Origin of the sequence: Bacillus sp. MYb78 (assembly GCF_002975115.1) — a bacterium.
GTDB lineage: Bacteria > Bacillota > Bacilli > Bacillales > Bacillaceae_G > Bacillus_A > Bacillus_A cereus.
On the sequence record NZ_PCOB01000008.1, the window covers coordinates 115,343 to 173,013 of the forward strand.

A 57,671-nucleotide genomic window follows, 5' to 3' on the forward strand; every position below is an offset into this window, starting at 1 on the left:
ACTGATTATGAATTGAACGAATCTGCCCGTTAATAAGGGATGAAAAAGGTGTGAATTTTCACACCTTTATTATATTTAAGAGAGGAATTTACATAAATATGAAATTAGCAATTTCTTATAATGAGATGGTAAAAGAATTTTTAGGGAAAGTAGAAGGAAGTATTAAAATACCTAAAGATGTGCAAGGAACGGAACTTAGGATAAAAAGGAAAACTGAACTATTTCCAAATTTGACTCATATTGTAGATTTAATAGGAGCGACTGCAACGTGGTTATATCATATTTCTAAAGAAAAACATATTGTCGTGCTTTATCATGTAAGAGGAAGTTTATTTCCGATTACTATTGAAGTTTCTAATTTTCTCTCCTATGAAAGTTTGAATTTACAGATTGAAGAGCAACTGGAACAAATTAAAGAAATGAATGAGGAAGAAATAGAAGAGTTTCAAAACGGTAATACATTATATGAAATGTCACCTATTATTATTGGTGAAACATATTATGAGCTACAAGACACGAATACATTACAATTTGTATTTAGTAAAAATATGCAAAGTGTAGAAATAATATTTAATAGTGTTAATTGGAAGGAAACAACGATTACTCGTTATGCACAACAAATACAAGGTGTTTTAATTGGTACATCACAAAATAAGAATAATTATATAAAGAATTTTAATATTATTACAGAGGCCGAGATGGCACTTTATAGTCAAGTGAATGATACGACAGCAGTATATCCTGAGAAAAGTATCGTCGATATGTTCTATAATACTGTTACTCAATTTCCAAATCGTATAGCTTTATCTTCAAGGGAAGGTATTTTAACTTATGAGGAGCTAAATAAAAAAAGTAATCAAATAGCTCATATGTTAATTAAAAATGGCGTCCAATTAGGAGACTATGTTGGAATATTTATGAAACGTAGCATAGACACAGTAGTAAGTATGGTAGCTATATTAAAAGCTGGTGCAGCGTATGTTCCGATTGATCCAGATTATCCGGAAAGTAGAATACAGTACATTATTCAAGATAGCCAAGCGAAAGTTATATTGATGAAAGAGACGCCTATAACATGTGATGGGGTTCAAACAGTTTCAATGTATGATAGTGAAACTTGTGAAGATATAGATGTAAAGTTGTCTATTCATTGTGATGATGTAGCTTATATGATTTATACGTCTGGTTCAACAGGGAATCCAAAGGGAACGATGTTAGCACATAGAGGGGTTGTTAATCTGTACACTTGGATGCAAAAGCAATATGAATTGACAGAAGAGGATGTATTTGCCCAATTTCCTTCTTTTAGTTTCGATGCTTCTGTATGGGAGTCATTTGCTTCTTTATTCTGCGGAGGAAACTTGTATGTATTATTAGAGGAAGAGCGATTGTCTGTAGAAGCATTTGCAAATGCAATCTATAAAGTGAAAGCAACTTCGATCTTGGCGTTAGCAACAATTTTTGTTCGACAAGTAGCAACTTATTTAGCAGAAGAAGATATATATAAGCTAGCTTCCCTAAAAAGAATTGCGATTGGCGGTGAAATGTTGCCTGTAGAGGTTATTAAATTGTGGAGAGAAAGAATAGGTACAAATGTTGAAATTCATAATGTATACGGACCGACAGAATGTACTGTAGTGACGACAACCTATAAAATACCTAGTCAGTTAAATGAGGATGTTGCGAGTATTCCCATTGGTAAACCATGTGCTAATTATCAAGTTATGATTTTGGATGAGAATATGAATCTTTGTCCAATTGGTGTACCTGGTGAATTATATATTGATTCAGTAGGATTAGCAAAAGGGTATTTTAATAAGCCTAATAAAACAATTGAAGCTTTTATTCAGAACCCTTTTAATCCTATAGTTAATATATATAAAACAGGTGATATTGTTAAGTTATTAGAGGATGGAAATATAGAATTTTTACATCGGAAAGATGATCAAGTAAAGATTAGAGGACATCGTATTGAACTAGGAGAAATCCAAAGTAAAATTTCTCAAAATCATAATATAAAAGAAAATGCTGTTTTTGCTAAGAAGAGTAAGGAAGGTAGCCAATATTTAATCGCGTTCTATACAACTTTAAATAAAAAAGAAATACCAGAATTAGTTTATCAGTTACAAGAGCAATTACCAGATTATATGGTGCCATCTAAACTAATTTATATTAATGAATTACCACTTACACCTAATAAAAAGATTGATGTTAAGAAGTTAGCTCAGTTAGAAGAAAAGTATGAATCGGTTCGTCTACAAGAATATGTTGCACCTTCTAATAAAGCAGAGAGACAAATAGCGCGCGCTTGGGCGGAAGTATTAGGAATTTCAAAAGTTGGAGTGCATGATGATTTCTTTACAATTGGTGGACATTCATTAAAAGTATTACGAGTCTTAACGTTGTTAAAAGAAGATTTTTCACATTTAACAATTCAAGATTTCTTTAAAGAAAGAACGATATATGGATTAGCTCGAATTGAGCGAGAAGTAAAAGTAGAGAAAGAAGAAGTATTTCGTGAATATAAAGTGATTCACGAACCAGATACTATTACGTATGCAAACGTTTTGGAAGAAACCCAGATTTTAAATGTCTTTTTAACAGGAGCTACTGGTTATTTAGGATCACACATATTATATGAATTGTTGAGAGATACATCTGCTACTATTTATTGTTTAGTAAGACCAACCAAAGATGTGCAACAAAGAATTATAGATACATTAACAGGCTACTTTAGTGATATATGTGAAGAATGGTTACAGCGTATACAGGCCGTAGCTGGTGATCTGGGGGAAGAGTATCTTGGGATGAGCGAAGAAGAATTTATGTTCATCAGTTCTAAGATGGATACGATAATTCATTGCGGTGCAGATGTAAGACATTTTGGAGATGTAAAACAATTTGAAAATATAAATGTCCAAGGAACTAGCCGTATGCTAGCATTAGCGGAGAAAGGTGCTACATTCCAATTTATTTCTACAATTGGTATCCCGTTAGAATTAGCGGTAGATCAATGGGATACATACATGAAAACTGGTGATTTTAATTACAGTGTAGACTTAGAGAATGTATATTCAAATAGTAAACTACAAGCGGAAAACATTGTTCGTGAAGCAATGAAAAATGGTTTGCGCGGAAATATTTATCGTGCAGGTAATTTAGCATGTCATTCAGAAACAGGTTCGTTCCAACAAAATATTGAAGGAAACGCATTTTATCGTCTTATTAAAACAATGCTATTAATTGGGAAAGCACCAAATGTGAAGTGGAAAGTTGATTTCACACCAATTGATTTTGCTAGTAAATCAATTGTATCGTATTTAAAAGATTCGCAAATTGTAGGAGAGACGTTACATATTTGTCATCCACATCAAATTGAGTTTGAACAATTTATACAGTTAATTGGAGAGTGTGGATACAATCTTAAAATGGTTCCACTTTCAGAATATGTAAATACCGGACTTGAATTAGCGAAGGAAAATGAAGTAATAGCAGAGTTAATTGCTTCTCAAGTTGCAGGAGATGGAGCGCAGCAATCTGAAATTGTAATGGGTACGCGTAGAACGAATGAATGGATTAAGAAAAAAGAATTGATAGTACCAGCAATCAATAAAGAATTTATACAGCAGTTATTAGCTCATGGTGAAAAAGTTGGATATTTTCCAAAAATAATGAAATGATTATGCATGCTTTTGTTTGTTCAATAAAATAAATCATGCTACAATGAAAACGAATTAAGGACCGGGGAGCCAATTGGCTGAGAGGATGTAAGTAAACATCGACCCTCAACCTGATCTGGATAATGCCAGCGTAGGGAGTTACTTAAAGTGATGTAGCATATGTTATTCTATAATAACTTGCATACAAGGCTTTCCTACGCAGTAGGAAAGCCTTTTCTTATTTTTGAAATCTAATTTTATAAGGGGGATTTTATTATGTCACAACAAGTTACAATGTCATTTTCAGTAGTACCACAAGCGAAAACGAAAGATGTATATTCTGTTGTCGATAAAGCAATTGAAGTTGTGCAACAATCGGGAGTTCGTTATGAAGTAGGGGCAATGGAAACAACTTTGGAAGGAGAATTAGATGTACTTCTTGATGTCGTTAAACGTGCGCAACAAGCTTGCGTCGATGCTGGAGCAGAAGAAGTGATTACTTCTATTAAAATCCATTATCGTCCAAGCACTGGTGTAACGATAGATGAAAAGGTTTGGAAGTACCGTGATGAATATGCAAAACCAGAAGCAATCTAAACTTATTACAACTATTTGGCTTATCCTTCTCATTGCGATATGGGAAGGATCTGTTTCATTATTTAAAATCGAACCGTGGATTTTACCAAAGCCTTCTGCCATTGTTCAAGAATTAATTGGGATGAAAGATTTACTATTACCAAATACGATGCAAACACTGCAGGAAGTTATAATTGGACTATTCTTTGCAATTTTATTGGGGACGAGCATCGCAATTATTATGGACGTTATACCTTTATTTCGTATTTTAATAAATCCATTGCTCGTTATTTCGCAAACAATTCCAATTGTTGTACTTGCACCGCTATTTATTATTTGGTTTGGATATGGGATGTTGCCGAAAGTAATGGTCGTAATACTCGTTTGTTTCTTCCCAATTGCGCTTAGTATTTTAGAAGGTTTTCAAACAGTAGATAAAAACATGTTGAAGCTGTTACAAACAATGAAGGCGACAAAATGGCAAGTTTACCAGAAAGTAAAATTTCCAGCAGTGCTTCCATACTTTTTCTCCGGTTTAAAAATTGCAGTTACATATAGCGTAATGGGGGCAATTATCGGAGAATGGCTCGGTGCAAGTGAAGGATTAGGCGTTATGCTTACGAGGGCTACAAAATCCTTTTTGACTGCCCGAGTATTTGGTGTTGCAGCAATCATCGTTATAGTGACATTATGCCTGTATTTTATCGTAGAGTTTATGGCAAGAATAACAGCACCATGGATATATAGAAAGGACGGCAGAAAATGAAAAAAGGTTTGAAAGTTATGTTAGCTGCCTTAGTAGCGGTAGGTGTGGCTGGATGTAATCCGGCGAAGAAAGAAGAAAGTGCAAGTAAAGATCAAAAAGTAAAAGTAGTATTAGATTGGTTTCCAAATACGAATCATACTGGCTTGTATGTAGCGCAAACGAAAGATTATTACAAAAAGCAAGGATTAGATGTAGAAATTATTCAACCAGGTGACAATGTAACAGCAGAGCAAATGATAGCATCAGGAAAAGCAGACTTCGCAATAAGCGCACAAGAAAATGTAGCATTAGCTCGTGTGGAAGGAATTCCTGTTGTATCTGTAGGAGCGATTATTCAGCACAACACTTCAGCGTTTGCATCGCTTAAGAAAGATAATATGACGTCACCGAAAGATTTTGAAGGTAAACGTTATGGTGGCTGGGGAGGACCAGCGGAAGAAGCGACATTAAAGACGATTATGGATAAGCATCAAGCTGATTTTAATAAAGTTGAAAAAATCATCTTAGGACAAACAGATTTCTTTAAATCAATCGGCCGTGATGCAGATTTCGAATGGATTTATTACGGTTGGGATGGTATTGAAGCGAAGCGCCAAGGAAAAGAGTTAAATACGATTATGGTGAAGGACTTAGATCCAGCGCTTGATTTCTATAGTCCTGTTATTATTACGAGTGAAAAACATACGAAGCAAGATAAAGACTTTGTGAAAAAGTTTATGAGTGCAACAACAGAAGGTTATAATTTTGCAATTAAGGAACCGAAAGAAGCTGCTGATATTCTAATTAAAGCTGTTCCAGATGTAAATAAAGATTTAGTTCAAGAAAGCCAGAAATGGTTAAGTACGAAGTATCAAGATGATGCGAAAGCATGGGGAGTACAGAAGGAAGAAATTTGGACGAATTACATGAATTTCTTATATGACAACAAAGTTATTAAAAAGAAAATCGATGTAAAAGATGCTTTTACAAATGAATTCCTTCCAAGTGAAAAATGAGCGGATTACAAATAAAAAATATAGTGAAATCTTTCGACGGAAAGAATGTATTAGAGAATATTAGTGCCTCTATACAAGAGGGAGAGTTTGTTTCCTTTGTAGGACCGAGTGGTTGCGGGAAAAGCACATTATTAAACATGATTGCAAATGTTGAAAAACCAACAAGCGGGAACGTAATGTATAAAGATAAGCAAGTACAAGTGCAAGATGTTGTTAGTTATATGCCACAACAAGATTTATTACTACCGTGGCGATCAGCTTTGCAAAATATCGTTCTTCCGTTAGAAATTGAAGGAAAGCCGAAAAAACAAAGGCTGACAGAAGGAATGGAAGCATTAAAGCAGTTCGAACTAGATGAATATGCAGACCATTATCCAGATGAATTGTCTGGTGGTATGCGTCAAAGAATTAGTTTTCTGCGCACATATTTATGTGAAAAGCCAATTATGCTGCTTGATGAGCCTTTTGGAAAGTTAGATGCATTTACAAAAATGGAAGTACATAGCTGGCTTTTAAACTCTTGGCATCAAGAGAAGCAAACAATCGTTATGGTTACACATGACTTAGATGAGGCAATCTTGCTTTCAGATCGCGTATTTATTTTATCTCAAAGACCAGCGTCAATAGTTGGCGAGGTACAAGTGAAATTACCTAGACCGAGAACGATGGATATGTTAACATCACTCGAATTAAAAAAGGATAAAGAAGAGATTTTAAGTGTGTTAGCTCCTTATATGAAAAAATAGAAAAAGCCTTTTAACAGTTTTTAGTATAATTACTGTTAAGAGGCTTTTTTTAGAATATGAAAAGATGGAGAAGGAACAAAAGGGAAAATAGAGAATAGAATATAACAGAGTAGTTTATACTCTTAATATAACAAATGTTAAAGGAGTGAAAGGATAAAATGACTTTATCAACTGTTCTTCAAATGGTTTTAGCTTGATATGGGAGAAGTCTGCCCATTTTTTAAGATTAAGCTAAATTGAAGACAGCAGGTAAAGAACCTTAATCCTTTTTTACGATAATATGTAATGGGTAAGGTGTATTCACCTTACCCATTTTTATATGCATAATTAAATAAGGCTTCATACTGTTGGTCTCTCTATTTAGCTTATGGACGATAAGTAAAGGAGAGAAAAAAATGAGTATATTAACAGTAGAAAATTTAAGTCATTCGTATGGTGAGAAAACCATCTTATATAATGCATGCTTTCGATTATTAAAGGGGGAGCATGTTGGGTTAGTAGGAAAAAATGGGATTGGAAAATCAACACTGCTAAGAATTTTAACAGGAGAACTTATACATGATGATGGGAACATTGAATGGTTTCCACATGTGAAGGTTGGATTTTTGCAGCAGCATATAGATTTACAAGAAGGAATAACAATTGAAGGATACTTGCAAAGTGCATTTTCTAACTTGTATGCGATTGAATACGAAATGTTAAAAATTGCAGAAGAGATGGCTGAAGCAGTAGAAGTAGAAAAATTGTTAGTAAGGTATGGAGAGTTACAAACTATATTGGAAAACTCTAATTTCTATCAAATTCATACAGAAATTGAAGAAGTGGCAATTGGTTTAGGGCTGTTTGAAATAGGATTGGAAAAGGATGTTTCAAAGTTAAGTGGAGGACAGCGGACAAAGTTATTACTAGGAAAGCTTCTTCTAGAAAAAGCTGATGTTTTATTGCTAGATGAACCAACGAACTATTTAGATACAGCACATATAGAATGGTTGCAATCGTACTTGAAACTGTACGAAAAAGCTTATATTATCATTTCGCATGATGAAGTATTTTTGAACAATATTACGAATGTCATTTACCATCTAGAAGAACGAAAAGTTAAGCGATATGTAGGGGATTATGAAAAGTTTTTACAAAGTTACCAAGTACAAAGGAAACAATTACAATCGGCGTATGTGAAACAACAAAAAGAAATTGCTCAGTTAGAAACATTTATTCAAAAAAATAAGATTCGAAAAGCAAAACAGGCAAAAAGTCGAGAGAAAGTATTGGAGAAAATGCAAAGGGTTGAAAAGGTTAATAATATACCTCGGTCCCGTTTTGCTTTTACTGTTTATAATGAACCAGTAAGTCGTATATTACAGGCTGAGAAACTAAGAGTGGGTTATAGTGAGCCGTTATTTCCAGACTTGAATTTACAAGTGAAAAAAGGAGAAAAGATAGCTGTTGTTGGTCATAACGGTATTGGAAAAACGACAATGTTAAAGACGTTATTAGGTCAAATAAAGCCGCTAAGCGGTTCAATTTTTGTTGGGGAACGAGTAAATCCTGCTTATTTTGCACAGGAAGAGTTTGCTTCAGAAATAACACCGTTAGAGAAAGTTTGGGCAGAACGACCAGATATGACAAAGAAAGAAGTGCGCCAAGCATTAGCGAAGTGTGGATTGAAAGAAGAACACGTATTAAAACCTATTCGTTTATTAAGCGGTGGAGAGCAAACGAAAGTGCGTTTATGTGAACTTATCGTAACGAAAAGCAATGTTTTAATTTTAGACGAACCGACTAATCATTTGGATGTAGAAACTAAGATGGCTTTACAGGAAGCGTTACAACAATACAAAGGAACAGTTTTAATTGTCTCCCATGAACCTTCTTTCTATGAATCGTGGATAACAAAAGTATGGAATATAGAAGATTGGAATGCTGAACAATATGAATAAAGAAAAGGCATTAGCTTTTATGAGCTAATGCCTTTTCTTTGTGATTAACATGATTTTCGAGAACTCTTACATGAGAATTGTATGAAGAAGCACTCTTATGGTGCGCTTATAAGCGTGCTTTTTCTTTTGTTATATTTATAATAATACGAAAGCCTTTCCCTAACAGGTGACTATCTTTCTTTATATATATAGATAGTTCAAAATGGAATGAAAATAATTCCTATATGTAAAGGATAATGTGGATATTATAGGAAGACAATAGAAATTAAAGGAAATTCATGTAAAATTCAAATGAACTTCATATAAACTTCATATTAGAAACCAAATATAATTATAATAGGTTATTATGATATTTTTGATTTTTCATAAAATTAAAAGTTTGAATTTAGGAAGTCTTGCTCGAACCTAAATTCAAACTTTAGTGAAATAATTAATGGATATTACGTCTAGTTTTCGCTAATGACGGCATTTAAAAGTTCGGCAGGATTACCTGTTCCTGCACCACCGATTGTAATAGATCCACCAGGAGGAATTTCGCCATTCCATCCTGCGTTTGTAATTACATAATGATTATTTGTTTTACTACTAATTTTAGAATCCCAAACTTGTGTTAAATTGCCGCTATAATCAAACTCTAATTTCCAATTTTTAATAGGAGTCGTTCCATTATTTTTGATTATAATCGAGAAGTTATAACCGCTGCCCCAATTCGAAGTGACTGAAAATGTAGCAGTGCCATTTCCATCAGGAGGTGTCGTATTAGCTTCATCCGTTTTGACAGTAAGAGCGGTAGGTTGTGATTTATTTCCAGCAGCATCTTTGGCAATTACTGAAAATGTGTATTCCGTATTAGGTTTTAAGTTTTTAATTGTAATGCTATTTGTTGTTGTACTCCATTTCTCTTCTCCAGCAGTAATTTCATATTCCGTAACTCCTACGTTATCAGTAGATGCACTCCAGTTTAATTGAACTGAGTTTGAATTTTTATTCGTAACTACAATATTTTTAACGTTCGTTGGTGGCTCAGTATCTTTTTGACTAATAGGTCCACCAAGTAATTCTTTTACTAGCGTATCAAGTAATTTTGGACCACTACAACTATATTTTGGACTTGTACGGCAATCCCCGCTTAGTTCCCAAAACATTGCTCCACTTAAACCCTTCGTCTTTATATAGTCTGTTTTATATTTCATAGATTCATTGTCATCGTAGCTAATAAATGTGCCTGTAGTCGCATTATATAAGTAAGGTACTTTAGCTGTGTCATTCCAGTAGCGTACAAAACCATTCTTATTAACGTAATTGGTTGCTAAATCACCGTAATCATAGACACCTGTGTCACCGGTAGAATAATCATCCCAAGTACCTTTAGAAGCAAGTTTCCCATCGCTACCTGGTTTGCAAGGTTGATATTGTCCGTTATTTTCTTTTCCACAACTTTTCCATCCACGTCCGTAAAAAGGTACGCCTAATACTAGTTTATCGACTGGAACACCTTCATTTGTATAAACATTTATAGCACCATCTACGTAAAAATTCGTATTTGCTGCTGGGTCATTTGGATCCTTGTATAGAGCTGCATTATGATTAGAAGTAGCTTCCCATCCACCGTGGAAATCATATGTCATAATATTAATCCAATCGAGTATTTGAGAAATTTTCTTTAGCTCTGTATGATCAGCGTAGCGTTGGCTTGCACCTGACGCGATTGTTAGTAAATATTGTTTGCCATCTTCAGCACCTGCTTTATTCAAAGCATTTCGGACGTCTTGAAGAAGGAGAGTGAAATTTTGTTTATCTTCAGGACGATAACTACCACCAGGAATCGTTTCAACGCCCGGATATTCCCAGTCTAAATCTACGCCATCAAACCCATATGCGCGAAGAAAAGCTACTGTAGATTCAGCAAATACTTTTCTTGTTTTTTCATCAGCGGCCATATCAGAAAAGCGGTTAGACCAAGTCCAGCCACCAACGGAAATAATTGTTTTTAAGTGAGGATATTTAGCTTTTAATCGTTTTAGTTCTCCGAAATTTCCGCAACGGGCATATTTATCGCAATCTTCCCAAGTTGTACCTGAGCCAGGATACGATTTGGTAACATCAGCCCATGGTTCACCGAGTACGAGAGTACCATTAGGAACCTCTTTATTTTGCAATGGTACACCAGATTCTTTACAGTTCCACGTTTGTTTATTTGGATTATCAGGATGGGTAGAAGGATTTCCATGTTTTCCATTCCAACAAATATCCGCGAAAGCATAGTTAAGGTGAGTAAGTTTTGATGCATCAATGTCAGCAACTTGATAATTACGTCCGTAAACGCCCCACGAAGGAAAGTACCCAACAATTTTTTGACTTTGCTTTGGTGAATCTGCTAATGCGAGATTTGGAGTAATAAAATTTGTGAGAAAAAGAGGTAAGAAAAGTAGTAGAGATAGTAATAGCAGTGTGAATTTTTGAGACCTCATAGCCATTTCTCCTTTCAAAATAAAAGATATATTTAAAGGCATACGCCAATAAATCAAAATGAATCTAGACGTATGAAACGTCTAGATAAAATGATCAGACATCACGAAGTCTATACAAGGGAGCTGGGGGTGATTAAATCGTAACAAATGTAAGATTTAGTGTAAACGCTTTATTCAGTTGTAAAAGACTTTCTCAATACAAAAAGGCTTGAATACAAACTATATATGAAAACGAAAGATTGGTATGGGAGGAAATAGCTCATTATAAATAAATTTGAGAAAAAATTGTATGGAGCCAATTATTAAAGACGTAGAAAGATAAGGAAATATCATGTAAAATAATAGTAAAAATATGTAAAGGAGGGGACAGTGTGGATGTGTTTTTGAACATTGCTGAAGAAAAAATTCGACAAGCGATACGGAATGGTGATCTTGATTATCTTCCGGGAAAAGGAAAACCACTACAATTAGAAGATCTTTCAATGGTACCTCCAGAACTTAGAATGAGTTATAAAATTTTAAAAAATGCGGGAATGATTCCACCAGAGATGGAACTACAAAAAGATATATTAAAAATAGAGGATCTAATTGCTTGCTGTTATGATGAAGAAGAGAGAAAGAAATTACGAGAAGAGTTAACAATAAAAACGTTACGTTTTCAGCAGGTAATGGAAAAGAGAAAGATTAAAGATAGTTCAGCTTTTCGTATGTATCAAGACAAAGTATTTCGTAAACTACGCTAAGAGGGATAAGATGACTACATTTAAAACGATAGAAGAATTAGCGACCTATATCGAAGAACAACAATTGGTACTTCTTTTTATTAAAACGAAAAATTGTGGTGTTTGTGATGTTATGCTAAGAAAAGTAAATTGCTTATTAGAGAATTATGATTACGTAGAGAAAATAGAGATATTACTACAAGACATGCAAGAGATTGCGGGGCGATATGGAGTATTTACAGGGCCAACAATTTTATTATTTCATAATGGAAAAGAAATTCTTCGTGAATCACGCTTCATTTCACTTGAAAATTTAGAGAGAACCATTCAATTATTCGAGGAATAAGGGAGGCTTTTATATGGAATTTATTATTGTCATACTATTATTTGTTGTAGTTGGAATAATCGTAACAGCAGTTCGATCGAACAAAAAGAAGGTAAATCTTACAAAACAAAATAACATTCATAATTCATCTAACAGCTCATCACCATTATTTTTCTTTGCTGGATCTGATAATGATAGCTCGCATGATGGTGGCTCACATGATTGTGGAGGGTCTTTTGGGGGAGATAGCGGAGGAAGCTGCGGTGGCGGTGGTGATTGATGAAAATGCGCCTTATATAGGCGTATTTCTTTTTAAACAAACGTTTGATTAGTCGGCTTACATATGCATAAACACAGTTAAACAAACGTTTGATTAATATTTTTAACATATTAAGGGGAATGGAAATGAAAAGGGAACCGAAAGTGAAAAATAAGGGGAAAGTAGTGTTATTTTTATTAGCTGCGGGAGGTGTAATTCTTGTTAAATTAGCATTTAAATTTGGAACAATACATATGATTCGAACTTGGTTTGAAAGTACGTTTTCTTAAATAAGGAATATAGCCTCTTGCGATAGAGGTTTTTGATTTGTTATTATTAGACTGAACGGTCGGTTTAAAGAGGTGTGAATATGAGAAGAAGCGCAGAAGAGATAAAGAAAGAAATTGCATATAAAGCAGAAAGTCTATTTTCACAGAAGGGCTACGCAGCTACATCTATGGAAGAGATTTGTGAAATTACAGAGCGAAGTAAAGGAAGTATTTATTATCACTTTAAAAGTAAAGAAGATTTATTTTTATTTGTAGTGAAACAGCATACGTATGATTGGCTTGAAAAATGGAATGAAAAAGAGAAGTTGTATAGCACTAGTACTGAAAAACTATATGGTCTCGCGGAATATCATGTAGAGGACATACAGCAACCAATTTCAAATGCAATAGAGGAATTCTCTATGAGCCAAGTTGTAAGTAAAGAGATTCTGGATGAACTGTTAGCTTTAACTAGAGAATCATATGTTATGTTTGAGAAATTAATTGAAGCAGGTATACAGTCTGGAGAGTTCCGTGAAGATAATACTCGTGATCTTATGTATATTGTGAACGGATTATTATCAGGGCTTGGAGTACTTTACTACGAGTTAGATTATAAAGAGTTGAAACGTATTTATAAAAAGGCAATAGATGTATTGTTAAAAGGAATGGCAGCTGAATAATAAGTCAGTTGCTTTTCTTACAAAAAAATAGACCGAACGGTCGGTTTATGGAAGGGGAATGAAAGTGAAAGCTTTATTTAAAAACCGAGCATTTATGCTCGTTATGGCATCTGATATTTTACAACAATTTGCAATTTGGATCAGAAATATGGCTCTTTTATATTTCATAATGGAGCGAACGAATAATGATCCAGTTTCAGTGTCTCTATTATCTGTCATGGAGTATGCACCTATCTTTATTTTCTCGTTCATTGGTGGTGCATTAGCAGATCGCTGGAATCCGAAAAGAACAATGGTCGCTGGAGATGTGTTGAGTGTACTGTCTATTATAGGAATTGTCCTGTTGTTAAAGCTGGATTATTGGCAGGCTATATTTTTTGCAACACTCATTTCCGCGATTGTAGGTCAGTTTTCTCAGCCCTCATCTTCGCGTATATTTAAGCGCTATGTAAAAGAAGAACAGGTAGCAAATGCGATTGCATTTAACCAAACATTACAGTCATTATTTCTAATTTTTGGGCCAGTGGTAGGATCGCTTGTGTATACACAACTTGGTTTATTTACGTCACTATATAGCTTAATCATTTTATTTTGGTTATCTGCTATCGCCCTTTCATTTTTACCAAAATGGGTTGAAAAAGAGCAAGTGGCAAGAGATTCATTAAAAAATGATATAAAAGAAGGGTGGAAATACGTTCTTCACACGAAAAATTTACGTATGATTACGATCACTTTTACAATTATGGGTTTAGCTGTTGGATTAACGAATCCATTAGAAGTATTCCTTGTAATTGAACGTTTAGGCATGGAAAAAGAAGCTGTTCAATATTTAGCAGCAGCTGATGGAATAGGTATGTTAATCGGTGGTATTGTTGCTGCAATTTTCGCTTCAAAAGTGAATCCGAAAAAGATGTTTGTATTCGGTATGGGCATATTAGCGATATCATTTTTAGTAGAAGGGCTATCTACATCATTTTGGATTACTAGTTTCATGAGATTTGGAACAGGTATTTGTTTAGCTTGTGTTAATATTGTTGTCGGTACGCTTATGATTCAACTTGTACCAGAAAATATGGTTGGAAGAGTAAATGGGACGATTTTATCACTGTTTATGGGGGCAATGCTAATTGGAACTTCACTAGCTGGAGGATTAAAGGAACTAACTTCACTAGTTACTGTATTTTGTATAGCGATGGCACTTATTTTATTAGCGATAGGGCCAGTTCTACGTATGCAAATAAAAAAAGAAGATGTTGCTAATAAAGAGGCACTAACAAATTCGTTAGCTTCGAAATAACTATTGTAAGGGAGCAAAATTGCTCCCTTTTTCTTTGAGGAACTTTTGACAACTATATGAGCCAATTATATACTGATGTTGTAAAAACAATTTTACAGGTTAGGAGCAATGGTGTGAAAAATCAAATCTATGAATTACGCACTGAAAATAATATTTCACAAGGCGCATTAGCTGATAAATGCAAGGTTTCTAGACAAACGATAAATGCAATTGAGAATAATAAATATGATCCAAGCTTAGCGTTAGCATTCCGTTTAGCTGAAGTATTAGGAACAACTGTTGATAAATTATTTTTGTACAAGCAGTAGAGTCGTTCATTATAAGGCGCACCGTTAAAAATAAAAAAGATCCTCTTCTTATGAGAAGAGGATCTTTTCTTATAGCGTTTTAGTCTTTGGACTAGGTGGTGTAACGGATGTATTATTTTCTGGAACTCTAGTGAGTAAGAATCCACCGATAATAAACAATACAATAATACTAAGAACACCAGCGTTTGTTTTTCCTGTTAATTGCGTTGTAACACCGACTAATACCGGGCCCATAATTGCGGCGAACTTACCAAAGATATTATAAAATCCGAAGAATTCATTAGCAGATTCTTTTGGTACTAGTTTTGCAAAGTATGAACGACTTAGTGCTTGAATACCACCTTGAGATGTAGCAACTAACATTGCTAAAATCCAAAAATCAAGTGTCGTTTTTAAGAAATAAGCATATGTGCAAATAATGATATAAATAATGATACCGACATATAACATTTTTTTACCAGTAAATGTTTCAGATAGTTTTCCGTATAGTAACGCAAATGGACAAGCGACAATTTGTGTTACAAATAATATGATTAATAGATTCGTTGCACTGATACCGAGGTCGGTCCCGTAAGCTGTAGACATAGTAATAATTGTATCGACTCCGTCAATATAGAAAAAGTAAGCAATTAGAAACATAAATACAGTTTTATATTCTTTAATATTTTTAAAAGTATCAGTAAGACGTTTGAAGCTCATTTTAATAGGTCTTGGATGACGCTCAATATAGTGTGTTTGCTCTACGTTTTTAAGCATTGGAATTGTAAATAACCCCCACCAAAGAGCAGTTATCGCGAATGAAATTTGACTAGCAATGCCAACTGATAAAGGGATAGTTCCTTTTTGAGCAAGAATAATAAGAGCGATACAACCGATAAAAGGAATAGTACTCCCAATATAGCCTAAAGCGAAACCTCTTGTAGAAATTCGATCCATTCTATCTTCAGAAGTGACATCTACTAAAAATGCATCATAGAAAATGTTGGCTCCAGCAAAACCAACTAAGGCGAGCATATAGCATCCTAATAATAAGTACCACTGAGATGTTGGAACGACTGCTAACATACTTGTAAATACGATACCAAGTCCAAAGAAGAATGTGAAAAATCGTTTTTTAAATCCTTTATAATCAGCAACTGTGCCGAGAATAGGAGCAAGTATAGAAATTAAAAGTGTAGCGAACGAGTTTGCATATCCCCAATATGCTGTTGAAGTTGCACCAGATAGCCCGGCTTCTTTTGCAGCTGCTTTAAAGTAAATTGGAAATAATGCAGTTGTAATGACGAGCGAATATACCGAGTTCGCCCAATCGTATAATATCCAGCTTTTTTCTTGTCTGGACATTTTTTTCATATAGTGTTCCCCCTTAAATTTGTTCTACTAACAGTGTACAAAAATAAAAATTATAAAAAGAGAAACAGTGATGATTTTTACATAACTTTTACATATATACACAGTTCTTTACAATTGGAGTAAATCCTCTACAATTGATCCGTCTGTTTCGCCTAAGTGTAAACCGAGTAGTCTAGCGATAGTTGGACCTTCATCAATAAGTCTCATATAGGGGACGGTAACGCCGGTTTTTATTCCTTTTCCAGCAGCGATAAAAATTGTTTCATAGTTAGGTTTTGTTGGAGAGTATCCATGCGTACCAAATGTATATTTTTTACTAGGCGTAACATCTTTTTCAGTAATGTCTTTTATAAAATCTCCTGTATAGTTTTCAGTGAAATAATACCCCTCTTGCGCTTCTAACATAAATAAACAATTACCATCTGCACCGCAGTCTTTCGCAGCTTCATCATGAAGTATAAATTCAATTCCATTCTGTTTATTTTGCAGCAGTTCTTCAAGGAGTAGTTGTACTTCTCGAATTGTATCCGTATCATTTTTGTCTTTCACATATACATAGGCAGACCCGTCGCAACTTTGACAATAGGCCTTCCAATCTACTAATAGCCCTTTTTTATTTATAGATACGAGGCCTTTTTGTTGGAATAGCACATTTAATTGAATCGCTTTGTTTTCACTTAAAGCGCTATGGTCACCAAGAGCGATAATTGTACTCTCTTCGTATAGGTCACTGTCTTTTAAAGTTTGAATAATTTTCCCGAGCCGCTCATCATGTCTATGAATTGCAGCTATTGTTTCGTTAGATTCAAAGCCATGATAATGTCTTTGCGTGTCTAAATCAGTGAAATGTACGAACATAACATTAGGCTTTTTCGTCTGAATGGTGTGTACAGCAGAGGCGAGGACGAAATCATCCAGCTCTGGTTGTGATAAACCATTTCTTATATGGCCGAAACGACGATTTAAATCTAATTGGTATAGTGGGCTACCGCTAAATAAGGAAACTAACACTTGATTTTGCCACGGTCTATTGGGGAAAATTTCTGGTAAATTGTAATCAATGTTTGCTCTCCCAGTAACAGGCCATAGAAGGGCAGCTGTCGTTAAATTTGCTTTACGCGCTTCATCATACAATGTTGTTCCTTTTATCGATTTTCGGTACCAATGCCAATCAGGTGATTCACGTCCTGGTTGAAGTAACGTATTACTAACAACACCGTGCTTGTTAGGGTAATTACCGGTTACGATTGTTGAGTGGCTTGGATATGTTACAGAAGGATAAATTGGTTCTACTTTTTCGACAACCGCGCCCTTTTTTATTAGAGATTGGAAATGAGGTAGTTTTTGTAGTATAGGAAAATCTAAAGCTGATAAACAGTCGAATGATAAAATAATGACACGATTCGTTAATGCTTTATCCATAAAGTAATCCTCCTAATTATATAAAACCTATTCTTATATATTACTATTAATACCTAGTAACAAAAATATGTTTCTGAATAAAATTTATTGTTTATTTTCAGAAAAATTAAACATATAATAAGTATAAGGGAATCTATGGACGGAGGGAATAGTATGGACTGGTTAGATGGATTCGGTATATTTTACATCATTGGTGGCATCACAATTCTCCTTGTATTTGCTATTTCATATTTACTAAAGAAACGTTTTCCAGACAAACAGTTTGATATTATATTTGCACTGATTGTAATACTTCTTTGCTTAGCATCATTTCCTGTTACCATGATGGTTATTGGTGGGTGGGAAGGAATGGGATATGGATTTATTGGTTTCTTCGTTCTACTAGGTACACTTATTGGTATGATTGCACATCAACTTGTAAAAATCTCTCGAAAAAGCTACGTATAAAACTGTAAAAAATGAAAAGAATATATAATAATAAGAAAATTAGCTATTGTTTTAAAAAAGAATTTGTATTATGATAATCAACAAATTTATTTCGTTATAACGATGAAAAAGGACTAGTACATATTCAACCTTTTTAGCAGAGAGAGAATCCGCCAGGCTGAAAGATTCTTAAAAAGGCAATATGGAACCTGCCTTTGAGTTCTGCATATGCAGCGGGAATTTCCCGTTATCAAAAAGAGAGCATGCGCAATTTTTGTGCATGAATCAGGGTGGTAACGCCGGCAAAGCTCGGTCCCTATTTAGGGACGCGGGCTTTTTTGTATTTTCTAGAAGGAGGAAGACTGACTATGGCAAAAGAACAAGTGCAAGCCATTACGAAGATGGAAGAGGACTTTGCGCAGTGGTATACCGATATTGTAAAAAAAGCCGAACTTGTTGATTATTCAAGTGTAAAAGGGTGCATGATTTTACGTCCGTATGGTTATGCCTTATGGGAGAATATGCAGAAGGTGATGGATGAGAAGTTAAAAGAAACTGGCCATGAAAATGTATATATGCCAATGTTTATCCCAGAGAGTTTATTGCAAAAAGAGAAGGATCATGTTGAAGGATTTGCTCCTGAAGTAGCATGGGTTACACATGGCGGGGATGAAAAGTTAGCGGAAAGACTTTGTGTACGTCCTACATCTGAAACTTTATTCTGTGAGCACTTTTCAAAAATTGTGCAATCCTATAATGATTTGCCAAAGTTATATAATCAGTGGTGTTCAGTAGTTCGTTGGGAGAAGACAACTAGACCATTCCTTCGTACGACTGAATTTTTATGGCAAGAGGGTCATACAATCCATGAAACGGCAGAAGAATCGCAGGCTGAAACATTAAATATTTTAAACTTATATGCTTCTTTCTGTGAGGATTATTTAGCGATACCAGTTATTAAAGGACAAAAAACAGAAAAAGAGAAGTTTGCTGGAGCAAAGGCAACTTATACAATTGAAAGTTTAATGCATGATGGAAAAGCGCTTCAAACAGGAACCTCTCATAACTTTGGGACGAATTTCTCAGAAGCATTTGATATTAAGTTTTTAGATCGTAATGGTAAATGGCAATATGTACACCAAACATCTTGGGGTGTATCAACAAGAATGATAGGCGGGCTAATAATGGTTCATAGCGATAATAATGGACTTGTAATGCCACCAAAAGTCGCTCCAGTGCAAGTTGTTATTGTACCAATTGCTCAGCATAAAGAAGGAGTTTTAGCAAAAGCAACAGAGTTACAAGGACATATTCAAAAGGTTGCACGAGTAAAAATAGATGCTAGTAATAAAACGCCTGGTTGGAAATTTAATGAGTATGAAATGAAGGGTATACCAATTCGATTAGAAGTTGGTCCTAAAGATATTGAAAAGAATCAAGTTGTACTTGTAAGAAGAGATACGAAGGAAAAAGAATTTGTACCAATGGATCAATTAGAAGAACGTATTCCAGCATTACTTGAAGAAATTCATAGTTCTTTATTTAATAAAGCAAAAGCATTTCGCGATGAGAATACGTATGCTGTGACAAATTTCGAAGAGATGAAAAAAGTAGCTGACGAAAAGCAAGGCTTTATTAAAGCAATGTGGTGCGGGGAATTGGCTTGTGAAGAGAAACTAAAAGAAGAAGTGGGAGTATCTTCACGTTGTATGCCTTTTGAGCAAGAGCATTTAGCTGAAGAATGTATTTGTTGTGGTAAAGAAGCTAAACAAATGGTGTATTGGGGAAAAGCATATTAATACTCTTTTGATAGGTGATAAAAAGGACTTTGGGCTGCATAATAAAATGCAATCCAAAGCCCTTTTTGGTTTTATACAGTATTTCATGTATTCTTTAGATGGAAGGATGTTGTTCTTATTTTACGTTTTTACGACGAATAAACAGTAACATACCAATTAGGAATGTTGAAAGACCCATTAAAATAGATATAGGGTAATGCGTTGCAGTATTAGGTAATTTATCACCTTGTTTTTTTGTATTATCTTTTACATTACCACCTTGAGAACCGTTGCCCTTCTGAGAATTGCTATCGCCTTTAACACGATTGCCGCCGTGAGAGCCATTACCGCCTTGAGAACTGCTATCACCTTTAACACGATTGCCACCTTGAGAGCCATTACCGCCGTGAGAGCCATTACCGCCGTGAGAGCCACTGCCACCAGAACCGTTACCGCCGGAACCATTGCCGCCAGAGCCACTGCCACCAGAACCGTTACCACCAGAACCGTTACCACCAGAGCCACTGTCGCCAGAACCGTTACCACCAGAGCCACTGTCGCCAGAACCGTTACCGCCAGAACCGTTACCGCCAGAACCATTGCCACCAGAACCGTTGCCACCAGAACCGTTGCCACCAGAACCACTGCCGTCAGAGCCGCTACCACCAGAACCGTTACCGCCGGAACCGTTGTCACCAGAGCCACTGCCACCAGAACCATTGCCGCCAGAGCCACTACCACCAGAACCACTGCCGTCAGAGCCACTACCACCAGAACCGTTACCGCCGGAACCATTGCCGCCAGAGCCGCTGCCGCCAGAACCACTATCGTCCTGAGAACCGTTATTTCCTGGAGGTTTATTATTATCCTTTAAATTTCCTTCTGCAAAATGATCGCTATTTTGTACAACAGCGTTTGTTAATGGATGGAAGTTTTCAGTTGCAGCATTACCGATATTTAAACCGCTAAAAAAAGATAAAGAGAGTGTTGATGCTAAAATGAAGATTTTCGTCATGGTTTTCCTCCTAAGAAATTAATATTCCATCTAAAATACATCCCTTTGTAATATTTCTTAGGAAAAAGAGTTTTATGCAAAAAAAACTATATATAGAAAAAGGTGGTGTATTTGTCAAAGCAGAAAAGAGTTAATGTAGATTTCCTACAAATAGTAGAGGCGGAGAATTTACATTCATAACGGTAGAGGAAGTGGCAGTAGATGAAAGAGTACATAGCGTTTGATATTGGCGGTACGCAAATTAAGTATGGCATTGTTTCAGAAATAGGGAGAGTATTAAAGCGTAAAACAGTTGCAACAGAAATTCATTTAGGCGGAGAACAAATTATTCAAAAACTTATATATGTATCCAAAAAAATAATGAATGAACATACTATTGCAGGAATTGGTATTAGCACTACGGGAATTGTTGATATTAATAAAGGAATTGTGACGGGAGGTGCGGATCATATTCCGGGATATAATACTATTCCTATTATTGATAGATTGCAAGAGATATTAAAAGTTCCAGTATCGATTGACAATGATGTGAATTGTGCAGCGTTTGGAGAAAAGTGGAATGGTAGTGGAAGAGAGAAAGAGAACTTTATTATGCTCACCCTTGGAACAGGAATTGGGGGAGCAATTTTTATAGGTGGAGAATTGTACCGAGGACATTCATTTAGTGCTGGTGAATGGGGGAATATGTTAATAGAAGGAAAAACGTTTGAAGAGGTTGCTTCGATTTCAGGATTAATTCGGCTTGTAAGAAAATATAAAGGCAAAGGCGAGTGGAATGGGAAAAGAATTTTCGAGTTGTATGATAAAGGAGATCGGGAAGTTGCTCAAGCAGTTGGGATCTTCTTTAAACATTTGGCGATTGGAATTAGTAATCTTGCTTATATTTTTAATCCAGAAACGATTATTATTGGTGGAGGAATTACCGATAGAGGAAATGAGTTTTTAAAAGAAGTAAAAGAGGAGGTCAGTAAATACTTAAATCAAGAGATTTATAATAATTGTGAGATTGAACTTGCACAAAACGGTAATTGTGCAGGAATGATTGGTGCTATTTACCACTTCTTACATCATCATAAGTAAATTATATGAATGTTTTCATATAACTGAGAATTTATCCTTTTTATCGCTAGGTAAATAATGCTACAATATAAGAGAAGAATACAATATTTTCCGATTTGGAAAATGCTTTGTAGAAAGGGAGAAACTTCATGCCTATTATTTTAGAAAAAGGTCAAAAGATCGATTTAACGAAAGGACAACCAAAAGTAGCAAAACTACAGGTTGGCTTAGGCTGGGATCCAATTGGGCAATCAGGTGGATTTCTGTCTTCATTATTTGGAAGTAAACCAAATGTAGATTGTGATGCATCTGTTGTTATGTTAGAAGGAGATCGTTTTTTAAACAAAAATGATTTAGTTTACTTCGGAAATAAACTTTCTACTTGTGGTAGTATTATTCATTCAGGAGATAATTTAACAGGCGAAGGCGCTGGTGATGACGAAACAATTTTCGTAGAATTACATAAAGTTCCGAGCCGTATTAATCGTTTAGTATTCGTTGTAAATATTTATGACTGTGTAAATCGTCGTCAAGATTTCGGGATGATTCGTAATGCATATATTCGTATTCAAAACCCGCAAACTGGTGAAGAATTAGCACGCTATAATTTATCGGATAATTATGCTGGCAAAACGACTCTAATTGCAGGTGAAATGTATCGTCACGGAAGTGAATGGAAGTTTTCAGCAGTTGGAGAAGGAACACAAGATAAAAACTTAAGTGAGATTGTATCACGTTATCAATAAAATAACCGAGGAGGAATTGTATATGGCATCAATTTCATTGAAAAAAGGACAAAAGGTAGACTTAACAAAAACGAATCCAGGTCTTTCAAAAGTTCTTGTAGGACTTGGTTGGGATACGAATCGTTATGATGGACAAAACGATTTCGATTTAGATGTTAGTATTTTCTTAGTAGGTGCTAACGGTAAAGTTTCAGGTGCAGAGGATTTCGTCTTCTATAATAACCCAAAAGGTGCGAATGGTGCTGTAGAGCATTTAGGAGATAACCGAACTGGCGAAGGTGAAGGCGATGACGAATCGATTAAAGTAGATTTGAAAAATGTACCTGCACATATCGAACGTATTTGCTTCACAATCACGATTTACGATGGAGAAGGACGCAGCCAAAACTTTGGACAAGTTTCTAACTCTTTCGTACGTATTTTAGATGAAGAAAAGAATGCAGAATTAATTCGTTACGATTTAGGAGAAGATTTCTCTATTGAAACAGCCGTAGTAGTAGGTGAATTATATCGTCATGCAGGTGACTGGAAATTCAATGCAATCGGAAGTGGATTCCAAGGTGGATTAGCGTCTCTATGTAATAATTTTGGTTTAGATGTAGAGTAATAGATTTGATTTATATATCCATCGGTGAAATGCGTGTATACCGATGGATATATTTTTAAAGATAAAAATATAGAGGTGAATATAGATGGTTATTCAATTACAAAAAGGACAGAAAATCGATTTAGGTAAGACAAGCCCTGGTTTAACAAAAGCAGTAATTGGTCTTGGATGGGATATTAAATCTTATGACGGTGGATCAGATTTCGATTTAGATGCATCTGCCTTTTTATTAGATGCAAACGGAAAATGTACGAAGGAAACTGATTTTATTTTCTATAATAATTTACAGTCTCCTTGTGGATCTGTTTTACATACAGGAGATAACCGTACAGGCGAAGGCGAAGGCGACGATGAGCAACTTGTTGTAGATTTGAAGAAGGTTCCAGCAGATGTTCATAAAATTGCTATTACAGTTACGATTTATGATGCAGAAGGCCGTAGTCAAAACTTTGGGCAAGTTGGAAATGCGTTTGTTCGTTTAGCGAATGAAGAGACGAATGAAGAAGTTCTTCGTTTTGATTTAGGGGAAGATTTCTCCATCGAAACAGCAGTTGTCTTTTGTGAATTATACCGTCATAATGGACAGTGGAAGTTTAATGCAGTAGGAAGTGGATTCCAAGGTGGTTTAGGTGCGCTTGTAAGAGCGTATGGCTTGGATGCATAGAAAGGAAACGATATTCGTTTCCTTTTTTTGACCTTTCTATAAATCTAGCAAAGAATAGGGGATAAAGGTAAGATGAGTATTTTGCAAGGAATCCTTGATACGTATGCTCAGTTTTTCGACTTGGACATGTGGATTAAAGTGTTGCAAGATCCAGTATCTTGGGGATTAATAGGTACACTTGTTGTACTTGAAGGGTTGTTATCTGCTGATAACGCACTTGTGTTAGCGGTAATGGTAAAACACCTTCCGGAAGAAAAACGTAAAAAAGCATTATTCTATGGACTTATTGGAGCTTATGTGTTCCGCTTTATTGCGATTGGAATCGGGATGTTCTTAATTAAATTAGCATGGGTAAAAGTGTTAGGTGCACTTTACTTAGCGTGGCTTTCAGTTAAATACTTCATTGATAAAAGAAAAGGTAATGCAGAAGAAGAGGAATCTCATGGTATGAACCAAAATAGTATTCTCTTCAGAATGTTCGGTGTCTTCTGGGGAACAGTTGCGATGGTTGAATTAATGGATATCGCATTCTCTATAGATAGCGTACTTGCTGCATTTGGTGTATCTAATGAAGTTTGGATTTTACTATTAGGCGGAATGCTAGGTATTTTAATGATGCGTGGTATCGCTGGTGTATTCTTAAAATTGTTAGAGCGTATTCCAGAACTTGAAACGACAGCATATATTTTAATTTTAATTATTGCAGCAAAAATGTTATTGTCTGTTATTCATATTGAAATAAGCCATACAGTGTTCTTCATTATTTTAGTTGTAGCATTTGGAGCAACATTTATACTTCACTACATGAAGAATTCTGGACAAGCTAAAGAAGAAGTAGCAGCTACTAAAGAAGACAATAAATAATTGAAATGGGTTTGCTCGTTTTGCGAGCGCCCATTTTTTATAACCAAAAATAGTTTATAATAGAAGAAGGACTTAGAAAAAACGTAAATGTTTTTGGAGGTGAACTGTTGTGTTTTCACGTTTTACACTTCAACCATATGCATTAAAAGATGAATCAGATTTAAAGCAATTTGAAGCGCTTTTAGAAAAACGCCCACAATATGAGCTGACAGAGAATGAGATGAAATTTAGTTATATAGCATGTCGAATCCTAGGCGTTCCTAATGATGTAGATGAATATTTCAATGAACTGTTTGATTATAGTGAAGCGAAAGGAATCGAAGTTTTACACGAACAAAATTTAAACAAAGTGATTGATTCAGAAAAGCTTCGTCATATTCAAGAAGTGTTCGGATTACATCAAGAAGCACCAAATGGTCTGACAGTAAATAGGTTAGTTGCACACTTATCTGGGAAACAACTTTTACCGAAAGTAGACAACCCTGATTTACAGCATTACATACATACGACGTTTATTGCAGTATTGAAATTATATGAGAAACAACATAATCAGTCGTTAAAGACAGAAGGCTTCCGTCGTTTCTTAATCGACATAATTAAACTAAGCGAAAATTACGTAGCGAAGTGGTTCTCTACGATTAATTATAAGAAACAGATGCCACGTATCGTTTGGTATGGTGATGCACAGGAAAGCCGTATATATTTCTTATATTTTCTTATTATGCTCGGTTGTGATGTGCTTTATTATCACCCCGAAGGAAAAGATGGATTTGAAAATATTGATGAAGAGGGAAGAACTTTTATTGTGTCCCATCCGGGTCGCATTTCTCTTGAACCATTCCCTGATCGCCGCCGCGAGCGTGTTGCAACAGTAGCGTATCAAGCTTCGAAAGAAATTGAACAAGTACTTCACCACGATAATTCACTATTATATAAACCGTGGCAATTCCGTTCGTATACACCTGTAGCACGTACGTTAAAAACGACATATGATGAACTCTTTTTAATTACGAAAGAAAAGGCATTTGTACGTCCAACATTCTTTGTTGAAAATAAACATATTTATATTCCTTCTTTATTTGCGAAAATATCAGGCGTTTCAAAGAATGATAAAGAATATTTTCAACGATTAAAGGCTGTTACATCATTTGATAACAGTTTATTAATTAATACATTCCCGTTTACGAAAGAGCAAAAAGCAAACTTCCAATATCATTATCGAGATGCATTGGACCGAGCTGGAAAATTACATCCTGATCTAATTATGAATAGCCATTGGTGGCCGCATAAGCGTTTACCGGAAGGTTTACAACATGGGATTGCAGAGGCGATTATCCATACGTGCGAAAGTGAAATGTGCAAACCAATTGCGAAAGAGACGAAACAAGATGTAGCGCTATATGTTTTCGCACAACTTTCTCAAATACCACCCAATATTTTAGAACAGCTTGAGAAATTTGATTATTCACAAGATGTACCGAAAATTGTTATATTTAATAATGAGAAGAGCGGAGAATTAACTCGTTCTGACGCTGTTTTATTACTATTTTTGAATCAAATTGGAGTAGATGTATTCCATTTCAATCCCACGGGCAGAAACGATATTGAACCATATGTTGAAGCGGGAGCATTTGATTCCCATTGGCTTGAAGAAGTTAATTTCGATCTTGAGTTTCATGGTTCATCAGCCTATAAAAATTTATCACAAACAATAAAAGGACTATTTCGTCCATTTTTATAAGGAAAGGGAGAATACTATATGAATAACCCAGTCGTACTAGATTCGAAAACTGAATTGAATGAGCAAACCGCACAAGATGTTCGCTTGCAACTTAGACAAGATGCAGATGTGCAACGTATTTATAACGCAGTAGATATTAAAGATCAACTGGAATTAATTGAACTTGGAAAAGAACCTTCTATGGAAATTTCACGTTTTGCTGATCAAATTTTACATACAATGTCATTATCAAAGATAGAAGATTCTGGTGAATTGTTAAAGCAACTTGGTAAAATTATGGACAGATTTGATAGTAAAGACTTTGCAGAAGAAAAAAGTGGTTTCTTCTCGCGCATGTTCAAAAAAGCGGATAAAATGATAGAACAAATCTTTAGTAAATATCAAACGATGGGCCGCGAAATTGATAAGGTTTATGTGGAAATTACGAAGTACCAAGATGAGATGAAAAAATCAATTGGAACGTTAGATGGCTTGTATGAGCAAAACTTAAAATATTATTTAGACTTAGAGAAGTACGTAGTAGCAGGAGAAATGCTATTAGAGCGTTTAAATACAGAATTAGTTCCGATGTATGAAGAGCGCGTGCGTAATAATGATCAATTAGCAGGTATTGAATTAGAATCGCTTAAAAACTCGGTTGAAATTTTAGAGCAACGTATTGATGATTTAGAAAAAGCGCGTATGGTTGCGCTACTTACAGCGCCGCAAATTCGCATGATTCAACGTGGTAATAATAAATTAATTGGTAAAATCAATACAGCATTTATTACAACGATTCCTATCTTTAAAAATGGTATCATTCAAGCAGTAAATGCGAAACGTCAAAAGCTTGTTGCAGATTCTATGGCTGAACTTGATCGCCGTACAAATGAATTACTTAAGAAAAATGCACAAAATATCGCAACGCAAAGTGTAGAAGTAGCGAGATTATCAGGTTCTTCTAGTATTAAGATGGAAACGCTTGAGGAAACTTGGAACATTATTTCAAGAGGTATGCAAGAAACACAACAAATTGAAGAACAAAATAAACGTGAGCGTGAAGAAAGCCGCAAGCGTATGGCTACATTAACGGAGAATATCAAAAAAGAATTACAAGGATAAATGAAAAGGCAATGAGGAATATTCCTCATTGCCTTTTAGTTTCTCTTCACTAATTTAATAATCTCATTCACAATAAGTGGAATGATACTCAATAAGAGAACAAATCCCCAATCTCGCATCGTTAATGCATGTACACCGAATATATTTGCAAGGGGCGGGATGGAGATGATACAAACTTGCATAAGAACACCGATAAGAAGGGAGAAAACTAAATATTTATTTGTAAAGATCCCAATTGAAAAAATTGATTTCGTTCTTGAACGCAAGTTAAATGAATGAACGAGCTGAGAAAAACTAAGAACGACAAATGCCATCGTTTGAGCGTGTAATAGAGCATCGTCATCAATTCGCTCTGGGAAAAGAGGGAATAAATTTGTATCTCCAGTATAGAATTTTGCTCCGGCGATAAAAGCTATTAGCGTTAAAAGTCCAATGATAACTCCATTGAAAATTAGGAAAGGAACGCTACCACTAAATAAGCTTTCTTTTGCATGTCGTGGTTTTTCCTTCATCACATCTGGATCTTCAGGATCAACCCCAAGTGATAATGCAGGCAGTGTATCTGTAATTAAATTCACCCATAAAATATGAATAGGTCGTAGTGGTGTTGCCCAGCCGAGTAAAATTGCTAAAAATAAAGCGATAATTTCTCCGAAGTTACAAGAGAGTAGGAAGAGAATTGATTTTTTTATGTTGCGATAAATATTTCTACCTTCTTCAACAGCTTTCACGATAGATGAAAAATTATCATCTGTTAACACAACATCCGCTGCCCCTTTTGCAACGTCTGTTCCTGTAATGCCCATCGCTACGCCGACATCGGCTTGCTTTAAAGATGGTGCATCATTGACGCCATCACCAGTCATAGAAACGATATTTCCTTTCGCGCGTAATGCCTTTACAATTTTCACTTTATGCTCTGGAGAGACTCTAGCGAATACATTTAAATGATTAATTTTGCTAGCTAGTTCTGTATCAGAAATGTTATCTAATTCAGTTCCAATCATAATTTCCGATATTTCTTCAGCAATGCCAAGTTCTTTGGCAATTGCAAAGGCGGTATCTTTATGGTCACCAGTAATCATAACTGTGCGAATACCGGCTTTTTTACATTCTGTAATTGAATCTTTCACTTCAGTTCGTGGTGGATCAATCATACCGACAAGACCAATAAAGATAAGATTTTCTTCAAGATGATTTATATCCACATCGTTTGAATTGTATTGTTTAAATGCGAATGAAAGTACTCTTAAAGCTTCTTGAGACATTGCTCCGGCAGCTTCTAATATTTGATTTTTATCAGAATCAGTTAAAATCTCGATTTTGCCGTTTTTAAAAATATGGGTACATCGAGGTAAGAGCTTATCAATAGCGCCTTTCGTCATGCTATAGTAGCTTTCATCGTATGTATGTACGGTTGACATCATTTTACGATCTGAATCGAAAGGTACTTCGTTAACACGTTCATGTATTTTTTCTAAATGATCTTTTTGCATGTTAAAAGTGGTTCCAGCAACGAGAAGTGCAATTTCAGTCGGGTCTCCCGTTTGTGATTCGTTAGTGTAAGAAGCATCATTACATAGCACCATATTTTCTAACAATAGACGTTGCGCATCATTATTTACATTTAAACTTTCTAAGCGATCGTATGTGTTATCACTATAAAAGTGAGTAACGGTCATTTTATTTTGCGTTAACGTACCTGTTTTATCTGAACAAATAATTGTGACAGAACCGAGGGCTTCAACAGCTGGTAGTTTCCGAATGATAACGTTTTGTTTAATCATACGTTGCACACCAATTGCAAGAACGATGGAAACGATAGCTGGCAAGCCTTCTGGAATAGCTGCAACGGCTAAACTAATAGCAGTCATAAACATTTCTAACGTATCCCGGCCTTGTAAAAAACCGATGAGGAACATAACGATACAAATAGCTACAGCGACAAAGCCTAAATATTTTCCGACTTGTGCTAAGCTTTTTTGAAGTGGTGTCATATCATCGTCTGCTTCATGTAAAAGGGTAGCAATCTTACCAATTTGTGAGTTCATTCCAGTTTCAACAGCAACACCGACGCCTCTTCCGTATGTTACAAGAGTGGACATAAATGCCATGTTTTTTTGATCGCCGAGTGGTACTTGCTCATCACTTTGCATGGAAGGGTGGTAGATTGCATCTTTATCAACAGGGACAGATTCACCAGTTAGAGCAGATTCTTCAACTTTTAAATTTGCGGTTTCAATAAGGCGTAAATCGCATGGGATATATCGTCCGGCGTCGAGCATAACGATATCCCCTGGAACGACGTGCTCAGATGGAATTTCTTTTAGTTCACCATTTCTCTTGACGATAGCTTTAGGTGTTGCCATCTTTTTCAATGCCTCTAAAGCTTGTTCTGCTTTCGATTCTTGGACAACACCGATAACAGCATTTAAAACTACAACAAGCGCGATAATACTGGCATCCGCCCATTCACCTACAAAGGCAGAAATAAGGGCAGCAATAATAAGGACATATACGAGGACGTCATTAATTTGGGCGAAAATACGCTGCCATAAAGTGCGTTTTTGTTTTGTAGCTAATTCATTAGAACCGTATTGCTTTAAACGTTCACTTACAATCTCATCTGTTAAACCGTGTTGTTCGTTTGTTTCTAGGTCAATCAATGTTTGATCTTTCGTCTTACTGTACCAATTGCTCATAAGTAAGCACCTCCAGTAAAAACAGTTAGCAATGGTAGTGTTGCTATTATTTGTGAGTAGTATGTATGGAGAAAAAATCTAAGGTGAGGTTCTACTTCTATTGTACAATATTTTACAGTTGGTTGAGGGAAAGAGAAGAGTTGTCATGAATTTGTTGGAAATAAAAAAGAGCCTCATATAAGAGAGGCTTTTTTACTTTTTAATTAATGTACCTAATTCTTCTGTAATAGCTTGCATTTCACTAATGCTGAATGTTTCACGTTTCATAACATGATCATAAATGTCACGTAAATCTTCGTACATTTCTTCGTTAAAACTAGCAGCTCTCATCGCTCCAGCATTAACCATACGTAATTTTTCTTTAATAGCTTCGACCATGTATTCAACGTTTTCTTCTGACTTTACGGATAAATCCACCGAAGTGTCCCCCTTTAAAATAACATAAGGCTATCTTAACATTTTTTATCATTTTCGTTAATGGATCTTTTCAATCCTATTAAATTAGTAGGGATTTCCTTTATATTTCATAATTGGTTGTTTATACTATAAGTATATATGAAGAAATGCACCAAGAAGGGAAGAAACAAAAACATGGTTCAAGTATTGTTTGTTTGTCTTGGGAACATTTGCCGTTCTCCGATGGCAGAAGCGATTTTTCGAAATCTTGTCGTAAAAGAGGGACTTGAAGAGAAAATTGTCATTGATTCTGCAGGAACTGGAGATTGGCATGTTGGCCATCCGCCACATAAAGGAACACAAAAAATTTTAAAAGAAAATGCAGTCACTTTTGAAGGAATTAAAGCAAGGCAAGTAGAAAAAGAAGACTTAACAAAGTTTGATTATATTATTGCCATGGACAACAAGAATATAGCAGATTTAAAAAGTTTAGGTAAAACTGGAGGCTATATTGGTAGGCTGTCCGATTTTGTTCCAGACGGTGGCTGGACAGACGTTCCTGACCCTTACTATACAGGGAATTTCCAAGAAGTATATGACCTTGTAACAGAAGGGTGTGCAAAGCTATTAGCTTTCATTCGAAATGAACAAGGAATATGAGGAAGCTTAGAAAGAAATACTTTCTAACATAAGAAATGAAAGGGTGAAGGAATATGGCAAAGAAAAATAATATTGCTCGAAACATTGCGATTGGTGTAGCGGCAGGTGTAGCTGTATCCATGTTAAAGAAAGAAAACCGTGAAAAAGTAAAAAATACAGCAGAAAAAGCAAAAACAAAGATGATTGAAATTGGTGAAAATGCAAAGATCAAAGAAAAAGTGCAAACTGTTACAGATAAAGGACGCGAACTTGCTGATTTCAATGTGGTAAAAGCGAAAGTAGCAGAAATTAAAAAATTAACGCCATCTGTTGTAGAGACGTTAAAAGAAACGAAAGAAATTTTTAGTAAGAAAAAAGTTGAGCCAGAAGAAAAGCCAGAAACGATTGAAATTCAAGCTGTATCTCCAAAGGTAGATGAGCTGAAAGCAGAAGAAGAGCCAGTAGTTGCTGAAGATGGTGGTATGAAAGAAGCGCGTGAATTATTTATAAAAGACTCAAATGCAGTGGAAAAAAAAACTGAAGCGTACATTGAGTTAAAGCAAGATAAAGAAGAGAAGAAAAGCGTTTAAACATATATGAGAAAAATTTTAGAAAAGGTGAGAAGAAATCGTACTTATTCGTTTGGTAAAGATTTATATGACCGGACGATGCGCGATGATGTAGCGGGCTTGGCAGCACAGCTCGCTTATTTCTTCTTGCTTGCAATTTTTCCTGGGCTCGTTTTCTTAATTACGCTTCTTGGATTTATTCCCATTCAAACAGAGGATGTGCTTAGTTTATTAGAGGTTTATGTACCAGATGATGCAATGAACTTAATTGAGGTAAATGTAGATAAAGTTGTAAACCAGCAAAATGGTGGTTTATTATCATTTGGTTTATTATCCATGTTATGGTTTGCCTCAAATGGTGTTAATGCGGTTATGAATGCTTTTAACCGCGCTTATGACGTGAAGGAAACACGTTCTTTTATTACAACAAGAGCGTTATCAATTGTGTTTACATTAGCTATTATTTTTATGATTGTCTTTGCGTTAATTGTTCCGGTATTCGGACAAGTTATTGGAGCAGCAGTGTTTAAAGCACTCGGTTTATCAGATAGTTTTTCTTTCGTATGGAGCATTACACGATTAGTAGCGAGTTTCTTCGTACTATTTGCTTTGTTTAGTTTCTTATATACATTTGCACCAGATCGAAAGTTAAAAAGAAGAGAAGTTATTTCAGGGGCGTTATTTGCTACTGTAGGATGGATTGTGGTGTCTTACTCATTTGCTTATTATGTAGATAAGTTTGCGAATTACGCCAATACATATGGTGGTCTCGGTGGTATCATTATTTTAATGTTATGGTTTTATTTAACTGGATGGGTAATTTTACTTGGCGGTGAAATTAATGGTTTACTCCACCATTATAGAACCGGTGACAATAATTCCCGTAATGAATAATGAGTTCTTGTTCCATAATAAAAAGGAACAGGGGGGATATTTCATGAGTAATAATAAAAAGAACCATAATAATAAAAGTAATAATAAACAAAAGAGCAGTTCGCATCCAAAGCATAAAACGAGTAGCAGTGCGAACGGTCATAATAGCTATCACTAAAAAAAACGGGTCCTCTATGAGGGACCCGTTTTATTTGCTTCCTTTTAGTAATCGTAAGCCATTCAAAATGACAAGAATCGTACTTCCTTCATGGCCAATAACACCGAATGGAAGAGCTAAAAATTGCAAGAAGTTTGAACAAATTAGCATGGCAATAACGGCTAGCGAAAAAATTACGTTTTGCTTCACAATACGGTTCATTCGTTTTGATAAACGAATTGCTTGGGAAAGGCGAGATAGTTCGTTCTTCATCAGTACAACATCTGCAGTTTCTAAAGCTACATCTGTTCCTTCTCCCATTGCGACACCAATGCTAGCAGTAGCTAGTGCAGGTGCATCATTTATACCGTCTCCGACCATTGCTACTGTACCATATTTTTCTTTTAACTTTTTAATCGTTTCAACTTTTGTTTCTGGTAAGCATGATGCGTAATATTCCTTTATATTACTTTCAGAGGCAATTGCTTTTGCCGTTTCTTCATTATCTCCAGTAATCATAATTGCTTCGACACCAATGCTTTGTAAATCACGAATAGCAGCTATTGTTTCTTGGCGAAGCGTATCTTTTAAAGCGATAAGTCCAAGAATGCCTCCCTCATCACTAATATAAACGACAGTTTTACCTTCTTTTTCAAGTGAGGCAGAAATACCATTATGAAATGTCTTTGTTTCTTCACCGATAAAATCAGCTTTACCTATTTTATAAGCGTTGTTTTCCAATATTCCTTTTAGACCAAAACCAGTTACATCTTCAACCTTTTCTGGTTTTTTTAAAGTAATGTCGTACGCATGTTGTGCATATTTAACAATGGATTCAGCTAAAGGATGTGTAGAGTGACTTTCAATTGATGCTGTAATATAAAGTAATTCTTTTTCTGTTATATTTTCTCGAACATATACATCTGTTACGGTAGGTTTACCTTCTGTTAATGTTCCTGTTTTATCAAACGCGATTGCTTTCACAGAAGCAAGGCGTTCTAAATGTATACCGCCTTTAAAGAGAATACCGTTTCTCGCTCCGTTAGAAATGGCTGATAACGTAGCTGGTGTAATGGCAGCTACGAGCGCACAAGGAGATGCGACTACAAGTAAGATCATAGCGCGATAAAACGTTTCATTCCAGCTCCAGTCAAGTAAGAAATGAGGAACGAACATCATAAGCGCAACAACGAGTAGTACACCTTTTACGTATGTTCCTTCAAACTTTTCAATGAATAGTTGTGATGGTGATTTTTCACTTTGTGCACTTTGGACGAGACGGATAATCTTTTGGAATAATGTTTGATCGCTCGGCTTCGTAATTTTAACTTCGATAGCACCACGTAAATTTACAGTACCGGCAAATACTTCATCGCCATGTCTTTTCTCATTTGGAATAGGTTCTCCTGTGATTGCTGCCTCATCGATATTTGTTTCACCGTTATGAATCGTACCGTCAGCAGGAACACGTTCACCGGGTTTAATTAAAATAATGTCGTTAATTTGTAACTCTCCAACAGGAACACGTTCCTCAGTTCCGGTGGAAATACGTAATGCTTCTTCAGGTTGTAAGTCAAGAAGAGCGGAAATTTCTTTTTGGCTCTTACTTAAAGTATAAGATTCCATAGCACCGCTGAGTGCAAAGATGAAGATTAAAATAGCCCCTTCTGCCCAGTAGCCAATAATTGCAGAACCAATAGCTGCAAAGAGCATTAGCATTTCAACATTTAGCTCTTTTTCTTCAATCGTATCTTCAATGCCTTCTTTAGCTTTTGCATATCCACCAACTATATAAGCAAGGATATAGCAAGTAATACCTACATTTATTGCATCGTTCTTTGTGAATAGCCAGCCAGCTAAAATAAAAATACCAGATGCTACTGCAAATACAAGTTCATAATGTTTTTTTAATGTGTCCCATAAAGAGGGATGAGAAATTGTTTCTTTTGCGTGTAACGTTTTTACTTCTGAGTTCATTACTACTCGCTCCTTCCGAATTCTTATTGAGAAAAATAATCAAAATCGAAACCCCTATAAAACGACGAAAGCTGCCATCCATAATGGATAGCAGCATTTCTGTTGAATCTGTTTTTAATCGTTCTTATGTTGTAATTATTCTATAGTATATCATATGTTTTTATGAGATGGTACGGTTTTGTTTCAAGTATAAACGGAAAACTTGTGTTTTCGCAATTCCTTTGGTATATATGAATATTGTTCATAAAAAGGTCGGAAAGGAAGACAACAAGTGAAGACAGAGAAATTTTTTACCCATCCGATTGGCGTATTTATTGCTGCAATAGTAGCAACTTTTTTATGGGGAAGCGCATTTCCTTTTATTAAATTAAGTTATGTTGAACTTGGAATTCAACCACAAGAAGTTGGAGAGCAAATATTATTTGCCGGTTATCGTTTCTTTTTATCTGGATTCATGCTCTTATTATTCTTTAAAGTGTTAGGAAAAGATATGAGCTTCAAAAAAGGAACGGGGAAACAGTTAATACAAATTGGTTTATTCCAAACGTTTCTTCAATATATCTGTTTTTATATTGGAATGAGTTATAGTTCGGGAATTGAAGGAGCTATCATTTCAGGGACATCATCATTCTTTCAAATTTTACTCGCCCATTTTTTATATAAAGATGATGCTCTCAATATGAGAAAATTAATTGGGGTATCGATTGGTTTTTGTGGCGTCATTTTAGTAAATGTACCGAGTGATGGTAGCTTATCATTTCATTTTGGAATCGGAAGCTTATTACTTCTTAGTGCAGCAATGCTGTATTCATATGGAAACATTTTAGCAAAAGAAGGTAGTAAAACATTAGATGTTGGCTATATGACAGCATACCAAATGATGTTTGGTTCTATAGGATTATTATGTATAGGGGCTTTACAAGTTGGAGTAATGCCATTTACATTTAGTCTACATGCACTACTTATGCTGATTTATTTATCTTTCTTATCTGCAGCTGGTTTTTGCATTTGGAATACAATTATGAAGTACAATAAGGTTGGAAAAGTATCTATGTATATGTTCTTTATACCCGTATTTGGTGTGTTATTATCGAGCATGATTTTAGGTGAAGCAATTCATTCATTTGTGTTACTCGGTTTAGCATGTGTAGCCGCGGGAATTATTGTGGTAAATCGGACGCCAGCTAAGCAAAAAATAGAGAAAGAAAAACAAGTAGCATAGAAAGCAGAAAAGCGATTACAATGGAAGAACAGTACTGTTCTTCTTTTTTTATAGAAAAAGGATAATAGACTAAGTGTAACGAAAAAAGATACAAAAAGCATTTATTGAGGAGAACATATTATGAATCTACTTTATGTGGTGTTAATTGGGCAAATACTTCTTTTTTTAATTGGTGCAATTTATGCAATGCGGCAGACAAAAAGAACGAAAGATAATATGCCGTTACCTTTAGCAATCCGTCTTATTCTTAGTTTTTCTTTAACAGGTAGTGCAATTTGGATATGGTTACAAGATCCATCTGTAGAGTATAGTACGTGGGTTGCACTTGGTATGACTTTATCGACTGTGGGAGATTTGTTTATGGCTGGGCTGATTCCAATTGGTCATCGATTAATTGGTGGGATGGTTACTTTCGCTCTTGCTCATTGTTTTTATGTAAAAGCATTTTTGCAAACAGGAATTTCGTGGAATGGTTTTTGGATTGGCTTACTCGTATATGGGCTCTTTCTAATTGTAGGATGGTTCTTCTTTATCCGAAATGATAAACAGGATAAATTGTTTACGATAGGAGCTCTAATTTACGGATTGTGGGTTGGAGGAATGGCTTGCTTTGCATTCGCCTTATATTATGAAAATACAGGAATATGGTGGATACCAGCGTTTGGTGGTTTACTGTTTGTGATTTCTGATTTTATTATTGGCGTGACAGATATCGGAGGGCGTAAATTGAAGTATGAGCCACTTTGGATTTGGTTTACATATGTAGCTGCTCAAATGTGTATTGTATATGTGGGATTATAAAAAGATACTCTCAAAATAGTGAATAGACTATTTTGAGAGTATCTTTTTTGCTTGTTTAATTTAATCAGTATTTTTATTTTTATTTTTATTTTTATTTTTAAATTTCTAATATTATAATTTTATAATTCAGAATTTTGTAGAAAATCATCGGTCGTATTATTTATAATAAAAGTAAAAAGATGATGAGTTGGTGAAATGATGCAAAAGAAAAAACGTTGGCGTGAATTCTTTGGAACTATTGCAATTGCGTGTTTATTGGTGTTTTTGGCGAAAATTTTTGTGTTTTTTCCGACGACTGTAAAAGGAGCATCCATGAGGCCGACGTTGCAAGATGGAGATAAGGTAATTGTTAATAAGTTAGCAAAACAATTTGAAAGCTATGGGAGAGAAGACATTATTGTTGTGAAAACAGATAATTTTTATGTCAAAAGAGTGATTGGATTATCTGGAGATATAATTGAGATGAGAAATGATCAATTATATGTGAATTCTGAAGTGATAGATGAAGAGTATTTGGATAGTAATAAAAAACAAGCAGAAAAAAAACTTATGAATTTAACAGAGGACTTTGGACCGATTACAGTTCCTAAAAATAAGATTTTTGTTATGGGAGATAATCGCTTAATAAGTAAAGATAGTAGAAATGGTTTAGGTTTTATTGATAGAGAAGATGTGTTAGGTAAGTTAGCAGGCATTTATTATCCGTTTGAAAATATGAAGATAATAAAGTAAAAAACCAAGCAAATTTTAGTTTGCTTGGTTTTTTTGTTAAACAGTAGGAGATTCGTTAGATACAAAGATATTTTCATGTTTCTTTGTAGTACTTAAAACAAATTTATGTTGTAGCAATTGTAGTTTAAATAGCGCTAAAGGATCATGATATGTTTCTGGATTGCTTCTTAGCGTTGCTAATGTTTGCTCGTCTTCCTTTATCTCAAGTTGAGCTGCATCCACATTTTGTTTCAATATGCTAAGTGGATCTTTAAAGAACATCATGATATCACGTTCTAATGCACCTTCAAATACTTCAAATTGTAGGAAGAATTGTTTTGAAATTGTGTGAGCAATTTCTGTATAGTCTTCTGTTTCAATATATTGTTTATATTTGTTGGCGAGCATAGATTGGTTTTTTTGCATATTACCAAATAATTTTCCGGCACTTTTTAAGAAAAACTGTGTTGGTGTAAAGCGTAATAAAATATTGATGTTCGTTACTGTAATTCGATTTGTCATTCGTACAACATCTCGATTCCAATCATCTAATAATTTGAAATCGCAAGGAAGTTTCATACGTTCTTCTTTATATAATTTATTAAACGTTTCACTCATTTCATCTAAATAAGCTTGAGCTTGAATAAATTCATTATGTGCTGTTTCAATCCATTCTTGAATAGACCCAGTAAATTTAGGAAGAAGTACCTGTTGTACATGCTTTTGAACTCGTTCATTCATTGCAGCATTTAATTCTTCATGAACTAGTTTGAAATCACTATCTTCTTGAACAAGATCAGAGCAGCTCTGTAATAATTCAGGAATTTGAGAATGTATATCTCGTGTAATTTCTTCTTTCGTTAAAAGATAGGATTCGGTAATAGAGCGAATTTTATCTTTTTCAAGAGCAGTAAGGTTATTAATAAATCCAGTAAGTTTCACTGAGATGTGTTTATTCCAGCGTACGGATTTTACTAATGTATTTTCTAATTCCACACGTTCATTTATGAGATAAGCAATTGTCTTTTGCGTAAACCATATTAGCTTTTCTATACGTTCTTTTTCTATATCGCGTTTTGCAAGATTAGAGAGAATAGATTCTGTTACATCTCCAAGTTGCTGACTACTCTCTTGCGAAGGAGAGTATGGGAAGAATTGTGCATCTGGAAAATGTACTTTAAGTTTACTAATTAGTTTTTCATTAGTAGTCGTATTATTTGTGTGTAATACGAAGTGAATTTGTAAGTTTGGTACTTGTTCACGTAAATAAATTAACGTATCAATTTCTTCACTATGCAATGGTGAAGAAGAATTTAATACGTAAACAAGGCTATCTGCTGCTTGTAAGTATTCAAAGTATGCATTGTTTTTATCCAATTGTCCTTGAATGGATGGTGTAATAAGAAATGTAAACTTATTTTTTCTTAAAAATCTACTTGGTAGCTTAATTTCTATACATTTTTTCTCAAGTTCTGACTGAGCAGATGTAGCCGTTATTTGATGGAATTCATCAAGGTTAGAGATATTTCTGATATCTAACTCGGTAAATTCTGTTATTTCAGTTTGACTAGCGTCTTTAAATAGAATAGGAGTTGTTAAAGTTTCAGTTAAGATGTTCTCTCCTAATATTGAATTAACAAATGATGTTTTATCATGGTCACTAGTTCCAGCTATTAGTAGTGGTGTGACATTTAAATCACATAGTTCATGGACGAGTAGCATAAATTGATGACTTAAATCTACATCATTTTTCTCAGCCCATACAGCGATTGTTTCGAATAAATGAGAAACTGTTTCCATATTTACATCTGCTTCAGCTGATGTATTAGAAAGTAAGGATCCAGCACTTTTTACGAGTAATGATTCTAAAGTTGTAGGTGAGACTTCATTCCATGCTAATACTGCTGCAGAGACAACTAGAGAATCTTTTGCTTTCGTTAAACTGAACCAATTTGTTAATAGATTTGGTACAAGTCCGTTTAATTCATGCATAAAATGATTTCCGGTAATTAATGCAAAGTATGTTTCTTGATAGCGAGTAGAAATTTCATTCCAATCGTCATTATTGTCTGTTTCAATATGCAAGAATAAATGATTAATACTTTGAATCCAAGGAAGGTATAAGGATTCATGTTGGTAGCTATTCCAAAGAGCAATAACAAGTTCTTTAAATTGAGCTTGATCAACAGCATATAGAGCTTTTAAAGACTCATAGAAATATTCAGGCTTAATATTTTTAGTAAATCCTTTGTTTATGTAATTTATTAATGTATCAAACCAGTGTAAAGATTGTGTTCGAATACCTTCTTGAACAGCTAGTTCGATAGCGTTGTTCCAATCTTCTTGTTTTTCATAGAAAGAACGTGCAATTGCAGTAATATTTGGGTAATCCGGTTGGAATGCAACAGCTTCACTAATCGTCTTAAAAGCAAGTCCTAAACGATCTTGTTCGATATAAAGAGAAAGAAGTTGTAATGAAACTTCCATCGTAAGAGTTGTATCTTCTGTTTGAATAGATTGATAAATTTCTTCTGCCTTTGGTAGGAATCCTAGTTCAAAATAAGCATCTGCAATATTTTTTGTTGCCCAAAGTGCAAGAGTATTATTAACTTTTTCCCATTTAAATATAGCTGCTTCAAAATCTTTATTTTGATAATAAAATTCACCTTGAGCAAATCGAATATTAGAAATGTTGGAGAATTCATTTTTAGATTCATTTATATATGCTTCACCGAGTACTTCCGATGCAGGAGTAGAAGTTTCTTCTGTTAAAAATGTTTTATAGTAAACTTTTTGAATAAATTGATTTTCAATGGTCATGTTCGTTCCCCCCTGTATAATTTAGAAAAATGATGTTGTATGTAAAAGGGTTCATGTTCTTTTAATAGGTAGAAGTTGTATTATATAGACCAAACTATGTTTTTGCTAGATATATCATTTTTCTTGAGAGTTAAACCGTTGCGAAAAGTAACTTTCCTTTATTGTAACAAAAAAACACGCATATGAATTTTTATTTTTTATCAGGACATTTGCAGGCAGTAAGAATCTAATCTCAAAATTAGTGAATGTAAGTGAATTATGTCGGAGGCGAGATACCTGTAGAAGCCTGATGGATGTAGGCTAATAATCAGTAGAGGATGAAGAAAACCCACGCGGATTGAAGTTTAATTTTATCTCTGTTAAAGGAAAGAATAGAAGTAGAGTTCATTATAAAAACAATGTATAGTGAATATGTATACCATGTTTGCCTTAAAGATAGAAAGGGTACAATGTGGAATAACGATCGTGCATAGGATGTGTCTTCCGAATGGAACAACATATTGGCGAGTTAATCGCGCATTATGGCTATTTTGGAATTGTTATAGCTTTGGCTGGTGGGATTGTCGGATTACCGATACCAGACGAGTTTTTATTGACCTTTGTTGGTTATAATGTTTCAAAAGGAGTTATGTCAGGAACTGCTGCTTTTTTAAGTGGGATGGCTGGTGCGATGTTAGGGATCACGTTAAGCTACATATTAGGTTTAAAACTTGGGCTCCCTGTTTTAAAGAAATATGGGCCGAAAATTAGAATTAAAGAACATCACATTGAAAAAACACATATTTTATTTGAAAAATATGGGCCATTTCTTTTAATGATTGGTTATTTTATACCGGGAGTACGTCATTTAACAGCATATTTTGCTGGGGTATCAAATTTGACACTTTGGCGTTTTTGTTTGTACGCTTACGGTGGTGCGCTCATTTGGATAAGTGTTTTTATTGGGCTTGGCTGGAAGTTAGGCGAGAAGTGGCGCTTCGTTGAGTATAGTTTACATCATTATGGAATATGGATTTTATTAATTTCAGCAGTTGTTACATGTGTTGTATGGTTGTACATAAAGAAAAAGAAAAACCGCTAATAGCGGTTTTTTTAGCTGAAAGCAATAAATAATACACCAGCTGTAATAAAGACTACACCAACACCGGTCATAAAGTTTAACTTTTCACCGAGGATAATCATAGCGAGAATGATAGAAAATACGACGCTTAATTTATCGACAGGAGCTACTTGTGAAACCTTTCCTGTTTTGAGGGCAAGAAAATAAAATAGCCATGACGAAGCACCTGCAATCCCACTTAATGTGATAAATAGCAGTGCTTTTTTATTTAGCAGTACGTCGCCGATATTTTGAAATTTACCTTGTATGATAATAACGCCTATCATAAATAATGCCATAATAATAGATCGAATTGTTGTTGCAACGTTTGCATCGATGCCGTCTAAACCAAACTTTCCAAAAATCGATACAAGGGCAGCAGCAATTGCTGATAATAGTGCAAATAAGAGCCACGAACTCATAGTAAAATCCCTCCAATCTTACAGTATTATACATGAAAATGATTCTCATGTATAAAGTTGAAGCAATTGAGGTTTATAGGAAGCACGACTTCAACTTAACTTCTTGCTCCACCTGAATTTTAAGGTGGGAGTTTTACTGCCTGTAAATAGTGGGCTAAATAACGAAATAATCCCCACCTTATATTTTTAATAAGGTGGGGATTATTATACTACTCTGCAATTTCCTCATATAAAAAGTACGTTACATTATAAATATGTTCTACTTCATCGTCTGTCATAAACAGTAATTCGTCACGCTCAATCCCTTTTTTCTTTTCAATAAACTCAATCATGTTTTTGCGTTCTTCTCTCTTCATCAATTTTATTTCTCCTCTCAATCTGTTTTAATACAGTTTATTTAAGTTAATGTTATTATATAACAGAATCTTTAGAAAGTTCCACCTATTTTATTGTTTTTTTCAAAAGAACTTTTCGACAAAACAAGCCCACCTAAGGGGGCTTGTTTTATTTTATAGTCGTAAAAACTCAGGCTCCGTCGTACCGGCACCATCAATGTAATAAATTGTGTCGGGATTGATTTTTATCAATACGTAATTAGGGTCTTCGGGGCCGAGTAACCAACGTTTTAAGCTATTATTCCAAAACTTGTTTTTTAATGTCGAGTCTTCCTCAATTGAAGCTAATCCTTCAACTTCAATATAATCTTCATCTAACTTTTTCCCTTCTCGTCCGAGTAATACATGGACATTAGGATTGTTTTCAATATCTGTTATCTTTTTTGATTGTCGATCTGTTGCAACGTACAGTACAAAATCTTCATGGAAAAACATCATAAAGGCGCTATGAGGTTTCTCATTTCGTACTGTAGATAATACACCGGTACGTTGACCTTGAATAATAGTTGCGATTTTTTCTTTTAAGTGCATAATTTTAACCCCTTTTCACAATTTATAATTCTGTCTGTTTAAACAAGATAATTTAAATATCTTTCATACTGTTTTCTTCAATCCGATTTTTTAAACGTAATTGTGATGAAATCGGACAAGTTAGGAGAAGAATAATAATAATATTGTGGAGAAATACATACGATGGAAGGGTGAAAAGCATGTTTAATAAAATATTTCTTATAGTAGCACTTATAGGTGTACCACTATCTGTACTTGGAAAAACACTTCATTGGCCAGAAACAATTATGTTCGCTGTGTATTGTATTACGATTATCGCGTTAGCTGGTTTTATGGGGAGAGCAACAGAGAGTTTAGCAATTGTATCTGGTCCTAGAATAGGCGGATTATTAAATGCTACTTTCGGTAATGCTGTTGAACTTATCATTTCAATTTTTGCACTTCAAGCGGGGTTAATTGAAGTGGTGTTAGCTTCTTTAACGGGTTCTGTACTTGGAAATTTATTATTAGTAGGAGGACTATCCTTCTTTGTAGGTGGACTTAAATATAAAAGGCAAAGCTTTAACGTTTACGATGCAAGGCATAATTCAGCTTTATTAATATTTGCTGTTGTCGTGGCCTTTGTTATTCCAGAGATCTTTTCAATGAAGATGGACGCTGGCAAGACGTATCAATTAAGTATAGGTGTTTCTATTATTATGATTATCATGTACATTGCTGCATTACTATTTAAGTTAGTTACGCACCGTGGTGTATATCAACATAAAAGTGACGAAGTAGCGCATGAAGAAGAGCCAGAGTGGTCGAAAGGGAAGGCACTCCTTATTTTAGCGATAGCAACACTGGCGGTAGCTTATGTATCAGAGGCGCTCGTGCATACTTTTGAAACTGTTGCAAAATCATTTGGTTGGTCAGAATTATTTATAGGGGTTATTATCGTTGCAATTGTTGGAAATGCAGCGGAACATGCATCTGCAATTATTATGGCTTATAAAAATAAAGTAAATATTGCAGTCGAAATTGCAATAGGTTCTACATTACAAATCGCCATGTTTGTTGCTCCTGTACTAGTATTGCTATCTATGTTCTTCGCGCAGAGGATGCCTTTAGTATTTACCATACCAGAACTTGTATCTATGATTACAGCCGTTTTCTTAACGATTGCGATTTCAAATGATGGAGATACAAACTGGTTTGAAGGCGGCACTTTACTAGCCGCGTATGTCATTATGGGAATTGGTTTTTATTTATTATGAAAAATAGGCATAACAATTGTGCTCAGAGAAAACAATAAACAAAGTAGTATATATACCTTTACATAGGAAGGAGCCAGACAGGTGAAACGAGTATACAGCATATGTCTTTCAACTATGGTCTCGTTTATTTTATTATTTCCTAACATGAGTTTTGCAAAGACAACAGTAGGAACAAAAATGCCTTCATCTGTTTTAAATATTTCAAAAGACAATACATTTCCAAATGATGCGCAAGATTTGCCACGTTTACAGCCAAGTAAGTTTGCTCAAGAACTATTGAAAACAGCTAATATTAAAATTGAAAATCCAGACTTAATTCGGATGTTTAATGAAACGACAATTTCAAATGCACCGCTTGCAGTAGGGTACCGGGCAAAAATTTATTTAGGTCAATGGGCTTTACATTATGAATCAGTAGACACATCGATTAATTGGGAATATAAACAAGTGAATCGAAATGTGTATGATAATCGCGGAGGAGACCGTTTATATCCACTTCGCTATAAGCAAGAAACACAAAAGACGGTTGAAGGCGATTTAACAGCAGATATGAAAGATGCTGCAGATGTGAAAAAAATGATGCTTCTCAAAGCGCTTGAAAAAGTACAATTGCCCCTTTCGTTTAAAACAACTATTGGTTATGGTACTGGACATGAGCGTGTGTATAATATTAGTCCGAGTCAACTCGGATATTTATACGCTTATACACCAGCAGTAAATGAAAAGGGAAAAGTAACATTTGGAGAAGTGTATCTTGTATTAAAGGGAAATCAAAAAAGACTTGTTGTGAAAAATATTACTTCTCAAGGAATTGGAGCGGCGATTCCAATTCATGATCATTTATTTTTTAAATTCATTTCTTCTTCCCACTCGCAATAACGTAAAAAAACGTCAGCTTATAAGCTGACGTTTTTTTATAATGTAATGTTTGCTGTTTTTGATAAGAAATCTTCTGTCGGATAGTAGCTGTTTTTTACAAGAACATTTGGTCCAAGACATTTTACTGCAGGACAGTGACAGCTTAATGATTTTGCTGTTTTTGAAGCACTCCATTTGTCATATGCTTCTTGTAATGTGTTTGTTTGTATGTTTCCTAGAAGTGGAACATCACCAAAGTCCGTTACAATAATATTTCCATCGAAAATATTTACATTTAAACGAGAACGGCCATCTGGATCATTACGAACAGTGACATTTTTGCTCTCTTGTAATTTTTTAAATGTGGCAATGTCTCGCTCGTCATCGCTACAAGCATAGAAAGGTAACGTTCCAAATAACATCCATACATTTTCATCACGAATTTCTAGTAAATGCTCAATAGCATCACGAATTTCAGCTTTTGTTAAAATCTCTAGATTACTCGCGAAGTCACTTGGATACATTGGGTGAACTTCATGACGTTTACAGCCCATCTCTTCGACGATTTGACGGTGAATATGTTCAATATGTGGTAGAGTTCTTTTGTTTAACATTGTTTCGGCCGATACAAGTACACCTGCATCTGATAGAGCCTTACTATTTGTAATCATTCTTTCGAATAATTTTGCACGTTGTTCGTAAGTAGGTTTACGCTCCATCATTGCAAATCCGCCTTCAACGAAGTCATCAATTGTTCCCCAGTTATGAGAGATATGCAACACGTCTAAATAAGGAATAATTTGTTCGTAACGTGCTAAATCTATAGTTAAGTTAGAGTTGATTTGAGTGCGAACGCCTCGTTCATGGGCGTATTTTAAGAGTGGTGTTACATAGTTGTCGACGGATTTTTTTGAAAGCATAGGTTCTCCGCCAGTAATACTTAAAGAACGTAAATGAGGAATCTCATCTAATCGTTTTAATAAAAGATCCATCGGAAGCGGATTTGGGTCTTTCGGCTGTAACGTGTAACCAACAGCGCAATGCTCACAGCGCATATTGCATAACGTCGTCGTTGTAAATTCAACATTTGTTAATAGTAGTTTGCCGTACTCTTCAAGGTCCATATACGCTTCCCATGGATCGTAAGAAGGAGTAATCGGCTTCATTTTTTGTGATATCGTCATATGAAATACTCCTTTGACTATTGAAATAACAATTTGTCCATTCTCTATAATAGAAGAATATGTGCTTTTTATAAAGTGAAACTTTTTAACGTGAAAAGAGAGAGGGCTTACATTATAGTGGATGACTGTGACAAAATTGATGAAATTTCATGCCCATAGCAATCATTTTTGCGGTATAATAAAAGCAACTCGAATTAAAAGGAGAGTGCCTTCATGGGAAAAGCAATTCAAGATAAAGATACACAATTAGTATATTTAAAAGAGCGTTTAAATATGTTCATTGAAGTAATTGATACAATTGAACCTGAAGAAGTAGAATTAGAAGATGTAGATCGTCTTCTTGCAATGTTAGATGAATTAGAATTAAAATGTGAGCAATTTAAAAAAGACGAATAATATATTAAAAAGGCTGCCAATTCCAATTTGGTAGCCTTTTTCTGTGCGGATAATAGAAGGACGATAGAAAAAGAGGTATAATCAAGTTGTGAAAAATTTCATTTATGCTTTAATAGCGTGAAACAAATAAAAAGCTAAAGAGCATAACAATGGAATTTTCAGCTCATAACGTTTTGGTAGCGTTCACAATTGAGGGGGAAGTAACAATGGAAAAGCTTCAAGAAAGCATGTATCAACTAATTGTTGAAACGTCAACGAACTTACCGAAAGATGTTCGTCGTGCGATTCAACAAGCGAAAGAGCGAGAAAATGCAGGGACTCGTTCTGCGATGGCACTTGGCACAATTACAAATAATATTAAAATGGCTGATGATAACATCTCACCGATTTGCCAAGATACAGGGATGCCAACGTTTAAAATTTATACACCAGTTGGTGTGAATCAATTAAAGTTGAAGGAAGCTATCTATAATGCGCTTGAGCGGGCGACAAAAGATGGTAAACTTCGTCCAAATTCTGTTGACTCTCTTTTTGGAGACAATAGTGGAAATAATTTAGGACCAGGTACACCGGTTATTAAGTTTGAACAATGGGAAAAAGATTATATTGATGCACGTTTAATCCTAAAAGGTGGTGGCTGTGAGAATAAAAATATTCAATATAGCTTACCGTGTGAACTAGAAGGACTTGGACGAGCTGGCCGTGATTTAGAAGGAATTCGTAAATGCCTTCTTCATGCAGTATACCAGGCACAAGGTCAAGGATGTAGTGCTGGTGTAATTGGTGTTGGTATCGGGGGAGACCGCACATCAGGTTATGAATTAGCAAAAAATCAATTATTCCGTACATTAGATGATGTCAATCCAGTACCAGAGTTACAACAACTTGAAGAGTACGTATTAGAAAATGCGAATAAGCTTGGCATTGGTACAATGGGATTTGGTGGAGAAACAACTTTACTGGGCTGTAAAATTGGCGTGTATAACCGCCTGCCGGCTAGCTTCTACGTATCTGTGGCGTATAATTGCTGGGCATATCGCCGCCTAGGTGTAACAATCCATCCTGAAACAGGTGAAATTATGGATTGGTTATATCAAGAAGGTGAAGATACACTTCAGCATGAAGCACAAGAAAAAACAGAGCAACGTGAGATTGTATTACAAGCACCAATTACAGAAGAGCAAATTCGTGGACTTCGCGTTGGTGATGTTGTAACAATTAATGGCATGATGTATACAGGTCGTGACGCAATCCATAAGCATTTAATGGATAATGATTGTCCAGTAGATTTAAATGGACAAATTATTTACCACTGTGGTCCAGTTGTTGTGAAAGATGACAATGACAATTGGCAAATTAAAGCGGCAGGTCCAACGACAAGTATTCGTGAAGAACCGTACCAAGGCGATATTATGAAGAAATTTGGTATTCGCGCTGTTATTGGAAAAGGCGGTATGGGTGCGAAAACATTAGCGGCTTTAGAAGAACACGGCGGCGTGTACTTAAACGCAATTGGCGGTGCGGCGCAATATTATGCTGAATGTATTAAAGAAGTGAAAGATGTTGATTTCTTACAATTTGGTATTCCAGAAGCAATGTGGCATTTACGCATTGAAGGTTTTAAAGCAGTTGTAACGATGGACTCTCATGGTAATAGTTTACATGCAGATGTTGATAAAACATCACTTGAAAAATTAGCGAGTTTTAAAGAGCCGGTATTTAAATAAACAAAAATGCATCTCGAATCTTTCGAGATGCATTTTTTGGTATATATAGAAAAACATGCACAGCATGAAAGTAAGTAAGTAAACAGAAACTACAGGTACGATTATATATGGAAAGGAGACTATTTATGAAATATAAATGGTTATATATCGGTCTCATTTTTTCAATTATGATGGCACTTGTTCCAGTTTCGGCATTGGCTTATACAAATACTCCACATAACTGGGGAATCCCGCGTCCTAAAAATGAAACAGTACCAGATGCAGGAAAGTTATATACGGATTTACTGCAAAAAAATGGCGGGTTTTATTTAGGAGATACGAAGAAAAAAGATATTTATTTAACATTTGATAATGGATATGAGAATGGATACACAGGGAAAATCTTAGATGTATTAAAAGAGAAAAAAGTACCAGCAACTTTCTTTGTAACGGGGCATTACATTAAAACACAAAAAGATTTATTGTTAAGAATGAAGGATGAAGGACACATTATTGGAAATCATTCTTGGAGTCATCCTGATTTTACAGCGGTAAATGATGAGAAGCTTCGTGAAGAATTAACGAGTGTAACGGAAGAAATTAAAAAAGTAACTGGGCAAAAAGAAGTGAAATATGTACGTCCTCCGCGCGGTGTATTTAGTGAAAGAACGTTAGCTCTTACGAAAGAAATGGGCTACTATAATGTATTTTGGTCACTTGCATTTTTGGATTGGAAAGTGGATCAGCAAAGAGGATGGCAATATGCGCATAATAATGTTATGACGATGATTCATCCAGGATCTATTTTATTACTTCATGCAATATCAAAAGATAATGCAGAAGCACTTGCAAAAATCATTGATGATTTGCGCGAGAAAGGGTATCATTTTAAAAGTCTAGATGACTTAGTAAAAGGCAATCAACCGTAAGCATGTATGCTTACGGTTTTCTCATGCTATAATGATGTGTAAAAAGGATGGGGAAACGTATGTGGAGCGAACATGTTACGTTAGAGTATCCGTATCATTTTGAAGAAGTATTAAAACGTTTATCTTTTGATCCTCTTAACGTCATTCAATTAGATGAGAAAGTCATTTATATCCCGCTTTGTATAGATGAGGAACAGGTTATTGTTCGCTTACAAGGGATTGGTACTGTTCAAAATCCACAGTTTTGGATTTCTAGTCAGACAGGAAATCCGGAGAAAGTCATGAAACGAATGAGAGCCATTTTTCATTGGAATGAACCGTTTCAAGATATACAAAATCATTTTTTAAACACATCATTACGTCCACTATTTGAAACATATGCTTATACTCCAATTATTTTAGAATTTGATTATTTTGCTTGTCTTCTTCGCTGTATCATTCACCAACAAATAAATTTGAAATTTGCTACTGTGTTAACAGAACAATTTGTGAAACGGTATGGAACAGAGAAGAACGGTGTATTCTTTTTCCCCACTCCGGAAATAGTAGCAAATATTTCAATAGAAGAATTGAGAGAGCAGAAGTTTAGTCAGCGAAAGGCTGAATATATAGTAGGATTAGGTCGAAGTATTGTCAGTGGTACATTAAATTTAGCGAGTATAGAAAATGAGACGGAAGAAGAAGTTTCAGCACAATTGTTGCCAATTAGGGGAATTGGTGCATGGACAGTGCAAAACTTTTTAATGTTTGGGCTTGGACGGAAAAATATGTTCCCGAAAGCGGACATTGGGATTCAGCGTGCAGTGCAAGGTATATTTCAATTAGATGATAAACCTGATGATGTATTTTTAGAAAAAGTGAAACAAGAGTGTGAACCATACTGCAGTTATGCAGCGTTATATTTATGGAAAAGTATAGAGTAGAGGTGTAATAATGATACAAAAGCAACATGAGAGTAAGTTGGAAGTTGGTCAAACGTTTCCTGTGACAATTAAACGTCTTGGGATTAACGGAGAAGGCGTTGGTTATTTTAAGAGACAAGTTGTTTTCATTCCAGGGGCATTACCAGGAGAAGAAGTTGTTGCAGAAACAACGAAAATTCAGCGTGGCTTCGCTGAAGCGAAAGTGAAAAAAGTTCGTAAAGCTTCACCGCATCGTGTGAAAGCACCGTGTCCAGTATATGAGGAGTGTGGCGGTTGTCAGCTGCAACATTTAGATTATAAAGAACAATTGAATCAAAAGCGTGATATCGTTGTACAAGCATTTGAGAAGTACATGAAAAACAGTATGGAAGAGAAAATTCGTCCAACGCTTGGCATGGAAAATCCATGGCATTACCGTAATAAGAGTCAATTACAAGTGGGGCGTAAAGACGAAAAGGTTATTACAGGGCTATATAAACAAAACTCACATCAGTTAATTGATATTGCTCACTGTATGATTCAACATAAAGCAACGAATGAAGCGACAAAAGTTGTAAGACGTATTTTAGAAAAATTAAATGTTTCTATTTACAACGAGAAAAAACAAAAAGGTTTAGTACGCACAATTGTAACACGTACTGCAGTTCAAACAGGGGAAGTACAAGTTACACTTATTACAACAAAAGAAGAATTACCAAATAAAGAACAATTTGTTGCAGAAGTACAAAAACAGATGCCAGCGGTTAAATCAATTATGCAAAATGTAAACTGGCGTAAAACATCTGTTATTTTTGGAGACAAAACATTTAAATTAGCTGGAAAAGAAGTAATTCAAGAAACACTTGGCGATTTATCATTTGAATTATCAGCACGTGCATTCTTCCAGTTGAATCCAGAACAAACAGTTGTTTTATATAATGAAGCGAAAAAAGCAGCTGCGTTAACAGGCGATGAGAAAATTGTAGATGCGTATTGTGGTGTTGGTACAATTGGACTTTGGCTTGCAAATGATGCAGCGGAAGTACGTGGTATGGATGTAATTCCAGAAGCGATTGCAGATGCAAGAAAAAATGCGAAGCGTCACGGATTTACAAATACGAAATATGAAGCAGGTAAAGCTGAACAATGGTTACCGAAATGGGTAAAAGAAGGATGGCGTCCAGATGTAATTGTTGTCGATCCACCACGTACAGGTTGCGATGATAAATTACTGGAAACAATTTTAAAAGTGAAGCCGAAACAAGTTGTGTACGTGTCTTGTAATCCTTCATCATTAGCACGTGATGTACAAGCATTAATGAAGAGCTATGAAGTGGAGTATGTGCAACCAGTTGATATGTTCCCGCATACAGCTCACGTAGAAAATGTAGTGAAGCTTGTTAGAAAGTAAAGTTTATTAATATTCCCTCATGGTATGAGGGAATATTTTCTATGAAGGAGAATATTATGCATAATTATAAATTAACGATTCAGTATGATGGTGCACGTTTTAAAGGATGGCAACGTCTCGGTAATAACGATAATACGATTCAAGGAAAAATCGAAAGTGTCATATCTGAAATGATCGGAAAAGAAATTGAAATTATCGGTTGTAGTAGAACAGACGCTGGTGTACATGCTTTGAATCAAGTTGCTAACTTTCAAAGTGATGAGAAGTTAGTGGAACATAAAGTGAAAAAATATTTAAATCAATATTTACCTAATGATATTAGCATTACGAATGTGGAAGAAGTATATGATCGTTTCCATGCTCGTTACAATTCTAAAGCAAAAACATATCTGTATAAAATTTGGAATGAAGAGCATACAAATCCATTTATGCGTAAATACAGCATGCATGTGAATAAAAAATTAAATGTGGAAAGCATGAAAGCAGCTGCGAAACATTTAGCTGGTTCACATGATTTTACTGCTTTTTCAAATGCGAAATCAAAGAAAAAATCTATGGTTCGAGAAGTATATACACTTGATGTGATGGAAGAGGCAGGGTTTGTACAAATTAGAGTAAGTGGTAACGGCTTCCTTCATAACATGGTAAGAAAAATTGTTGGAGCATTAATTGAAGTTGGATTAGGACAATTAGATGCTGAAGCAATTCCACAAATTCTAGAGGCGAAACAACGTAATCAAATTAATTGTCTTGCTGAGGCGAGTGGTTTGTATTTGGAGAATGTTGAGTTTTAATGGCAAATAAAAAAATCGGGCTAAGTAGCTCGATTTTTTTAGTATTACGAAGATTTCTCTTTTTTTATACGTATCTTCAAATTCCAAAAAGCAGCAAGCATAATAGCTGCAAAGGAGCCGCTAATTGTTCCAAATAGTTTTGCATAAGGAGAGCTGCTTACATCGGCATTAATGAATAACATCATACAGAGCATGGCAGGGAAAAAGTATAAGTATTGTAATAACTTTAATTTTTTATCATTACTCATATATATAGCCCCTTTCTAGCATGTTATATGTTTATTATAACATATTTTACCAAGTTGTTTTTACACTTGGAGACATGTTCATTTCATATGTGTAAATGCAGTTTTTTAATTCGATATTGTAAGTTTTGCCTACTTAATCCTAAAAATTTTGCAGCTTGTGAGATGTTGCCATGATTCTCTTTAAGAATTTGGTTAATGTAGTTCTTTTCCATTTTTTCTATTGTGTGTTTTAAAGTTTTTGGTGCATCAGTATTGTGATTAGTTAGTGCATGTTGCATATTGAATTCTGTTTTTATTCGTTCACGGAAGCGAGTAGGCATATGAAACGCTGTAATGATGGTTTCATCTTCTATTAAGTTCATGGAACCTTCAATTATATGTTCCAACTCCCGTACGTTCCCAGGCCAATCGTATGCATAGAAAAATTCTCTTACATTTACATCTACATCGGTTACGTTTAGCCCGAATTGAGTATTATATTTTTCAATAAAGTGCTGAACAAGAGCTAGAATATCTTCTTTTCTTTCACGTAAAGGCGGAAGACATAAAGTAACGACGCTTAATCGGTAATATAAGTCTTCTCTTAATCGATTATGTGCGATGGCTTCGAAAGGATCTTCATTGATAGTTGCTATAATACGAACATCAATTTCTTTTTCGTGTGTGCCTCCGATTCTTCGTATTGTTTTTTCTTGTATAGCTCGTAGTAACTTCGCTTGAAGTGCTGGACTTAATGAGTTGATTTCATCTAATAACAAAGTTCCTCCGTTCGCTTCTTCAAATAAACCAGCTTTATCGATAGCTCCTGTAAATGCACCTCGGTTTGTACCGAATAATAAGCTTTCCATGAGTGTATCAGGTATAGCGGCACAGTTCTGTGAAATAAAGGGTTTTGTTGAACGCTGACTTTCATTATGGATGCTTTGTGCAAATAGTTCTTTCCCAGTGCCTGTTTCTCCTACTAGAAGTATGGAGGAAGATGTACGAATTACTCTTTTTCCTTCAGTAATGATTGATTGAATAGCTTCAGAATCACCAATTATGTGATCAAAGGTAAATTTAGTACTTTGTTTTCGAGAAGGGCCCATTCTTATTGTTTGCTTTAAGTTACTAATTTCTTTTGATATTTCAATAGCGCCTTTAATTTTTCCATTTTCTATTATAGGGAAAGTATCGTTAATCGTTGTAATTTCTTGTCCTTTATTGTTAAAATACGTTTGTTTTATATTTTTGTTTGTTTTTCCTAATTTTAATGCCTCTATAAGAGTACTATTTTTATTTTCTTCAAATGCAAATATTTCTAAAGGACTTTTATATAATACATCTGAGCGTTCCATTGATTCAATTTCCATCATTTTGCGGTTATAGATAATCGTTTTACTTTCCTCATTAATAATATGAATCCCGATATCGAGTTCATTGAGTAAAGTTTCATATAGCATGTTCATTTCAATGATCTGTTTAAAATTAATGTCTTCTGTACGCATAGATTATCTTCTCCTCATTTCACCCTATGAAGACTGACTTTTTATAATTTTATTAAAATTCTTATAAAACCGCAAAATTTTTTTGCTATTTTCCTTTTAAAACTTTTCAAATGATAGAAAAATTTTGCGGTTGTGCACGCTTTTTTGTGTAAAACTCTCATTTAATATATGAATTAGAGACTTGGTACGCATTTTGCATAAATAATATTTGAAATCTCTAGAGGGGAGAATATGAATTTTTACAGGATATACAACGTTTCGGTGTCAATTAATAAGAGGGAGGGATTTATAAAGTGAAGACAGTTATAGAAGGTGTGTATAGTCCTTGTTATGGAAAAGTAGAGAAGTTATTTGTTACGGAAAGTTCTTACGTATACGAGTGGGAGAAATTAGCGTTAATTGAAACAATAGATAAACAGAAAGTAGAAATTAAGATAGGAATCAGTGGTTATATTGAATCATTAGAAGTAGTAGAAGGACAAGCTATTGCTGATCAAAAGTTATTAATAACAGTAAGGGATGACCTTTTAGTAACAGGCAGTGATTAATGTAAGTGATGTGTATTTTTGCTCTTTTAAATCATTATTTTTACGGTGAAGAATTTTAAAAACGCTTACATTAAATGGATTGGCAAAGTGAAAAGGGGGGATTTATATGATGGATCAAAACCAAGGATTAAAAAGAGAATTGAAAAGTAGGCACATATTTATGATTGCACTCGGTGGAGTTATTGGTACAGGACTTTTTTTAGGATCAGGTTATACGATTCATGAAGCTGGACCTGGAGGAGCAATTGTAGCGTATCTTGTCGGTGGATTTGTAATGTATTTAACGATGCTCTGTCTTGGAGAGTTAGCGGTTGCGATGCCTGACGCAGGGTCTTATCAAACGTATGCGACAAAGCATATTTCTCCTGCAGCAGGTTATGTAGTGGGATGGATGTCGTGGTTAAACTGGTCTGCTACGATAGGTATTGAATTAATTGCAGTTAGTATTTTGATGAAACGTTGGTTTCCTGATGTACCGTCATGGATTTGGTGTGTAGTGTTCGCGGTACTGCTCTTTGCTATTAATGCGTTATCTTCAAGAAGTTTTGCGGAAGTGGAATTTTGGTTTGCAAGTATTAAAGTAATTACAATTATTGCATTTATTATTTTGGGCGGGGCAGCAATGTTTGGGTTTCTAGATATGAAAGGGAATGAACCAGCGCCAATGTTCTCTAGCTTTACTGATTATGGTGGATTGTTTCCAAATGGATTATCAGCCATTTTAATTACAATGATTGCAGTTAATTTTTCTTTCCAAGGAACAGAATTAGTTGGTATTGCAGCAGGTGAGAGTGAAAATCCAGAGAAAACGATCCCGAAGGCAATTAACAATACAGTTTGGCGTATACTTGTTTTCTTTGTACTATCTATTTTTATTCTTGCTGGACTATTCCCTTGGCAGCAAGCAGGAGTAATAGAAAGTCCATTCGTAGTTGTATTTGATAAAATTGGTATTCCTTATGCAGCAGATATTATAAATTTCGTTATTATTACAGCAGTACTATCCGTTGCGAATTCAGGATTATATGCAACTTCGCGTATGCTATGGTCTATGTCTAATCAAGGAATGATTAGTCCAATTTTTGGAAAGTTATCTGAAAATGGTGTTCCTATTTATGCATTAATCGTAAGCACAATTGTAGGGTGTCTCTCACTACTATCAGGTATTTATGCGGAAGATACAGTTTATTTATGGCTGCTTTCTATCGCTGGATTCGGAGCGATACTAGTTTGGGCATCTATTGCTTTATCAAATTTATTAGCTAGAAGGTCATACATGAAGCGGGGCGGGGATGTTAAGGACTTGAAATTTAAAACACCATTGTATCCATTTGTACCACTTCTTGCGTTAGTATTAAATTTAACAGTAATCGTTGGCATGGCCTTTATTCCAGAACAAAGAATGGCATTGTATTGTGGTATTCCATTTATGATTGTTTGCTTACTGTTTTATCGTGCTACAAGAAATAAGGGAAGTAATGTAGAGCATATTGAAAAGACAAATACAACGGAAGTAGAGAGTTTATAATAGTGATTAATTAGGAGACTGTAAAATTGTAAACAGTCTCTTTTTTTGTGAAAATAAAGCTGGAAACATACTATGTATGCAAAGGGGAATTAGCGATGAATCCAGAAGTTTCGCAGTTGTTAAAACAAATAGATTCAAGGAAAGAGGAATTACTAGAACTTACAAAAACTTTAATTCGTTTTGAAACACCAGCACCGCCAGCGAGAAATACAAATGAAGCACAAGAATTTGTTGCAGAGTTTTTAAGAAAACGAAATTTTAGTATTGATAAATGGGATGTATATCCGAATGATCCGAATGTTGTTGGGGTAAAAAAAGGGATAAAAAGTGACTCATATAAAAGTCTTATTATTAATGGACATATGGATGTAGCCGAAGTGTCAGCAGATGAGGCGTGGGAAACAAATCCATTTGATCCATTTATAAAAGATGGCTGGTTAGTTGGACGTGGCGCAGCAGATATGAAAGGTGGGCTGGCTGGAGCGCTATTTGCCATTCAACTTTTACAAGAAGCTGGTATTGAATTACCTGGAGATTTAACTTTTCAATCGGTAATTGGAGAAGAAGTTGGAGAAGCAGGTACACTTCAATGCTGCAAAAGGGGTTACGATGCTGATTTTGCAGTAGTAGTGGATACGAGCGATTTACATATGCAAGGACAAGGCGGTGTCATTACTGGATGGATTACAGTGAAAAGTCCACAAACGTTTCATGATGCAACGCGCAGACAAATGATCCATGCTGGAGGACGTTTATTTGGAGCGAGTGCGATTGAAAAAATGATGAAAATTTTACAAAGCTTACAAGAATTAGAGCGCCACTGGGCAGTTATGAAAACATATGAAGGCTATCCATCTGGAACAACAACAATTAATCCAGCTGTTATTGAGGGAGGAAGGCATGCGGCGTTTATTGCGGATGAGTGCCGATTGTGGATAACAGTGCACTTCTATCCGAATGAAACACATGAACAAATAATAAACGAAATTGAAGAGTATATTGGAAAGGTGGCAGCTGCCGATCCATGGTTAAGTGAAAACCCGCCACAATTTAAGTGGGGCGGAGAATCAATGATTGTAGATCGTGGGGAAATTTTCCCTTCATTAGAAGTAGATAGTGAACATAAAGCTGTAAAAAAACTTAGCTCAGTACACGAGTCTATTCTATCAAAAAATACAATTTTAGATATGTCTGCAACGGTAACTGATGGTGGTTGGTTTAGTGAGTTTCACATTCCAGCGATTATATATGGACCAGGTACATTAGAAGAAGCACATTCTGTAAATGAGAAAGTTGAAATTGAACAGTTAATTGAATTTACAAAAGTGATAACAACATT

54 protein-coding genes, 1 riboswitch and 1 other annotated feature (1 of these 56 cut by a window edge) are annotated in these 57,671 nt (G+C 35.1%); of the genes, 40 read left to right on the forward strand and 14 right to left on the reverse strand.

All coding sequences use genetic code 11. The features are described from left to right. The first annotated feature begins 98 nt into the window (after window positions 1–98). The 6 genes from CQ064_RS17285 to CQ064_RS17310 all read left to right on the forward strand — a co-directional run bounded on the left by CQ064_RS17285 (window position 99) and on the right by CQ064_RS17310 (window position 8,682). Window positions 99–3,680: a non-ribosomal peptide synthetase family protein gene (locus CQ064_RS17285; protein ID WP_000761462.1), complete on the forward strand. Its 3,582-nt coding sequence runs from the start codon at window positions 99–101 to the stop codon at window positions 3,678–3,680. Window positions 3,681–3,732: 52 nt separating this feature from the next. After that, window positions 3,733–3,834: riboswitch (TPP riboswitch) on the forward strand. Between the two features lie 101 nt (window positions 3,835–3,935). Continuing rightward, window positions 3,936–4,256 carry an MTH1187 family thiamine-binding protein gene (locus CQ064_RS17290; protein WP_000082906.1) on the forward strand — a complete coding sequence of 107 codons (321 nt, stop codon included), beginning with the start codon at window positions 3,936–3,938 and terminating at the stop codon, window positions 4,254–4,256. Next, window positions 4,228–5,001, forward strand: a complete 774-nt coding sequence (locus CQ064_RS17295) for an ABC transporter permease (RefSeq protein WP_001057164.1) — start codon at window positions 4,228–4,230, stop codon at window positions 4,999–5,001. Before CQ064_RS17290 ends, CQ064_RS17295 begins: the two co-directional genes overlap by 29 nt. Beyond that, window positions 4,998–5,996 (forward strand): ABC transporter substrate-binding protein, encoded by a 999-nt coding sequence (locus CQ064_RS17300; protein WP_000715569.1) that lies wholly within the window; start codon window positions 4,998–5,000, stop codon window positions 5,994–5,996. Before CQ064_RS17295 ends, CQ064_RS17300 begins: the two co-directional genes overlap by 4 nt. Beyond that, on the forward strand, window positions 5,993–6,742 hold the full coding sequence (locus CQ064_RS17305) for an ABC transporter ATP-binding protein (protein ID WP_000016080.1): 750 nt from the start codon (window positions 5,993–5,995) through the stop codon (window positions 6,740–6,742). Before CQ064_RS17300 ends, CQ064_RS17305 begins: the two co-directional genes overlap by 4 nt. Before the next feature lie 395 nt (window positions 6,743–7,137). Beyond that, window positions 7,138–8,682: an ABC-F family ATP-binding cassette domain-containing protein gene (locus tag CQ064_RS17310; protein ID WP_000025950.1), complete on the forward strand. Its 1,545-nt coding sequence runs from the start codon at window positions 7,138–7,140 to the stop codon at window positions 8,680–8,682. A gap of 446 nt (window positions 8,683–9,128) precedes the next feature. Here CQ064_RS17310 and CQ064_RS17315 read toward each other — a convergent pair whose 3' ends face one another. Beyond that, on the reverse strand, window positions 9,129–11,153 hold the full coding sequence (locus CQ064_RS17315; protein ID WP_001257489.1) for a glycosyl hydrolase family 18 protein: 2,025 nt from the start codon (window positions 11,151–11,153) through the stop codon (window positions 9,129–9,131). 371 nt (window positions 11,154–11,524) lie between these two features. On the opposite strand from CQ064_RS17315, the gene CQ064_RS17325 reads away from it, so the two are divergent. The 7 genes from CQ064_RS17325 to CQ064_RS17355 all read left to right on the forward strand — a co-directional run bounded on the left by CQ064_RS17325 (window position 11,525) and on the right by CQ064_RS17355 (window position 15,016). After that, a complete protein-coding gene (locus CQ064_RS17325) occupies window positions 11,525–11,896 on the forward strand; it encodes a DnaJ family domain-containing protein (protein ID WP_000382377.1) in 372 nt (123 codons plus the stop codon). 10 nt (window positions 11,897–11,906) lie between these two features. Beyond that, complete coding sequence (locus CQ064_RS17330; RefSeq protein WP_000206518.1) at window positions 11,907–12,221, forward strand: thioredoxin family protein; 315 nt, start codon at window positions 11,907–11,909, stop codon at window positions 12,219–12,221. 13 nt (window positions 12,222–12,234) lie between these two features. Beyond that, window positions 12,235–12,480: a hypothetical protein gene (locus CQ064_RS17335; protein ID WP_000394364.1), complete on the forward strand. Its 246-nt coding sequence runs from the start codon at window positions 12,235–12,237 to the stop codon at window positions 12,478–12,480. 125 nt (window positions 12,481–12,605) lie between these two features. Then, window positions 12,606–12,749 carry a hypothetical protein gene (locus tag CQ064_RS17340; protein WP_000817985.1) on the forward strand — a complete coding sequence of 48 codons (144 nt, stop codon included), beginning with the start codon at window positions 12,606–12,608 and terminating at the stop codon, window positions 12,747–12,749. Between the two features lie 80 nt (window positions 12,750–12,829). Continuing rightward, window positions 12,830–13,411, forward strand: coding sequence for a TetR/AcrR family transcriptional regulator (locus CQ064_RS17345; RefSeq protein ID WP_001254432.1), 582 nt, complete (start codon window positions 12,830–12,832; stop codon window positions 13,409–13,411). Between the two features lie 64 nt (window positions 13,412–13,475). Beyond that, the gene (locus tag CQ064_RS17350) at window positions 13,476–14,708 is read left to right on the forward strand and encodes an MFS transporter (protein ID WP_000645359.1); all 1,233 of its coding nucleotides are present in this window, start codon (window positions 13,476–13,478) and stop codon (window positions 14,706–14,708) included. Window positions 14,709–14,764: 56 nt separating this feature from the next. Further along, entirely contained in the window at window positions 14,765–15,016 is a 252-nt protein-coding gene (locus CQ064_RS17355; protein ID WP_002023181.1) for a helix-turn-helix transcriptional regulator, read from the forward strand. Between the two features lie 69 nt (window positions 15,017–15,085). Here the strand turns inward: CQ064_RS17355 and CQ064_RS17360 are convergent, their stop codons facing one another. Both CQ064_RS17360 and CQ064_RS17365 read right to left on the reverse strand, forming a co-directional pair. Further along, entirely contained in the window at window positions 15,086–16,369 is a 1,284-nt protein-coding gene (locus tag CQ064_RS17360) for an MFS transporter (RefSeq protein ID WP_000738821.1), read from the reverse strand. A gap of 108 nt (window positions 16,370–16,477) precedes the next feature. After that, a complete protein-coding gene (locus tag CQ064_RS17365; RefSeq protein WP_000356436.1) occupies window positions 16,478–17,791 on the reverse strand; it encodes an alkaline phosphatase family protein in 1,314 nt (437 codons plus the stop codon). 153 nt (window positions 17,792–17,944) lie between these two features. Here CQ064_RS17365 and CQ064_RS17370 point away from each other — a divergent pair, with 153 nt between their 5' ends. Both CQ064_RS17370 and proS read left to right on the forward strand, forming a co-directional pair. Then, window positions 17,945–18,238, forward strand: a complete 294-nt coding sequence (locus CQ064_RS17370) for a YesK-like family protein (RefSeq protein WP_000383860.1) — start codon at window positions 17,945–17,947, stop codon at window positions 18,236–18,238. Between the two features lie 93 nt (window positions 18,239–18,331). Then, window positions 18,332–18,538: a binding site (T-box leader), on the forward strand. A gap of 47 nt (window positions 18,539–18,585) precedes the next feature. Beyond that, on the forward strand, window positions 18,586–20,016 hold the full coding sequence (gene proS / locus CQ064_RS17375; protein ID WP_001040983.1) for a proline--tRNA ligase: 1,431 nt from the start codon (window positions 18,586–18,588) through the stop codon (window positions 20,014–20,016). A 115-nt stretch (window positions 20,017–20,131) separates the two neighbouring features. Here the strand turns inward: proS and CQ064_RS17380 are convergent, their stop codons facing one another. Beyond that, on the reverse strand, window positions 20,132–21,010 hold the full coding sequence (locus CQ064_RS17380; RefSeq protein WP_000161137.1) for an LPXTG cell wall anchor domain-containing protein: 879 nt from the start codon (window positions 21,008–21,010) through the stop codon (window positions 20,132–20,134). Between the two features lie 201 nt (window positions 21,011–21,211). Here CQ064_RS17380 and CQ064_RS17385 point away from each other — a divergent pair, with 201 nt between their 5' ends. The 7 genes from CQ064_RS17385 to CQ064_RS17415 all read left to right on the forward strand — a co-directional run bounded on the left by CQ064_RS17385 (window position 21,212) and on the right by CQ064_RS17415 (window position 27,792). Further along, a complete protein-coding gene (locus CQ064_RS17385; RefSeq protein WP_000666109.1) occupies window positions 21,212–22,090 on the forward strand; it encodes an ROK family protein in 879 nt (292 codons plus the stop codon). 128 nt (window positions 22,091–22,218) lie between these two features. Continuing rightward, window positions 22,219–22,815 carry a TerD family protein gene (locus CQ064_RS17390; RefSeq protein ID WP_001121586.1) on the forward strand — a complete coding sequence of 199 codons (597 nt, stop codon included), beginning with the start codon at window positions 22,219–22,221 and terminating at the stop codon, window positions 22,813–22,815. 22 nt (window positions 22,816–22,837) lie between these two features. Then, entirely contained in the window at window positions 22,838–23,422 is a 585-nt protein-coding gene (locus tag CQ064_RS17395) for a TerD family protein (RefSeq protein WP_000146729.1), read from the forward strand. An 85-nt stretch (window positions 23,423–23,507) separates the two neighbouring features. Then, window positions 23,508–24,086, forward strand: a complete 579-nt coding sequence (locus CQ064_RS17400; RefSeq protein ID WP_000236649.1) for a TerD family protein — start codon at window positions 23,508–23,510, stop codon at window positions 24,084–24,086. A 72-nt stretch (window positions 24,087–24,158) separates the two neighbouring features. Then, a complete protein-coding gene (locus tag CQ064_RS17405; RefSeq protein WP_000025700.1) occupies window positions 24,159–24,950 on the forward strand; it encodes a TerC family protein in 792 nt (263 codons plus the stop codon). A gap of 109 nt (window positions 24,951–25,059) precedes the next feature. After that, the gene (locus CQ064_RS17410; protein WP_000492846.1) at window positions 25,060–26,691 is read left to right on the forward strand and encodes a YceG family protein; all 1,632 of its coding nucleotides are present in this window, start codon (window positions 25,060–25,062) and stop codon (window positions 26,689–26,691) included. A gap of 18 nt (window positions 26,692–26,709) precedes the next feature. Then, on the forward strand, window positions 26,710–27,792 hold the full coding sequence (locus tag CQ064_RS17415) for a toxic anion resistance protein (RefSeq protein ID WP_001064413.1): 1,083 nt from the start codon (window positions 26,710–26,712) through the stop codon (window positions 27,790–27,792). A gap of 35 nt (window positions 27,793–27,827) precedes the next feature. Here CQ064_RS17415 and CQ064_RS17420 read toward each other — a convergent pair whose 3' ends face one another. Both CQ064_RS17420 and CQ064_RS17425 read right to left on the reverse strand, forming a co-directional pair. Beyond that, window positions 27,828–30,494, reverse strand: a complete 2,667-nt coding sequence (locus tag CQ064_RS17420; RefSeq protein WP_000073697.1) for a cation-translocating P-type ATPase — start codon at window positions 30,492–30,494, stop codon at window positions 27,828–27,830. 192 nt (window positions 30,495–30,686) lie between these two features. Continuing rightward, on the reverse strand, window positions 30,687–30,911 hold the full coding sequence (locus CQ064_RS17425) for a DUF1128 domain-containing protein (protein ID WP_000366196.1): 225 nt from the start codon (window positions 30,909–30,911) through the stop codon (window positions 30,687–30,689). A 174-nt stretch (window positions 30,912–31,085) separates the two neighbouring features. Between CQ064_RS17425 and CQ064_RS17430 the strand changes: the two genes are divergently transcribed. From CQ064_RS17430 to CQ064_RS17440, 3 genes are read left to right on the forward strand one after another with little or no spacing between them, the layout of a single operon-like run. After that, window positions 31,086–31,550 carry a low molecular weight protein-tyrosine-phosphatase gene (locus CQ064_RS17430; protein ID WP_000250916.1) on the forward strand — a complete coding sequence of 155 codons (465 nt, stop codon included), beginning with the start codon at window positions 31,086–31,088 and terminating at the stop codon, window positions 31,548–31,550. 53 nt (window positions 31,551–31,603) lie between these two features. Further along, window positions 31,604–32,119 (forward strand): DUF4075 domain-containing protein, encoded by a 516-nt coding sequence (locus tag CQ064_RS17435; RefSeq protein WP_001085387.1) that lies wholly within the window; start codon window positions 31,604–31,606, stop codon window positions 32,117–32,119. 6 nt (window positions 32,120–32,125) lie between these two features. After that, window positions 32,126–32,992, forward strand: coding sequence for a YihY/virulence factor BrkB family protein (locus CQ064_RS17440; RefSeq protein ID WP_001226536.1), 867 nt, complete (start codon window positions 32,126–32,128; stop codon window positions 32,990–32,992). 187 nt (window positions 32,993–33,179) lie between these two features. Here CQ064_RS17440 and CQ064_RS17450 read toward each other — a convergent pair whose 3' ends face one another. Next, window positions 33,180–35,105, reverse strand: a complete 1,926-nt coding sequence (locus CQ064_RS17450) for a heavy metal translocating P-type ATPase (RefSeq protein ID WP_001083749.1) — start codon at window positions 35,103–35,105, stop codon at window positions 33,180–33,182. A gap of 271 nt (window positions 35,106–35,376) precedes the next feature. On the opposite strand from CQ064_RS17450, the gene CQ064_RS17455 reads away from it, so the two are divergent. From CQ064_RS17455 to lepB, 3 genes are all read left to right on the forward strand, one after another. Further along, on the forward strand, window positions 35,377–36,327 hold the full coding sequence (locus CQ064_RS17455; protein WP_000845704.1) for a DMT family transporter: 951 nt from the start codon (window positions 35,377–35,379) through the stop codon (window positions 36,325–36,327). A 120-nt stretch (window positions 36,328–36,447) separates the two neighbouring features. Then, on the forward strand, window positions 36,448–37,128 hold the full coding sequence (locus CQ064_RS17460) for a lysoplasmalogenase (protein WP_001051080.1): 681 nt from the start codon (window positions 36,448–36,450) through the stop codon (window positions 37,126–37,128). Between the two features lie 195 nt (window positions 37,129–37,323). Further along, entirely contained in the window at window positions 37,324–37,860 is a 537-nt protein-coding gene (lepB, locus tag CQ064_RS17465; RefSeq protein WP_000983309.1) for a signal peptidase I, read from the forward strand. 36 nt (window positions 37,861–37,896) lie between these two features. Here lepB and CQ064_RS17470 read toward each other — a convergent pair whose 3' ends face one another. Continuing rightward, on the reverse strand, window positions 37,897–40,659 hold the full coding sequence (locus CQ064_RS17470; protein WP_000151424.1) for a tetratricopeptide repeat protein: 2,763 nt from the start codon (window positions 40,657–40,659) through the stop codon (window positions 37,897–37,899). Between the two features lie 487 nt (window positions 40,660–41,146). Between CQ064_RS17470 and CQ064_RS17475 the strand changes: the two genes are divergently transcribed. Continuing rightward, the gene (locus tag CQ064_RS17475) at window positions 41,147–41,740 is read left to right on the forward strand and encodes a DedA family protein (protein WP_000434878.1); all 594 of its coding nucleotides are present in this window, start codon (window positions 41,147–41,149) and stop codon (window positions 41,738–41,740) included. Window positions 41,741–41,751: 11 nt separating this feature from the next. Here the strand turns inward: CQ064_RS17475 and CQ064_RS17480 are convergent, their stop codons facing one another. From CQ064_RS17480 to CQ064_RS17490, 3 genes are all read right to left on the reverse strand, one after another. Next, complete coding sequence (locus CQ064_RS17480; protein WP_000100295.1) at window positions 41,752–42,180, reverse strand: EamA family transporter; 429 nt, start codon at window positions 42,178–42,180, stop codon at window positions 41,752–41,754. A gap of 209 nt (window positions 42,181–42,389) precedes the next feature. Continuing rightward, window positions 42,390–42,536: a BH0509 family protein gene (locus CQ064_RS17485; RefSeq protein WP_000817786.1), complete on the reverse strand. Its 147-nt coding sequence runs from the start codon at window positions 42,534–42,536 to the stop codon at window positions 42,390–42,392. Between the two features lie 153 nt (window positions 42,537–42,689). Continuing rightward, on the reverse strand, window positions 42,690–43,106 hold the full coding sequence (locus tag CQ064_RS17490; protein ID WP_000550219.1) for a pyridoxamine 5'-phosphate oxidase family protein: 417 nt from the start codon (window positions 43,104–43,106) through the stop codon (window positions 42,690–42,692). A 179-nt stretch (window positions 43,107–43,285) separates the two neighbouring features. On the opposite strand from CQ064_RS17490, the gene cax reads away from it, so the two are divergent. Together cax and CQ064_RS17500 are read left to right on the forward strand one after the other, a co-directional pair. Continuing rightward, window positions 43,286–44,341, forward strand: coding sequence for a calcium/proton exchanger (gene cax / locus CQ064_RS17495; protein ID WP_000482131.1), 1,056 nt, complete (start codon window positions 43,286–43,288; stop codon window positions 44,339–44,341). Between the two features lie 81 nt (window positions 44,342–44,422). Beyond that, window positions 44,423–45,220 (forward strand): YfkD famly protein, encoded by a 798-nt coding sequence (locus tag CQ064_RS17500; RefSeq protein ID WP_002083605.1) that lies wholly within the window; start codon window positions 44,423–44,425, stop codon window positions 45,218–45,220. A 35-nt stretch (window positions 45,221–45,255) separates the two neighbouring features. On the opposite strand, the gene yfkAB is transcribed toward CQ064_RS17500, so the two are convergent. Next, window positions 45,256–46,383, reverse strand: a complete 1,128-nt coding sequence (gene yfkAB / locus CQ064_RS17505; RefSeq protein WP_000156022.1) for a radical SAM/CxCxxxxC motif protein YfkAB — start codon at window positions 46,381–46,383, stop codon at window positions 45,256–45,258. A 213-nt stretch (window positions 46,384–46,596) separates the two neighbouring features. On the opposite strand from yfkAB, the gene CQ064_RS17510 reads away from it, so the two are divergent. The 6 genes from CQ064_RS17510 (at window position 46,597) to truA (ending at window position 52,521) form a co-directional block, all read left to right on the forward strand. Beyond that, complete coding sequence (locus CQ064_RS17510; RefSeq protein WP_000513558.1) at window positions 46,597–46,779, forward strand: SE1561 family protein; 183 nt, start codon at window positions 46,597–46,599, stop codon at window positions 46,777–46,779. A gap of 206 nt (window positions 46,780–46,985) precedes the next feature. Continuing rightward, window positions 46,986–48,506, forward strand: coding sequence for a class I fumarate hydratase (gene fumA / locus CQ064_RS17515; RefSeq protein WP_000413530.1), 1,521 nt, complete (start codon window positions 46,986–46,988; stop codon window positions 48,504–48,506). A 125-nt stretch (window positions 48,507–48,631) separates the two neighbouring features. Beyond that, entirely contained in the window at window positions 48,632–49,414 is a 783-nt protein-coding gene (pdaA, locus tag CQ064_RS17520; protein ID WP_000875956.1) for a delta-lactam-biosynthetic de-N-acetylase, read from the forward strand. A gap of 59 nt (window positions 49,415–49,473) precedes the next feature. After that, on the forward strand, window positions 49,474–50,337 hold the full coding sequence (locus tag CQ064_RS17525; protein ID WP_000269416.1) for a DNA-3-methyladenine glycosylase family protein: 864 nt from the start codon (window positions 49,474–49,476) through the stop codon (window positions 50,335–50,337). Between the two features lie 10 nt (window positions 50,338–50,347). Continuing rightward, the gene (gene rlmD, locus CQ064_RS17530; RefSeq protein ID WP_000615213.1) at window positions 50,348–51,727 is read left to right on the forward strand and encodes a 23S rRNA (uracil(1939)-C(5))-methyltransferase RlmD; all 1,380 of its coding nucleotides are present in this window, start codon (window positions 50,348–50,350) and stop codon (window positions 51,725–51,727) included. Window positions 51,728–51,783: 56 nt separating this feature from the next. Continuing rightward, entirely contained in the window at window positions 51,784–52,521 is a 738-nt protein-coding gene (gene truA, locus CQ064_RS17535; protein WP_000553115.1) for a tRNA pseudouridine(38-40) synthase TruA, read from the forward strand. Between the two features lie 44 nt (window positions 52,522–52,565). Here truA and CQ064_RS17540 read toward each other — a convergent pair whose 3' ends face one another. Further along, window positions 52,566–52,769: a hypothetical protein gene (locus tag CQ064_RS17540; protein WP_000063858.1), complete on the reverse strand. Its 204-nt coding sequence runs from the start codon at window positions 52,767–52,769 to the stop codon at window positions 52,566–52,568. Between the two features lie 83 nt (window positions 52,770–52,852). Further along, window positions 52,853–54,256 carry a sigma-54 interaction domain-containing protein gene (locus CQ064_RS17545; protein WP_001258420.1) on the reverse strand — a complete coding sequence of 468 codons (1,404 nt, stop codon included), beginning with the start codon at window positions 54,254–54,256 and terminating at the stop codon, window positions 52,853–52,855. Between the two features lie 293 nt (window positions 54,257–54,549). Between CQ064_RS17545 and CQ064_RS17550 the strand changes: the two genes are divergently transcribed. From CQ064_RS17550 to CQ064_RS17560, 3 genes are all read left to right on the forward strand, one after another. Then, window positions 54,550–54,804: a biotin/lipoyl attachment domain-containing protein gene (locus CQ064_RS17550; RefSeq protein ID WP_000859489.1), complete on the forward strand. Its 255-nt coding sequence runs from the start codon at window positions 54,550–54,552 to the stop codon at window positions 54,802–54,804. A 106-nt stretch (window positions 54,805–54,910) separates the two neighbouring features. Then, window positions 54,911–56,332 carry an amino acid permease gene (locus CQ064_RS17555; protein ID WP_000969245.1) on the forward strand — a complete coding sequence of 474 codons (1,422 nt, stop codon included), beginning with the start codon at window positions 54,911–54,913 and terminating at the stop codon, window positions 56,330–56,332. 95 nt (window positions 56,333–56,427) lie between these two features. Then, window positions 56,428–57,671: the 5' portion of an acetylornithine deacetylase gene (locus CQ064_RS17560; RefSeq protein WP_001067761.1), read on the forward strand. Its footprint extends 31 nt past the window's final position; only the first 1,244 of its 1,275 coding nucleotides appear in the window; the start codon lies at window positions 56,428–56,430; the stop codon falls past the right edge of the window.

Bases quoted from the DNA above. Each gene is read 5' to 3' on its own strand.
- pdaA (WP_000875956.1), top strand. From the start codon at position 48,632: ATGAAATATAAATGGTTATATATCGGTCTCATTTTTTCAATTATGATG.
- cax (WP_000482131.1), top strand. From the start codon at position 43,286: ATGTTTAATAAAATATTTCTTATAGTAGCACTTATAGGTGTACCACTA.
- CQ064_RS17435 (WP_001085387.1), top strand. From the start codon at position 31,604: ATGGCAAAGAAAAATAATATTGCTCGAAACATTGCGATTGGTGTAGCG.
- CQ064_RS17480 (WP_000100295.1), bottom strand. From the start codon at position 42,180: ATGAGTTCGTGGCTCTTATTTGCACTATTATCAGCAATTGCTGCTGCC.
- CQ064_RS17285 (WP_000761462.1), top strand. From the start codon at position 99: ATGAAATTAGCAATTTCTTATAATGAGATGGTAAAAGAATTTTTAGGG.
- CQ064_RS17460 (WP_001051080.1), top strand. From the start codon at position 36,448: ATGAATCTACTTTATGTGGTGTTAATTGGGCAAATACTTCTTTTTTTA.
- truA (WP_000553115.1), top strand. From the start codon at position 51,784: ATGCATAATTATAAATTAACGATTCAGTATGATGGTGCACGTTTTAAA.
- CQ064_RS17340 (WP_000817985.1), top strand. From the start codon at position 12,606: ATGAAAAGGGAACCGAAAGTGAAAAATAAGGGGAAAGTAGTGTTATTT.
- CQ064_RS17385 (WP_000666109.1), top strand. From the start codon at position 21,212: ATGAAAGAGTACATAGCGTTTGATATTGGCGGTACGCAAATTAAGTAT.
- CQ064_RS17545 (WP_001258420.1), bottom strand. From the start codon at position 54,256: ATGCGTACAGAAGACATTAATTTTAAACAGATCATTGAAATGAACATG.
- yfkAB (WP_000156022.1), bottom strand. From the start codon at position 46,383: ATGACGATATCACAAAAAATGAAGCCGATTACTCCTTCTTACGATCCA.
- CQ064_RS17310 (WP_000025950.1), top strand. From the start codon at position 7,138: ATGAGTATATTAACAGTAGAAAATTTAAGTCATTCGTATGGTGAGAAA.
- CQ064_RS17300 (WP_000715569.1), top strand. From the start codon at position 4,998: ATGAAAAAAGGTTTGAAAGTTATGTTAGCTGCCTTAGTAGCGGTAGGT.
- CQ064_RS17290 (WP_000082906.1), top strand. From the start codon at position 3,936: ATGTCACAACAAGTTACAATGTCATTTTCAGTAGTACCACAAGCGAAA.
- CQ064_RS17400 (WP_000236649.1), top strand. From the start codon at position 23,508: ATGGTTATTCAATTACAAAAAGGACAGAAAATCGATTTAGGTAAGACA.
- CQ064_RS17470 (WP_000151424.1), bottom strand. From the start codon at position 40,659: ATGACCATTGAAAATCAATTTATTCAAAAAGTTTACTATAAAACATTT.
- CQ064_RS17420 (WP_000073697.1), bottom strand. From the start codon at position 30,494: ATGAGCAATTGGTACAGTAAGACGAAAGATCAAACATTGATTGACCTA.
- CQ064_RS17450 (WP_001083749.1), bottom strand. From the start codon at position 35,105: ATGAACTCAGAAGTAAAAACGTTACACGCAAAAGAAACAATTTCTCAT.
- CQ064_RS17415 (WP_001064413.1), top strand. From the start codon at position 26,710: ATGAATAACCCAGTCGTACTAGATTCGAAAACTGAATTGAATGAGCAA.
- rlmD (WP_000615213.1), top strand. From the start codon at position 50,348: ATGATACAAAAGCAACATGAGAGTAAGTTGGAAGTTGGTCAAACGTTT.
- CQ064_RS17330 (WP_000206518.1), top strand. From the start codon at position 11,907: ATGACTACATTTAAAACGATAGAAGAATTAGCGACCTATATCGAAGAA.
- CQ064_RS17360 (WP_000738821.1), bottom strand. From the start codon at position 16,369: ATGAAAAAAATGTCCAGACAAGAAAAAAGCTGGATATTATACGATTGG.
- CQ064_RS17525 (WP_000269416.1), top strand. From the start codon at position 49,474: ATGTGGAGCGAACATGTTACGTTAGAGTATCCGTATCATTTTGAAGAA.
- CQ064_RS17490 (WP_000550219.1), bottom strand. From the start codon at position 43,106: ATGCACTTAAAAGAAAAAATCGCAACTATTATTCAAGGTCAACGTACC.
- CQ064_RS17405 (WP_000025700.1), top strand. From the start codon at position 24,159: ATGAGTATTTTGCAAGGAATCCTTGATACGTATGCTCAGTTTTTCGAC.
- CQ064_RS17430 (WP_000250916.1), top strand. From the start codon at position 31,086: ATGGTTCAAGTATTGTTTGTTTGTCTTGGGAACATTTGCCGTTCTCCG.
- CQ064_RS17355 (WP_002023181.1), top strand. From the start codon at position 14,765: ATGAGCCAATTATATACTGATGTTGTAAAAACAATTTTACAGGTTAGG.
- CQ064_RS17510 (WP_000513558.1), top strand. From the start codon at position 46,597: ATGGGAAAAGCAATTCAAGATAAAGATACACAATTAGTATATTTAAAA.
- CQ064_RS17345 (WP_001254432.1), top strand. From the start codon at position 12,830: ATGAGAAGAAGCGCAGAAGAGATAAAGAAAGAAATTGCATATAAAGCA.
- CQ064_RS17540 (WP_000063858.1), bottom strand. From the start codon at position 52,769: ATGAGTAATGATAAAAAATTAAAGTTATTACAATACTTATACTTTTTC.
- CQ064_RS17555 (WP_000969245.1), top strand. From the start codon at position 54,911: ATGATGGATCAAAACCAAGGATTAAAAAGAGAATTGAAAAGTAGGCAC.
- CQ064_RS17440 (WP_001226536.1), top strand. From the start codon at position 32,126: ATGAGAAAAATTTTAGAAAAGGTGAGAAGAAATCGTACTTATTCGTTT.
- CQ064_RS17295 (WP_001057164.1), top strand. From the start codon at position 4,228: ATGAATATGCAAAACCAGAAGCAATCTAAACTTATTACAACTATTTGG.
- CQ064_RS17395 (WP_000146729.1), top strand. From the start codon at position 22,838: ATGGCATCAATTTCATTGAAAAAAGGACAAAAGGTAGACTTAACAAAA.
- lepB (WP_000983309.1), top strand. From the start codon at position 37,324: ATGATGCAAAAGAAAAAACGTTGGCGTGAATTCTTTGGAACTATTGCA.
- proS (WP_001040983.1), top strand. From the start codon at position 18,586: ATGGCAAAAGAACAAGTGCAAGCCATTACGAAGATGGAAGAGGACTTT.
- CQ064_RS17365 (WP_000356436.1), bottom strand. From the start codon at position 17,791: ATGGATAAAGCATTAACGAATCGTGTCATTATTTTATCATTCGACTGT.
- CQ064_RS17335 (WP_000394364.1), top strand. From the start codon at position 12,235: ATGGAATTTATTATTGTCATACTATTATTTGTTGTAGTTGGAATAATC.
- CQ064_RS17485 (WP_000817786.1), bottom strand. From the start codon at position 42,536: ATGAAGAGAGAAGAACGCAAAAACATGATTGAGTTTATTGAAAAGAAA.
- CQ064_RS17475 (WP_000434878.1), top strand. From the start codon at position 41,147: ATGGAACAACATATTGGCGAGTTAATCGCGCATTATGGCTATTTTGGA.
- CQ064_RS17315 (WP_001257489.1), bottom strand. From the start codon at position 11,153: ATGAGGTCTCAAAAATTCACACTGCTATTACTATCTCTACTACTTTTC.
- fumA (WP_000413530.1), top strand. From the start codon at position 46,986: ATGGAAAAGCTTCAAGAAAGCATGTATCAACTAATTGTTGAAACGTCA.
- CQ064_RS17390 (WP_001121586.1), top strand. From the start codon at position 22,219: ATGCCTATTATTTTAGAAAAAGGTCAAAAGATCGATTTAACGAAAGGA.
- CQ064_RS17370 (WP_000383860.1), top strand. From the start codon at position 17,945: ATGGACTGGTTAGATGGATTCGGTATATTTTACATCATTGGTGGCATC.
- CQ064_RS17380 (WP_000161137.1), bottom strand. From the start codon at position 21,010: ATGACGAAAATCTTCATTTTAGCATCAACACTCTCTTTATCTTTTTTT.
- CQ064_RS17305 (WP_000016080.1), top strand. From the start codon at position 5,993: ATGAGCGGATTACAAATAAAAAATATAGTGAAATCTTTCGACGGAAAG.